The 57671-nt window shown below is 64.8% G+C and carries 49 protein-coding genes and 1 tRNA gene (2 of these 50 only partly in view); 34 read left to right on the top strand and 16 right to left on the bottom strand.

Annotated features, from left to right (window positions below; translation table 11 throughout):
• Positions 1-361: the 5' portion of a Maf family protein gene (locus tag JYP50_RS14055; RefSeq protein WP_206561175.1), read on the bottom strand. Its footprint begins 248 nt before the window's first position; only the first 361 of its 609 coding nucleotides appear in the window; it begins with the start codon at positions 359-361; its stop codon lies off the left edge, out of view.
• Between the two features lie 107 nt (positions 362-468).
• Here JYP50_RS14055 and JYP50_RS14050 point away from each other — a divergent pair, with 107 nt between their 5' ends.
• The 20 genes from JYP50_RS14050 (at position 469) to JYP50_RS13955 (ending at position 20480) form a co-directional block, all read left to right on the top strand.
• A complete protein-coding gene (locus tag JYP50_RS14050; protein WP_206561174.1) occupies positions 469-1002 on the top strand; it encodes a YceD family protein in 534 nt (177 codons plus the stop codon).
• A 9-nt stretch (positions 1003-1011) separates the two neighbouring features.
• Positions 1012-1194 (top strand): 50S ribosomal protein L32, encoded by a 183-nt coding sequence (rpmF, locus tag JYP50_RS14045; protein ID WP_206561173.1) that lies wholly within the window; start codon positions 1012-1014, stop codon positions 1192-1194.
• A 260-nt stretch (positions 1195-1454) separates the two neighbouring features.
• The gene (gene fabD, locus JYP50_RS14040; protein WP_206561172.1) at positions 1455-2411 is read left to right on the top strand and encodes an ACP S-malonyltransferase; all 957 of its coding nucleotides are present in this window, start codon (positions 1455-1457) and stop codon (positions 2409-2411) included.
• Between the two features lie 18 nt (positions 2412-2429).
• Complete coding sequence (gene fabG / locus JYP50_RS14035) at positions 2430-3170, top strand: 3-oxoacyl-ACP reductase FabG (RefSeq protein WP_206561171.1); 741 nt, start codon at positions 2430-2432, stop codon at positions 3168-3170.
• A gap of 164 nt (positions 3171-3334) precedes the next feature.
• Positions 3335-3571 (top strand): acyl carrier protein, encoded by a 237-nt coding sequence (acpP, locus tag JYP50_RS14030; protein ID WP_116364162.1) that lies wholly within the window; start codon positions 3335-3337, stop codon positions 3569-3571.
• A gap of 99 nt (positions 3572-3670) precedes the next feature.
• Positions 3671-4912: a beta-ketoacyl-ACP synthase II gene (gene fabF, locus JYP50_RS14025; RefSeq protein WP_206561170.1), complete on the top strand. Its 1242-nt coding sequence runs from the start codon at positions 3671-3673 to the stop codon at positions 4910-4912.
• 9 nt (positions 4913-4921) lie between these two features.
• Positions 4922-5761 carry an aminodeoxychorismate lyase gene (pabC, locus tag JYP50_RS14020; RefSeq protein ID WP_206561169.1) on the top strand — a complete coding sequence of 280 codons (840 nt, stop codon included), beginning with the start codon at positions 4922-4924 and terminating at the stop codon, positions 5759-5761.
• Positions 5758-6783 (top strand): endolytic transglycosylase MltG, encoded by a 1026-nt coding sequence (mltG, locus tag JYP50_RS14015; protein WP_206561168.1) that lies wholly within the window; start codon positions 5758-5760, stop codon positions 6781-6783. Before pabC ends, mltG begins: the two co-directional genes overlap by 4 nt.
• Positions 6783-7436, top strand: a complete 654-nt coding sequence (gene tmk, locus JYP50_RS14010; RefSeq protein WP_206561167.1) for a dTMP kinase — start codon at positions 6783-6785, stop codon at positions 7434-7436. The genes mltG and tmk overlap by 1 nt, the downstream gene beginning before the upstream one ends.
• Complete coding sequence (holB, locus tag JYP50_RS14005) at positions 7436-8410, top strand: DNA polymerase III subunit delta' (RefSeq protein WP_206561166.1); 975 nt, start codon at positions 7436-7438, stop codon at positions 8408-8410. The genes tmk and holB overlap by 1 nt, the downstream gene beginning before the upstream one ends.
• Positions 8411-8462: 52 nt before the next feature.
• Positions 8463-8816 (top strand): PilZ domain-containing protein, encoded by a 354-nt coding sequence (locus tag JYP50_RS14000; RefSeq protein WP_206561165.1) that lies wholly within the window; start codon positions 8463-8465, stop codon positions 8814-8816.
• Between the two features lie 345 nt (positions 8817-9161).
• Positions 9162-10244: a beta-N-acetylglucosaminidase domain-containing protein gene (locus tag JYP50_RS13995; protein WP_206561164.1), complete on the top strand. Its 1083-nt coding sequence runs from the start codon at positions 9162-9164 to the stop codon at positions 10242-10244.
• Between the two features lie 227 nt (positions 10245-10471).
• A tRNA-Leu gene (locus tag JYP50_RS13990) sits at positions 10472-10556 on the top strand.
• Between the two features lie 250 nt (positions 10557-10806).
• Positions 10807-12126, top strand: coding sequence for a trigger factor (tig, locus tag JYP50_RS13985; RefSeq protein WP_206561163.1), 1320 nt, complete (start codon positions 10807-10809; stop codon positions 12124-12126).
• A 70-nt stretch (positions 12127-12196) separates the two neighbouring features.
• The gene (gene clpP, locus JYP50_RS13980) at positions 12197-12838 is read left to right on the top strand and encodes an ATP-dependent Clp endopeptidase proteolytic subunit ClpP (RefSeq protein ID WP_206561162.1); all 642 of its coding nucleotides are present in this window, start codon (positions 12197-12199) and stop codon (positions 12836-12838) included.
• 109 nt (positions 12839-12947) lie between these two features.
• Positions 12948-14240 (top strand): ATP-dependent Clp protease ATP-binding subunit ClpX, encoded by a 1293-nt coding sequence (clpX, locus tag JYP50_RS13975; RefSeq protein ID WP_206561161.1) that lies wholly within the window; start codon positions 12948-12950, stop codon positions 14238-14240.
• A 135-nt stretch (positions 14241-14375) separates the two neighbouring features.
• On the top strand, positions 14376-16784 hold the full coding sequence (gene lon, locus JYP50_RS13970; protein WP_206561160.1) for an endopeptidase La: 2409 nt from the start codon (positions 14376-14378) through the stop codon (positions 16782-16784).
• A gap of 210 nt (positions 16785-16994) precedes the next feature.
• The gene (locus JYP50_RS13965; protein ID WP_206561159.1) at positions 16995-17270 is read left to right on the top strand and encodes an HU family DNA-binding protein; all 276 of its coding nucleotides are present in this window, start codon (positions 16995-16997) and stop codon (positions 17268-17270) included.
• Positions 17271-17403: 133 nt separating this feature from the next.
• Positions 17404-19284, top strand: coding sequence for a SurA N-terminal domain-containing protein (locus tag JYP50_RS13960; RefSeq protein WP_206561158.1), 1881 nt, complete (start codon positions 17404-17406; stop codon positions 19282-19284).
• Between the two features lie 8 nt (positions 19285-19292).
• Positions 19293-20480: a phosphoglycerate dehydrogenase gene (locus JYP50_RS13955; RefSeq protein WP_206561157.1), complete on the top strand. Its 1188-nt coding sequence runs from the start codon at positions 19293-19295 to the stop codon at positions 20478-20480.
• 224 nt (positions 20481-20704) lie between these two features.
• On the opposite strand, the gene JYP50_RS13950 is transcribed toward JYP50_RS13955, so the two are convergent.
• Positions 20705-21556 (bottom strand): hypothetical protein, encoded by an 852-nt coding sequence (locus JYP50_RS13950; protein WP_206561156.1) that lies wholly within the window; start codon positions 21554-21556, stop codon positions 20705-20707.
• Between the two features lie 51 nt (positions 21557-21607).
• On the opposite strand from JYP50_RS13950, the gene JYP50_RS13945 reads away from it, so the two are divergent.
• Positions 21608-22159 (top strand): DUF1285 domain-containing protein, encoded by a 552-nt coding sequence (locus JYP50_RS13945; protein ID WP_206561155.1) that lies wholly within the window; start codon positions 21608-21610, stop codon positions 22157-22159.
• A 129-nt stretch (positions 22160-22288) separates the two neighbouring features.
• Here the strand turns inward: JYP50_RS13945 and JYP50_RS13940 are convergent, their stop codons facing one another.
• Positions 22289-23941 (bottom strand): 4Fe-4S dicluster domain-containing protein, encoded by a 1653-nt coding sequence (locus tag JYP50_RS13940; protein ID WP_206561154.1) that lies wholly within the window; start codon positions 23939-23941, stop codon positions 22289-22291.
• Positions 23942-24231: 290 nt separating this feature from the next.
• Between JYP50_RS13940 and JYP50_RS13935 the strand changes: the two genes are divergently transcribed.
• The 3 genes from JYP50_RS13935 (at position 24232) to JYP50_RS13925 (ending at position 27678) form a co-directional block, all read left to right on the top strand.
• Complete coding sequence (locus tag JYP50_RS13935) at positions 24232-24981, top strand: electron transfer flavoprotein subunit beta/FixA family protein (protein ID WP_206561153.1); 750 nt, start codon at positions 24232-24234, stop codon at positions 24979-24981.
• Positions 24981-25910, top strand: a complete 930-nt coding sequence (locus JYP50_RS13930) for an electron transfer flavoprotein subunit alpha/FixB family protein (RefSeq protein ID WP_206561152.1) — start codon at positions 24981-24983, stop codon at positions 25908-25910. The genes JYP50_RS13935 and JYP50_RS13930 overlap by 1 nt, the downstream gene beginning before the upstream one ends.
• Positions 25911-26040: 130 nt before the next feature.
• Entirely contained in the window at positions 26041-27678 is a 1638-nt protein-coding gene (locus JYP50_RS13925; protein ID WP_206561151.1) for an alkaline phosphatase D family protein, read from the top strand.
• Positions 27679-27681: 3 nt separating this feature from the next.
• Here JYP50_RS13925 and JYP50_RS13920 read toward each other — a convergent pair whose 3' ends face one another.
• The 5 genes from JYP50_RS13920 to JYP50_RS13900 form a co-directional block, all read right to left on the bottom strand.
• Positions 27682-29919 (bottom strand): TonB-dependent receptor, encoded by a 2238-nt coding sequence (locus JYP50_RS13920; protein ID WP_206561150.1) that lies wholly within the window; start codon positions 29917-29919, stop codon positions 27682-27684.
• 140 nt (positions 29920-30059) lie between these two features.
• Positions 30060-31031, bottom strand: coding sequence for a helix-turn-helix domain-containing protein (locus JYP50_RS13915; RefSeq protein WP_206561149.1), 972 nt, complete (start codon positions 31029-31031; stop codon positions 30060-30062).
• A gap of 198 nt (positions 31032-31229) precedes the next feature.
• Positions 31230-32408, bottom strand: a complete 1179-nt coding sequence (locus tag JYP50_RS13910; protein WP_206561148.1) for a cation:proton antiporter — start codon at positions 32406-32408, stop codon at positions 31230-31232.
• A 305-nt stretch (positions 32409-32713) separates the two neighbouring features.
• Entirely contained in the window at positions 32714-33184 is a 471-nt protein-coding gene (locus JYP50_RS13905; protein WP_206561147.1) for a DUF934 domain-containing protein, read from the bottom strand.
• A complete protein-coding gene (locus JYP50_RS13900; RefSeq protein WP_206561146.1) occupies positions 33168-34832 on the bottom strand; it encodes a nitrite/sulfite reductase in 1665 nt (554 codons plus the stop codon). The genes JYP50_RS13905 and JYP50_RS13900 overlap by 17 nt, the downstream gene beginning before the upstream one ends.
• A 215-nt stretch (positions 34833-35047) precedes the next feature.
• Between JYP50_RS13900 and JYP50_RS13895 the strand changes: the two genes are divergently transcribed.
• Positions 35048-35164 carry a methionine synthase gene (locus tag JYP50_RS13895; protein ID WP_206561145.1) on the top strand — a complete coding sequence of 39 codons (117 nt, stop codon included), beginning with the start codon at positions 35048-35050 and terminating at the stop codon, positions 35162-35164.
• A gap of 36 nt (positions 35165-35200) precedes the next feature.
• On the opposite strand, the gene JYP50_RS13890 is transcribed toward JYP50_RS13895, so the two are convergent.
• Entirely contained in the window at positions 35201-35443 is a 243-nt protein-coding gene (locus tag JYP50_RS13890) for a DUF2970 domain-containing protein (RefSeq protein WP_347136793.1), read from the bottom strand.
• Positions 35444-35456: 13 nt separating this feature from the next.
• Positions 35457-39143, bottom strand: a complete 3687-nt coding sequence (gene metH, locus JYP50_RS13885; protein ID WP_206561144.1) for a methionine synthase — start codon at positions 39141-39143, stop codon at positions 35457-35459.
• A 189-nt stretch (positions 39144-39332) separates the two neighbouring features.
• Between metH and nfuA the strand changes: the two genes are divergently transcribed.
• Positions 39333-39908, top strand: coding sequence for a Fe-S biogenesis protein NfuA (nfuA, locus tag JYP50_RS13880; RefSeq protein WP_206561143.1), 576 nt, complete (start codon positions 39333-39335; stop codon positions 39906-39908).
• 279 nt (positions 39909-40187) lie between these two features.
• On the opposite strand, the gene JYP50_RS13875 is transcribed toward nfuA, so the two are convergent.
• Positions 40188-41255, bottom strand: coding sequence for a 3-deoxy-7-phosphoheptulonate synthase (locus JYP50_RS13875; protein ID WP_206561142.1), 1068 nt, complete (start codon positions 41253-41255; stop codon positions 40188-40190).
• A 119-nt stretch (positions 41256-41374) separates the two neighbouring features.
• On the opposite strand from JYP50_RS13875, the gene JYP50_RS13870 reads away from it, so the two are divergent.
• Complete coding sequence (locus JYP50_RS13870; RefSeq protein ID WP_206561141.1) at positions 41375-44059, top strand: PD-(D/E)XK nuclease family protein; 2685 nt, start codon at positions 41375-41377, stop codon at positions 44057-44059.
• Positions 44056-47388 carry a UvrD-helicase domain-containing protein gene (locus JYP50_RS13865; RefSeq protein ID WP_206561140.1) on the top strand — a complete coding sequence of 1111 codons (3333 nt, stop codon included), beginning with the start codon at positions 44056-44058 and terminating at the stop codon, positions 47386-47388. The genes JYP50_RS13870 and JYP50_RS13865 overlap by 4 nt, the downstream gene beginning before the upstream one ends.
• 102 nt (positions 47389-47490) lie before the next feature.
• On the opposite strand, the gene JYP50_RS13860 is transcribed toward JYP50_RS13865, so the two are convergent.
• A complete protein-coding gene (locus JYP50_RS13860; RefSeq protein WP_347136795.1) occupies positions 47491-48381 on the bottom strand; it encodes an LLM class F420-dependent oxidoreductase in 891 nt (296 codons plus the stop codon).
• Between the two features lie 56 nt (positions 48382-48437).
• On the opposite strand from JYP50_RS13860, the gene JYP50_RS13855 reads away from it, so the two are divergent.
• Positions 48438-49166: an NAD-dependent deacylase gene (locus JYP50_RS13855; RefSeq protein WP_206561138.1), complete on the top strand. Its 729-nt coding sequence runs from the start codon at positions 48438-48440 to the stop codon at positions 49164-49166.
• A gap of 121 nt (positions 49167-49287) precedes the next feature.
• Here the strand turns inward: JYP50_RS13855 and JYP50_RS22170 are convergent, their stop codons facing one another.
• From JYP50_RS22170 to gloB, 3 genes are read right to left on the bottom strand one after another with little or no spacing between them, the layout of a single operon-like run.
• Positions 49288-50430: a methyltransferase gene (locus JYP50_RS22170; protein ID WP_206561137.1), complete on the bottom strand. Its 1143-nt coding sequence runs from the start codon at positions 50428-50430 to the stop codon at positions 49288-49290.
• A gap of 1 nt (position 50431) precedes the next feature.
• Positions 50432-51790: a LysM peptidoglycan-binding domain-containing protein gene (locus JYP50_RS13845; RefSeq protein ID WP_241263139.1), complete on the bottom strand. Its 1359-nt coding sequence runs from the start codon at positions 51788-51790 to the stop codon at positions 50432-50434.
• A 25-nt stretch (positions 51791-51815) separates the two neighbouring features.
• Positions 51816-52583, bottom strand: a complete 768-nt coding sequence (gloB, locus tag JYP50_RS13840) for a hydroxyacylglutathione hydrolase (RefSeq protein ID WP_206561136.1) — start codon at positions 52581-52583, stop codon at positions 51816-51818.
• A gap of 122 nt (positions 52584-52705) precedes the next feature.
• Here gloB and JYP50_RS13835 point away from each other — a divergent pair, with 122 nt between their 5' ends.
• The 3 genes from JYP50_RS13835 to dnaQ are packed head-to-tail and all read left to right on the top strand — an operon-like array spanning position 52706 to position 54614.
• Entirely contained in the window at positions 52706-53458 is a 753-nt protein-coding gene (locus JYP50_RS13835; protein ID WP_206561135.1) for a methyltransferase domain-containing protein, read from the top strand.
• On the top strand, positions 53455-53892 hold the full coding sequence (gene rnhA / locus JYP50_RS13830; protein ID WP_206561134.1) for a ribonuclease HI: 438 nt from the start codon (positions 53455-53457) through the stop codon (positions 53890-53892). The genes JYP50_RS13835 and rnhA overlap by 4 nt, the downstream gene beginning before the upstream one ends.
• Positions 53889-54614: a DNA polymerase III subunit epsilon gene (gene dnaQ / locus JYP50_RS13825; protein ID WP_206561133.1), complete on the top strand. Its 726-nt coding sequence runs from the start codon at positions 53889-53891 to the stop codon at positions 54612-54614. The genes rnhA and dnaQ overlap by 4 nt, the downstream gene beginning before the upstream one ends.
• A 38-nt stretch (positions 54615-54652) precedes the next feature.
• On the opposite strand, the gene nhaB is transcribed toward dnaQ, so the two are convergent.
• Positions 54653-56161 carry a sodium/proton antiporter NhaB gene (gene nhaB, locus JYP50_RS13820; RefSeq protein WP_206561132.1) on the bottom strand — a complete coding sequence of 503 codons (1509 nt, stop codon included), beginning with the start codon at positions 56159-56161 and terminating at the stop codon, positions 54653-54655.
• Between the two features lie 166 nt (positions 56162-56327).
• Between nhaB and nudC the strand changes: the two genes are divergently transcribed.
• The gene (gene nudC / locus JYP50_RS13815; RefSeq protein ID WP_206561131.1) at positions 56328-57140 is read left to right on the top strand and encodes an NAD(+) diphosphatase; all 813 of its coding nucleotides are present in this window, start codon (positions 56328-56330) and stop codon (positions 57138-57140) included.
• A 19-nt stretch (positions 57141-57159) separates the two neighbouring features.
• Positions 57160-57671: the beginning of a protease SohB gene (gene sohB, locus JYP50_RS13810; protein WP_206561130.1), read on the top strand. Its footprint extends 547 nt past the window's final position; 512 of the gene's 1059 nt are visible here — the first part of the coding sequence; the start codon lies at positions 57160-57162; its stop codon lies beyond the right edge, outside the window.

Here is a 57671-nt window from a genome sequence, read left to right as displayed (position 1 = left end):
GGAAGGGGGCGACATGAGTCCCCTCGTAGCGCGGGGCAATGAGCGTGACCGCGGTGTAAAAATGCACCGTGCGGCCGCTGCAGGCGCGCAGCTGGTCGGTGGCGCGCGCGTGGCTGCCCGGCTTGCCGAGGACCTCGCCGTCCAGGGCGGCCACCTGGTCGCTGCCGATCACCGCGGCGCCGGGGTGGCGGGCGGCAATCGCCGCGGCCTTGGCCCGGGCGAGGCGGGCGGCGAGGGCGTCGGGCGGCTCCCCGGGGAGGCCGGCTTCCACGACACCGGGGGGCTCGCAGGTGAAGGCAACTTGCAGGCGCTCAAGCAGGGTTTTGCGGTAGGGCGAGGTCGAGGCTAGGATCAGATTCATGGCGGTGAAGGGGGGCTCCGGGCGAGTTCTGTGAATAAGTTCGGGAACTGACTGTATTTTAAAGATTTTTTTGACAAAGGCCTATTCCGACCCTATGATGCGCGCCTATGTTGACTGAGCCCCTCCCGACGACGCTGGATGTCCGCAAGGCCGCGGCGCGTGGCGTGAGCATCAGTGGGGCGTTAAAACCGCTTGATTTACAGCGTTTCCGGGCCATGTTGGCCGCGGACGACGGGGTAATTCGGGCGCGTTTGACGTTTTCCAGGGACGAGGAAGGTCGCTACCTGGTCACGGTGGAAACAGAGGCCACCGTGAGTGTCACCTGCCAGCGCTGTCTCGAGGCCTTCGAGACGCGGCTGCAAACCGCCAATACCCTGGCGGTGGTGTGGAGTGACGAGCAGGCAAGGCACCTGCCCAAGCACCTGGATCCGCTGATCCTGGCGACGGAGGACTGCGAGCTGTGGCAAGTGGTGGAGGACGAGCTGATACTGGGGCTGCCTTCCTTTAACTACCACGAGCAGAGCGATTGCAACGAATTATTGGTGGGTCTGGCCGCATCCGAGCCCGAGCAGGAGCAGCGTGAGGAAAAGCCCAACCCGTTTGATGTGCTGGCGCAACTCAAGCCCGGCAAGAAACACTAGGAGTTAGTCATGGCTGTTCAGCAGAACAAAAAAACCCGTTCGCGTCGCGGCATGCGTCGTTCACACGATTCCCTGTCCGGTTCCACCCTGACCGTGGACCAGACCTCCGGTGAAACCCGCCGCCGCCACCACGTGAGCGCCGACGGTTTCTACCGCGGCAAGAAAGTCGTGGAAACCGGCAGCGACGAATAAGCCGGCTTTCCCCTGGCGTAGCTGGCTAATTCCAGGCAGCAGGCGTGCAGGAAGCGGCAACCCCCGCCGTTGACCGAATTCGCGGAGGCGACAGCCTCCGCAAGCCTTTCCCCGCGGCGCCAAGCGCTGTCAACATTGCACCGAATCCAGTTTTGATTTTCGCGGTCCGGGCCCGCGAGGCGTCTTCTTGGGCGTCCATCCCGCCGATTCCGGCAGCTGCCCGCGCCGTATCCGCAACCATCGACAGGAACTGATTTTCCATGGCACTAGCAACAACCGCCTTTGTTTTTCCGGGGCAGGGCTCGCAGAAAGTGGGCATGCTCGCCGCCGCCCACGACGCCTATGCCGCCGTGCGCGCGACCTTCGAAGAGGCCTCCGCCGCGCTCGGCTACGATATGTGGGACCTGGTGCAGAATGGCGAGCAGGACGCGCTCAACCTTACCGCCACCACCCAGCCGGTGCTGCTCACCAGCAGCGTTGCCCTGTGGCGCGCCTGGCTGGAGCAGGGCGGCGAAGGCCCCGCGGTGATGGCCGGTCACAGTCTCGGCGAATTCAGCGCCCTGGTCTGCGCCGGCGCCCTCGATTTTGCCGATGCCGTGCGGCTGGTGCGCCAGCGGGGGGAGTTTATGCAAAGCGCGGTGCCGGTGGGCGAGGGCGCCATGGCCGCCATTATCGGCCTGGATGACGACGCCATTGTATCCATCTGCGCCGAGGTGGTGGCTGCGGGGTCCGGTGAAGTGGCGGCGGTCAATTTCAACTCGCCGGGCCAGGTGGTGATCGCCGGCCACACAGCGGCGGTGGACGCCGCGGTGGCCGCACTCAAGGAGGCGGGCGCCAAGCGCGCCATGCCGCTGCCGGTTAGCGCGCCTTTCCATACGGTATTGATGAAGCCCGCGGGGGAGCAGCTGGCGGGGGCCGTCGCCGATATCGCCATCGCCGCGCCCTCGGTGCCGGTGATCCACAATGTACACTGCCAGAGCGAGCAGGACCCGGAGCAAATTCGCGAGCTGCTGGTGCGCCAGATCTACAGCCCGGTGCAGTGGACCGGCTGCGTGCAGGCGATGGTGGAGCGCGGCGTCGACAAGGTGGTGGAGTGCGGCCCGGGCAAGGTGCTGAGCGGCCTCAACCGGCGCATCGACAAATCGCTGTCCAGCTTCTCCCTGGAGGAGCCGGACTCTCTCAAGGCCGCGCGGGATGGCGTGGCCGCTAACGCTTAACACGAGGAGAGCGCAAACGTGAGCGACAGCAAAACAGCCCTGGTCACCGGCGCCAGCCGCGGCATCGGCCGCGCCATCGCCGAGAACCTTGCCGCCGCCGGCTTTACCGTGATCGGTACGGCCACCAGTGACGGCGGCGCCAAGGCCATTGGTGAATACCTGCGGGCCGCCGGCAACGACGGCTGCGGCCTGACCCTGGATGTGGGCAGCGACGACAGCGTCGAGGCGGTGATCAAGGAGGTCAACGAGCGCTTCGGCGCGCCGCTGGTGCTGGTCAACAACGCCGGCATTACCCGCGACAATATTCTGATGCGGATGAAGGCGGACGAGTGGAACGACGTCGTCAACACCAACCTCAACGCCCTGTACCGGGTGAGCAAGGCCTGCCTGCGGGGCATGACCAAGGCCCGCTGGGGGCGCATCGTCAATATCACCTCCGTGGTGGGTTCGATGGGCAATATCGGCCAGAGCAACTATGCTGCCACCAAGGCTGGCGCCGAAGGCTTCTCCCGCGCGCTGGCGCGGGAGCTCGGCTCGCGCGCAATCACAGTCAACAGCGTGGCACCCGGGTTTATCGATACCGATATGACCCGCGAGCTGGGGGATGAGCAGCGCGACGCCATGCTGGGCCAGATCCCCCTCGGCCGCCTCGGCAAGCCGGAGGAGATCGCCGCCCTGGTGGCCTTTCTATGCAGCGACGCCGCGGGCTATATCACCGGTGAAACCCTGCATATCAATGGCGGTATGTATATGGCGTAAGCGCCGCAACCTTTGTAGAATGGGCGCCGCGGCCTCGTGCAATCGGCACGGGGCGCGGCGCGTCAAAAAAAACTTCGTTCCGGCTGGGAAAACAGAGTAAAATGCCCGCTTCAGGCCGGTTCGATGGTTTGATCAAGCACTAAACTCAGGAGTGACCTAATATCATGAGCAGCATTGAAGAGCGCGTTAAGAAGATCGTTGCAGAACAACTTGGCGTTAAAGAAGAAGAAGTCCAGACAGAGGCCTCCTTTGTAGAAGACCTGGGTGCCGATTCCCTGGATACCGTCGAGCTGGTCATGGCGCTGGAAGAAGAATTCGAGACCGAGATTCCCGACGAGGAAGCCGAGAAAATCACCACCGTTAAACTGGCGATTGATTACATCAACGACAATCTCGCCTGATAACTTCCTCTGCGTACCGAAAAGCCGTTTCTATTTAACATAGAGCGGCTTTTTCGCATTCTGGCACCCCCATCCCATCCGCTGTAAGGAGCTTGCGCTGTGAAAGGCAGAAGAGTCGTCGTCACTGGTCTTGGAATGATCAGCCCGGTTGGTCTCACAGTGAAAGAGACCTGGGATAACATTCTGGCGGGCAAGAGTGGCGCCGCAACCATCGAGGCCTTTGACGTCTCCAGCTACACCACCCGTTTCAGTGCCAGTGTCAGGAACTTCGATCCCACGCCCTACATGCCGCCCAAGGACGCGCGCAAGATGGACGTGTTCGTGCAGTTCGGCATGGCCGCCGGTATCCAGGCCTTCGAGGATTCCGGGTTTGAAATCACCGACGCCAATGCCGCCCGGGTGGGTTGCGCCATTGGTTCCGGTATTGGCGGTATCGGCCAGATCGAGAAAAACACCGAAGTGGTGCGTGTCTCGGGGCCGCGCAAGATCTCCCCGTTTTTCGTGCCGGGCTCGATTATCAATATGATCGCCGGCAATCTCTCGGTGAAGTACAACATGCAGGGCCCCAACCTGGCCCTGGTCACCGCCTGCACCACCGGCACGCACAATATCGGCCTCGGCGCCCGGTTGATCGCCCAGGGCGACGCCGACGCCATGCTGGTGGGCGGGGCGGAAATGGCCACCACGCCGGTGGGGCTGGGCGGCTTCGCCGCGGCGCGGGCGCTTTCAACCCGCAACGACGACCCGGAGGCCGCGTCCCGCCCCTGGGACAGGGACCGCGACGGTTTCGTACTGGGTGACGGCGCCGGCGTGATGATGCTCGAGGAATACGAAGCGGCCAAGGCCCGTGGCGCCACCATCTATGCCGAGCTCACCGGCTTCGGCATGAGCGGCGACGCCTACCACATGACCCTGCCGCCGGAGGACGGGCGCGGCGCCGCGGCCTCGATGCGCAACGCCATCGCCGACGCCGCGCTGCCGGTGGAAGAACTCGATTACATCAATGCCCACGGCACCTCCACCAATGCCGGCGACGTGGCCGAGAGCCAGGCCATCCGGACCGTGATGGGGGCCGCCGCGGACCGTGTGGCGGTGAGTTCCACCAAGTCGATGATCGGCCACCTGCTGGGCGCCGCGGGCGCGGTGGAAGCCATCTTCTCGGTGTTGGCCCTGCGCGACCAGGTGGCGCCGCCCACCATCAACCTCGACAACCCGGACGAGGGCTGCGATTTGAACTACGTGCCGCACACCGCCCAGCAGCGCGAAATCCGCAACGTGCTGTCCAATTCCTTTGGCTTCGGCGGTACCAACGGTTCGCTGCTGTTCCGCAGGCCCGACTGATCCAGGGCGGTGACCCCGGCGGAGCTCACCTGGGTCGACGGCGAGCGGGCGCATAGCCTGCCGCTGCCCGACCGCGGCCTCGCCTTCGGCGACGGCCTGTTCGAAACCCTGTTGCTGGTCGATGGCCGCCCGGTGCTGCTTGAGTACCACCGCCAGCGATTGGCGCGCGGCTTGAAGGTTCTGGCTTTTCCCGATGTCGGCCGAGCGCTCGACCATACCCTGCAAAACGTATCCGCGGCGGCCCCGTCGGGGGCCGCGGCCCTGCGTGTCACCCTCACCCGCGGCGGGGGCCCCCGGGGCTATCTGCCGCCGAGCGGGGCGCGGCCGCGGGTGATTGCCCAGCTGGCCCCCCAAACGCGCCCCCTCGATGCCTGGCACGACCCGGCGAAGCTGGGGGTGGCGGCCATTCGCTGGCCCACCCAGCCGCAACTGGCGGGCATCAAGCATCTCAACCGTCTGGAGCAGGTGTTGGCCGCCAAGGAGTATCGCCGCGGCGGCTGGGACGAGGCGCTGATGCTCGACCAGCGCGGCCGTGCGGTATCGGTGGTGGCCGGCAACCTGTTTGCGGTGATCGGCGATCGCCTGCGAACCCCCGCGCTGGACAGTTGCGGTATCGCCGGTACCCGGCGTCGCGCGGTAATGGAGCGCTGGGCGCCGGCGCTCGGCCTGGCGGTGGACGAGGCGGCGCTGTCGCCGGCCGACCTCCAGGCCGCGCGGGAACTCTTCTATTGCAACAGCCTTGTGGGCATCCGGGCGGTCGCGGCGCTGGGGGATGCGCGCTGGCGCGATTTTCCGGTGACGCGGGCGCTGCACGAGCGCTACCTGGCGACACTGGAGGCCCGCGCGTGAGGCGGCTGCTGGTGTTGCTGCTGTTGCTGGCGCTGCTGGCTTCCGGCGCCGCCCTGGAGCTCAAGCGGCGCTGGCAGCAGCCCCTGGCGATTGCCGGCGACGGCCTGCTGTTTCGGGTGGAGCGGGGCGACAGCCTGCGCGCCATCGCGCGCCGGCTGGCGGGGCAGGGGGTGCTCGCCGACCCCGGACTGCTGATCGCCTACGGGCGGCTGACCGGGCGGGACGCCTCCCTGCGCCACGGCGAATACCGGATTCCGCCGGGCACCACCGCGGAAGGTTTGCTGCGGCTGTTGCAGCGCGGCGAGGTGGTGCAGTACCAGGTGACCGTGCCCGAGGGCCTGACCCTGTCGCAGGCCCTGGCCCTGCTCGCCCGGGAGGAGACCCTGGTTCAGCGCCTGGACGGGGCCGGAGACGAGCGCCTGTCCGCGCTCACCGCGGACTATCCCAGCCCGGAGGGGCTGTTCCTGCCCGAGACCTACCACTACGTGCGCGGCGACAGCGACTGGCAGATTCTGCGGCGCGCCTTCGTCGCGATGCAGCGGGTGCTGGACGAAGAGTGGGCGCGACGCGCGGACGGCCTGCCCTTCGAGACGCCCTACGAAGCCCTGGTGCTGGCCTCCATCATCGAGCGTGAAACCGGCGTGCCCGGGGAGCGGGGCGAGATCGCGGGGGTCTTCGTGCGCCGGCTCGAGCGCGGCATGCGCCTGCAGACCGATCCCACGGTGATTTACGGTCTCGGCGACAGTTTTGACGGCAACCTGCGGCGCAGCCACCTGCGGGACGAGAGCAATACCTTCAATACCTACCGCCACGGCGGGCTGCCGCCGACGCCCATCGCCCTGCCGGGACGGGCGGCGATCCACGCGGCCCTCAATCCCGCGCCCGGGGACAGCCTGTTTTTCGTCGCCCGCGGCGACGGCAGCCACGAGTTCAGCGCCACCCTTGAAGCCCACGAGCGCGCTGTGCGTAAATACCAGCTGCGCCGCAGGGAAGATTACCGTTCCAGTCCGGAGAATCCGTAGTGCCAGTTGTTCAGCCCAGGGGGCTCTTCATTACCGTCGAGGGCGGGGAGGGCGTGGGTAAATCCACCAATATCGCCTACCTCCGTGACTACCTGGAAAGCCACGGTGTGGATCTCACCGTGACCCGGGAACCCGGCGGGACCCGCCTGGGCGAGCAGTTGCGCGAGCTGCTGGTGGCGCAGCGCGCGGAGGCGATGGACCCCATGGCCGAACTGCTGATTATTTTTGCCGCCCGGGCCCAGCACCTGAGCGAGGTGATCGAGCCGGCACTGGCGGCAGGGCGCTGGGTGCTCTGCGACCGCTTTACCGACGCCACCTACGCCTACCAGTCGGGCGGGCGGGGGCTCGACGCCGCGCGCGTGCGACGCCTGGAGCAGCTGGTGCAGGGCGATTTGCGGCCTGATTTCACCCTGCTGTTCGACGCGCCCGTGGAGCTGGGCATGGCCCGCGCCCGGGAGCGCGGCGAGCTGGATCGCTTCGAGCGGGAGGAAGTGGCCTTTTTCGAGCGGGTGCGCGGCACCTACCTGCGGCTCGCGCGGGAGAGTAGCGGGCGCTTTCGGCTGATCGACGCCGGCCAGCCCCTGGAGGCCGTGCGCGAGCAATTGCACAGTGTCAGCCGCGAACTGCTGGACTGCTGGGGAGTTCGGCACTAATGGAGCTGAGCGGACTGCCCGCGATTAGCGCGCCACTGCCCTGGCAGGGGGAGGCCTGGTCGCGGTGGCACCAGCAGCTGGAGCAGGGGCGCTTGCCCCACGCCCTGTTGTTGGCCGGTTCCCCGGGCATCGGCAAGGCTCGCCTGGCCCTGGCCCTGGCGCGACTGCTGCTGTGCCACAGGCCCAGTGCGGGCCACAACTGCGGCGAATGTTCAGCCTGCGAGCTCAGCCGCAGCGGCGCCCATGGGGATTTCCGCTGGCTGCAGCCGGAGGGCGAGAGCCGCGTGATCAAGATCGACCAGATACGCCAGGGGGTGGACTTCGCCAACTGGACCGCGGGTTTCGGTCAGCGCAAGGTGCTGGTGATCGCGCCGGCGGACAGCATGAACACCAATGCCGCCAACGCACTGCTCAAGTCCTTGGAGGAGCCGGCCGCCAACACCCATCTGGTGCTGGTCTGCCACCGCCTGCACGGGGTGCCCGCCACCATTCGCTCCCGCTGCCAGCTGCTCAAGCTGCCCCTGCCGCCGGCGGAAGCGGCCCTGCAGTGGCTGGACAGTGTGACCGGGGATCGCCAGGTCAGCGCCGATTTGCTGCAGCTGGCGGAAGGGCGGCCGCTGGCGGCGGAAGCCCTGTACCGGGAGTCCGCGGCGGACGGCGCGCTGGCGCTGCGGGCGGCGCTGGACGCACTGGTGGCGGGGCGCGCGGCGGTGCCGGAATTGCTGCCGCTGCTAGGGGAGCTCAGTGCCGCCGAGTTGCTGGCCATGCTGGCGGCCTACACCGAGGCGCATATCCGCGGCATGGATGCCGGCGCCCTGGCCCGGGAGGGCCGCGACGCCTTTGCCCTGCTGGACGCGCTCCGGCAACAGCAGGCCGCGGTCGCCGGCGGCTCCAACCCCAATCGGCAGCTGTTGTGCGAATCGCTGCTGCTGCGCCTGCGCGAGGGATTGGGAATGGCCCCGGGGCGGTGCTAAGATGCAATCGCACGCCGGGTAACGGAATACGGAGAGCGCAGGGTGAAACAGTATGAATGAGCACGCGCAAGGCGGTCGCAACGGTATTCTCTCGCTGACCATCAAGGACAAGGCCGTGCTGTACTCGGCCTACATGCCGTTCCTGAACAACGGTGGCCTGTTCGTGCCGACCAACAAGACTTACCAGGTGGGCGACGAGGTGTTCATGTTGCTCACCCTGATGGACGAGCCGGAAAAAATCCCCATTGCCGGCAAGGTGGTGTGGGTCACGCCGCGCGGGGCCCAGGGCAACCGCACCGCTGGAATCGGCGTGCAGTTCTCGGAGCAGGACGCCGCGGCCAACGCCAAAATCGAAAACCACCTGGCGGGGTCGCTGGGCTCCGACCGTCCCACCCATACCATGTAGGCGGCGCGCCGGGGCGCGCGGGCCCGTCTTGGGGGCGGCCCCCGAAAAGCTTAAGGAAGATTCTTGAAAAGGCTCGCAACTCTTTGAATTTTAATGTCTAATGATCAAAAAAATGGGTCCCGTTTGGGACCCAATAAGACCATTAGGAGTGAAACATAAAGGAATTGCTTCCCTGAAGGAGCATTGGGTGTGCTCCCTGTGACTGCCCGTTTGAACTAGGGGATAGACAGCCACGCTCTAAGTATCGCTCATGGGTGGCAATTTTCCACAGTTGCGGTTCTGATTTTTAGCTTATTTCGAAATATTGAAATAACGATCAATTATATTCAGATATAAGGAGCGGGAATGTCAGCGCTGCCCATGGAGGCGCCCGGCGGCGATCGGCCCTTCCTGACGGGGGTGGTCGAGGGTTTCTACGGGCGGCCCTGGCGCGACCTCGATCGCCGCGCCTATGCCCGCCTGCTGCCGCGGCTCGGGCTCAACAGCTACCTCTACTGCCCCAAGGCCGACCCCTTCTTGCGCCGGCAGTGGCAGCGTCATTGGCCGCGGCCCCGGTGGCGCGAACTCCTCGGGCTGGCCGCCTGCTTCCGCGGGGCGGGCCTGCACTTCGGGGTCGGCCTGTCGCCCTTTGCCCTCTACCGTCGCTATGGCGATACCGAGCGCCGCCAGTTGCGAGACAAGATACGGCGCCTGCAGGAGCTGCGCGGCGACCTGTTGGCCCTGCTGTTCGACGACATGCCGGGGGACGTTCCCGATCTGGCCGAGCGGCAGGCGGAAATTGTCGCCGATGTGCGGGCCTGGTCGCCGCGGACGCGCCTGCTGATGTGCCCCACCTATTACTCTTGCGACCCGGTGCTGGAGAAGCATTTTGGCGCGATGCCGGCGGACTACTGGAGCAGGCTGGGTCGCCTGCTGCCGGCGGATGTGGACATTTTCTGGACCGGGAACCGGGTGTGCGCGGAGCGCATCTCGACCGCCGACCTGGCGCCGCTGGCGCGCGCCTTCGGGCGGCCCCTGACCCTGTGGGACAACTACCCGGTGAATGACGGCGCCCTGCGCAGCAAGCACCTTTACCTGGAGCCGCTGCCGGGCCGCGAACCGGGACTGCGGAGCCGCCTGGCGGGGCATTTCTGCAACCCCATGAACCAGGCCTGGCTGTCGCTGCCGGCGCTGCGGGGCCTCGCCGAGCTGCACGCCACCGCGCGCCCGCCCGCTGACTGGGAGGCGCGAGAGCTCGGGGCGTCCCTGTGGACGCGCCTGCGGCGCGACGGGGCGTTGTTCCAGCGCGAGGGCCTGGATGGTATCGCGCCGGACAGGCGCCGGGCGCTGGCCGCCGAGTATGCCGACTTGCCCGGCCCCGCGGCCGCGGAGGTGGCGGCTTGGCTGCGCGGCGAGTTCGCCTTCGATCCGGCCTGTCTCACCGATTGAGGCCAGGCGCAAGGCCGCGCGGCGCCTGGCTTTGCGCTGCGCGCGCCGCAGTTGAACGGGGGGGCGCTTTGTGGCAGAATCTGCGCCCTTGTAACTCCGCCCAATCACAGTTTTTTCGGCATTTTAATACCGGGAAATCAATCGCTTAGGGTGTCTTTGTAAGGGCGCCTCTAAATAAGGACCGGCGGGCCGCCCTGGCGCGGCTGGCAGCGGGGCGGCGAGAACATGCGGAAGTGGTGGAATTGGTAGACACGCTAGATTTAGGTTCTAGTGCAGCAATGTGTGGGGGTTCAAGTCCCCCCTTCCGCACCATGTTTTGTATGGGGTATTGAAAACGCCTGTCACAAGGCTTTTCAAGCCGCTTTTTCAAGCCACCTTGCGGCAGGTGTCCGCGAGGCGGGCACCTGGCGTTGCAGGGTGTTGAAGCGGATACCCGGACGCAGGGCGGAACGGGCCGTTTTCAACAGCCTGTAAATACAGTTTCCAGCGGAGCCTGTGTGGGCGGCCGCGTGAACACCCGGGCGCGGGTCGCCCGACTCTTTTCGGATTGTGAGGAATAACCATGCAGGTCTCTATTGAAACGACTTCGGGTCTGGAGCGTCGTTTAACCGTCGGGGTACCCGCCGAGCGTGTCGACAGCGAAGTCGATTCACGGCTGCAAAAGGCGGCCGGCAATGTCCGTCTGCCGGGCTTCCGCCCGGGCAAGGTGCCGATGAAAATCATGCGCCAGCGCTTCGGTCAGGGCGTGCGCCAGGAAGTGCTGGGCGAGGTCATGAGCCAGTCCTTCCAGGAGGCGGTGGTGCAGGAAAAGCTGCGCCCCGCCGGCCAGCCGAGCATTGAGCCCAGAACCCTGGAGGCCGGCAAGGACCTGGAGTATGTGGCCACCTTCGAGGTGTTCCCGGAAGTGGACCTGGTGGAAATGAAAGATTTCGCCGTGGAAAAGCCGGTTGCCGAAGTCACCGATGAGGACGTCGATAACATTATCGAGGTGTTCCGCAAGCAGCAGGGCAGCTGGGACGAGGTCGAGCGCGCCGCGCAAGAGGGCGACAAGGTCAATATCGACTACGCCGGCACCAAGGACGGCGAGGCTTTCGAGGGCGGTAGCGCGGAAGGCTCCGACCTGGAACTGGGCTCCGGGCGCATGATCCCGGGTTTTGAGGACGGCATCGTGGGCATGAAAGCCGGCGAGGAAAAAACCCTCTCCCTGACCTTCCCCGAGGATTACCACAACGAGGACCTCAAGGGTGCCGCCGTGGAGTTCGCGATCAAGCTCAACAAGGTCACCGCGCTGACTCCCGCCGAGCTGAACGAGGACCTGTTCAAGCTTTACGGCGTGGAAGAGGGCGGCGAGGAGCAGTTCCGCAAGGAAGTGGGCGAGAACATGGCCCGCGAGCTGAAAAACGCCATCGAGGGCAAGGTCAAGCAGCAGGTAATGGACGCCGTGATCGAGGCCCACGAGGCGCTGGAAGTGCCCCGTGCGCTGATTAGCCAGGAGGTCGACGTGCTGCGCCAGCAGACCTTCCAGCAGTTCGGCGGCGCGGCCCAGAACCTCGACCTGAAATCGCTGCTGCCCGACGAGATGTTCGCGGAGAACGCCGAGCGCCGGGTCAAGCTGGGTCTGATCCTGTCGGAGATGATCAGCCAGTTCGAGCTCAAGGCCGACCCCGACCAGGTGCGCGCGACCATCGAGGAAATGGCATCCACTTACCAGGAGCCGGAAGAGGTGGTCAACTGGTACTATTCAAACCAGGAGCAGCTGTCTTCCGTAGAATCCAAGGTATTGGAAGATGCGGTGGTTGAAAAACTGCTGGAGAGTGCCCAAATCACTGAGCAGGAGTGCAGCTATCAGGAGGCGATCGGCCAGGCACGGCCGGAAGCCTGAGGCGCGCTCCCCGGGGCGGCCGCCGAGGCCGCCCCTCCACACCCAAAATTCATCACGGGGACGCGACCAAATGCCAAACCAGTTCGACGGTTACAACAAGAACACCATCAATAACCTGGGCCTTATACCCATGGTGGTCGAGCAGACCTCCCGGGGCGAGCGTTCTTATGATATCTATTCCCGCCTGCTCAAGGAGCGGGTGATTTTCGCCGTGGGGCCGGTCGAGGACCAGATGGCCAACCTGATCGTGGCGCAACTGCTGTTCCTGGAGTCGGAAAACCCCGACAAGGACATCCACCTCTACATCAACTCGCCCGGCGGGTCGGTGACGGCGGGGCTGTCCATCTACGACACCATGCAGTTCATCAAGCCCGACGTCAGCACCATGTGCATCGGCCAGGCCGCTTCCATGGGCGCCTTCCTGCTGTGTGGCGGCGCGAAGGGCAAGCGCCTGTGCCTGCCCAACGCGCGGACCATGATCCACCAGCCCAGCGGCGGCGCCCAGGGCCAGGCGACGGACATCGATATTCACGCCCGGGAAATCCTGATTATCCGCGAGCGACTGAACCAGTTGATGGCCGAGCACACCGGTCAGGATATCGCGACTATCGAACGCGACACCGAGCGCGACCGCTTCATGAACGCCGAGCAGAGCCGCGAATATGGCCTGATCGACGCGGTGGTAACCAGCCGCTCGGCCGCCAGCCAGTAAGTCGCGGGCCGACCCCGAGAGAATGGCCGGGCTTGCAAAGCCGGGTAAAAAACATCATCTTAGGGTCGTAGCACGCGAAGTTTCGATAGGAAGTACGTAGGTCGATTGAATGAGTGACGAAACCACCAAATCCGGCGATGATGGCGGAAAACTGCTGTACTGCTCGTTTTGCGGCAAGAGCCAGCATGAAGTACGCAAGCTGATCGCCGGACCATCGGTCTTCATTTGCGATGAATGTGTCGATCTCTGCAACGATATTATTCGCGAAGAAGTCCAGGAAAGCGGCTCCGACGCCAAGCAGGAGCACCTGCCGGTACCCCGGGAAATCAACGAGATCCTGGACGAGTATGTGATTGGCCAGCAGCGTGCCAAAAAGGTACTGTCTGTCGCCGTGTACAACCACTACAAGCGTTTGCGCCACGGCCAGGGCCGCGGCGAGGACGTGGAGCTGGGCAAGAGCAACATCCTGCTGGTGGGCCCCACCGGCAGCGGCAAGACCCTGCTGGCGGAGACCCTGGCGCGCCTGCTGGACGTGCCCTTCACCATCGCCGACGCCACCACCCTCACCGAGGCGGGCTACGTGGGCGAGGATGTGGAGAACATCATCCAGAAGCTGCTGCAGAAGTGCGACTACGATGTGGAAAAGGCCCAGGTGGGCATTGTCTATATCGACGAGATCGACAAGATCTCGCGCAAGTCCGACAACCCCTCCATCACCCGCGATGTGTCGGGGGAGGGTGTGCAGCAGGCCCTGCTCAAGCTGATCGAGGGCACCGTGGCCTCGGTGCCGCCCCAGGGCGGCCGCAAGCACCCGCAGCAGGAATTCCTGCAGGTCGACACCTCCAATATCCTGTTCATCTGTGGCGGCGCCTTCGCCGGCCTCGACAAGGTGATCCGCAACCGCTCGGAAAAGGGCGGGATCGGTTTCGGCGCCGAGGTCAAGAGCAAGGATGAGAGCCGCAATGTCGGCGAGTTGCTGTTCGACCTCGAGCCCGAGGATCTGGTGCAGTACGGCCTGATCCCCGAGTTCGTGGGGCGTCTGCCGGTAATCGCGACCCTGGAGGAACTGGATGTCGCGGCGCTGGTCAAAATCCTGACCGAGCCCAAGAACTCCCTCACCAAGCAGTACAGCAAGCTGTTCGAGATGGAGGGGGTCGAGGTGGACTTCCGCGAGGACGGCCTGCGCGCCATCGCCGAGCGCGCCATGGAGCGCAAGACCGGTGCCCGCGGCCTGCGCTCGATCCTCGAGGGCGTGTTGCTGGACTCCATGTACAACATCCCCTCGCGGGATGATGTCAGCAAGGTGGTGATCGACGAATCCGTGATTCGCGGCGACTCCGAGCCCCTGCTGGTGTACCAGAACAGCGAGCCCGCGGCCCGCGCGGCGTCCACGGACGACTAGCGGGACCTTCCGCGCACTCCGGGCCATCCCGGGGTGCGCCCAGGGGCGAAGCAGGCAGGGCGACCCTTGTGTTGTCCCCATACGGCCCCATATAACGGTATTGGCCTGATATTCCCCCCCAACCCGGAGATTACTATGGGTGCTTCCTCAGTCATCGAACTTCCCCTGTTGCCGCTGCGCGATGTGGTGGTCTACCCGCACATGGTGCTGCCGCTGTTCGTCGGCAGGGAGAAATCCATCGAGGCGCTGGAAGACGCGATGGCCAGTGACAAGCAGGTGCTGCTTGTCGCGCAGCGCGATGCCGCCGACGACAACCCCGGCGCCGACGACATTTACCAGGTGGGCACCGTGTCCAATATCCTGCAGCTGCTGAAACTGCCGGACGGCACCATCAAGGTGCTGGTCGAGGGCGGTTACCGCGCGGTGGTCGACAGCGTCGACGACGAGGGCGCCTTCGCGGTGGCGGGGGTGCGCGAGATCGAGAGCGACGAGATTCCCGAGGACGAGGTCGAGGGGCTGTTGCGCTCCACCGTCGGCCAGTTCGAGAAATACGTCAACCTGAGCAAGAAAGTGCCCGCCGAGGTGCTGACCTCGCTGACCGGCATCGACGAGCCCGGCCGCCTGGCGGACACCATCGCCGCCCACATGAGCGTGGATCTGGAAGAGAAGCAAAAGATTCTCGAGATGTCCGATATCCGCGCCCGCCTGGAGCACCTGATGGGCCTGATGGAGGCGGAGATCGACCTGTTCCAGGTGGAAAAGCGCATCCGCGGCCGCGTCAAGAAGCAGATGGAGAAAAGCCAGCGCGAGTACTATCTCAACGAGCAGATGAAGGCCATCCAGAAGGAACTCGGCGAGATGGACGAGGCGCCGAACGAGCTGGATGAGCTGCAAGGGCGTATCGACGAGGCCAAAATGCCCGAAGAGGCGCGCGACAAAGCGCTGTCCGAGCTGTCGAAGCTGAAGATGATGTCGCCGATGTCCGCCGAGGCCTCGGTGGTGCGCAGTTATATCGACTGGATGGTGTCGGTGCCCTGGGCCAAGCGCAGCAAGGTCAAGCACGACCTCAAGCGCGCCGAGGTCATTCTCGACGAAGACCATTACGGGCTCGAAGAGGTGAAGGAGCGCATTCTCGAATACCTCGCGGTGCAGAAGCGCGTGCGCAAGGTGAAGGGGCCGGTGCTGTGCCTGGTGGGCCCGCCCGGGGTCGGCAAGACCTCCCTCGGCGAATCGCTGGCTCGCGCCACCAACCGCAAGTTCGTGCGCATGGCCCTGGGTGGTGTGCGCGACGAGGCCGAAATTCGCGGCCACCGCCGCACCTACATCGGTTCCATGCCCGGTAAATTGCTGCAGAAAATGGCCAAGGCCGGGGTGCGCAATCCGCTGTTCCTGCTCGACGAGATCGACAAGATGGGCATGGATCACCGGGGCGATCCCGCCTCGGCGATGCTCGAGGTGCTGGACCCGGAGCAAAACCACGCCTTTAACGACCACTACCTGGAGGTGGACTACGACCTCTCCGATGTGATGTTCGTGTGTACCTCCAACACCATGAACATCCCCGGTCCGCTGCTGGACCGCATGGAAGTGATCCGTATTCCGGGTTACACCGAGGACGAGAAGGTCAACATTGCCCGGCGCTACCTGATCCCCAAGCAAATCAAGCGCAACGGCCTGAAAAAAGATGAAATCGAGATGCCGGAAGACACGGTCATCGACATCATCCGTTACTACACCCGCGAGGCCGGCGTGCGCGCGCTGGAGCGCGAAATCGCCAAGGTGTGCCGGAAAATGGTCAAGGCCATTGCTCTCGGCGACAGCGAGGGCGGGGCGGTGACGCGCGAGATGCTCAGTGACCTGCTGGGCGTGCGCAAGTTCAACTTCGGTATCGCCGAGGAAGAGAACAAAATCGGCCAGGTCACCGGTTTGGCCTGGACCTCGGTCGGCGGCGAGCTGCTGACCATCGAGGCGGTGTCGGTGGCCGGCAAGGGGCGGCATGTGAAAACCGGCTCACTCGGCGACGTCATGCAGGAATCCATCCAGGCGGCCACGACCGTGGTGCGCAGTCGTTCCCAGGTGCTGGGTATCAACGCAAGTTACCATGAGAAACACGACGTGCACATTCATGTTCCCGAAGGTGCCACTCCCAAGGATGGCCCCAGTGCGGGGATCGCTATGTGCACCGCGCTTGTGTCGGTGTGCACGGGTATTCCGGTACGCGCGGACGTGGCCATGACCGGCGAAATCACCCTGCGTGGCGAGGTGTTGCCGATCGGTGGCCTGAAGGAAAAACTGCTGGCCGCGCGACGCGGCGGCATCAAGACCGTGATCATTCCCAAGGAAAACGAACGCGACCTGAAGGAAGTTCCGGACAACATCAAGGAAGATCTCGAGATTCGCGCGGTCAAGTGGATCGACGAAGTGCTCGCCATTGCATTGGAGTACATGCCGGAACCGCTCACCGACGAAGAGTACCTGGCCGGCACGATCACCGGCTCGTCCGAGGAGGAACAGGGTGAGCAAAGCCGCATAAACACGCATTAAACGGGGGCTCGCGGTTGACCGTTGTCAGGGCTCTGGTATAAAGTCAGCCGTCTGAATGAGTGACCGTGGGGCCGGGTTTTTACACTGCTCACCCAGTTATTTCCCGGCTCTGTTTCATCGCGAAGTGTCGACCGTACACTCTGAAGAAAGCCCGCGGCTCCACCCGCGGGGTCAACTAGAACTTCACCTATAACTTCCAAGGGGATAAGTGTGAACAAGACCGAACTTATTGATGCAATCGCGGCGGCTGCCGATCTGCCCAAAGCCTCCGCTGGCCGTGCCCTGGATGCCGTCGTAGACAGTATCACCGAGGCACTCGCCAAAGGTGACCAGGTTTCCCTGGTTGGTTTCGGCACGTTTGCCGTCAAGCACCGCGCCGCGCGCGAAGGTCGCAACCCGCAAACCGGGCAGACCATCCAGATTGCCGCCTCCAATGTCCCCGGCTTCAAGGCGGGCAAGGCGCTGAAAGACGCGGTAAACTCCTGAGCCAATAGGCTCGAACCCGGCGGCACTCGCCCCTCGTAGGCGCAGCCACCGGCTTGCAGCAACCTCAAAAGCGCACTACCCAGTGCGCTTTTTTGTATAAAAGCGCACTGGTTTTTTAACGGACTCCCCAAAAATGCTCCAGGACATACGCCAGAATATTCAGGGTACCGCGGCCAAGATCGTGGTATGGCTCATTGTTATCGCCTTTGCCGGCTTTGGTATCGAATCCATCTTGCTCGGTGGCGGTAGCTCGGGTGTCGCCGAGGTCAATGGGGAGGAAATCAGTCCCCAGGAAGTGCAGCAGATGGTTAATACCCAGAAGCGGCAGTTGATCGCCATGCTCGGGGAGAATATCGACCCGGCACTGCTCGACGACCAGCGACTGAGCGGGCAGGCCCTGGAGGGCATCATACAGCGGCGCTTGCTGGCACAGTCCGCCGGGGATATGAAACTGACGGTATCCGAGAGCGAACTCGGACGCATTATCGCTGGCATGGAACAGTTCCAGATGAATGGCGAGTTTTCCCCCGAAGTGTACAAAAGCGCACTGGCCCAGGCCGGGTTCACGCCGTCGTCCTTCAAGGCCGGCCTGCAACAGGACCTGGTCATCAACCAGTTGCGCAGCGGCCTGGTGGGCAGCGAGTTTGCCACGCCCGCCGAGCTGGATCTGACCGCGAGCATCGTGGCCGAGCAGCGCGATGTGCGCTACCTCACCATACCCTACGACAGCGCGCAGACAGACGTGCAGGTCGGCGAGGAGCAGATCGAGGCCTATTACCGCGAGAATGAATCCGATTTTTACAGCCGCGAGACCGTTGTGCTCAACTACATTGAGCTGGCGCTGGAAGACTTTTTCGAGCCCGTGGACGAAAACGAGCTGCAGTCGCTCTATGAGCAGGAAAAGAACAGTTACCAGTACCGCACCGAAAACCGGGTTTCGCATATCCTGCTGACCCGGGGCGAGGGCGAGAGCGACGCGGATTTTTCCGCCCGGGTATCAGCCGTGCAGAGCGCCCTGGATGGCGGCGAGGCATTCGCCGCGGTGGCAGGGGAGTATTCCGACGACGTGGGCTCGGCCTCCGCCGGTGGCGACCTCGGGTTTAGCGGTGGCGATGCCTTCCCCGAGGCAATGGAAGAAGCGATTGCCAGCCTTGAGGTCGGCGCGGTGTCGCCGCCGGTGGAGACCGATGCCGGCACGCACTTTATCCAGGTGACCGAGCGCCGTGACGGCGACGCGCCCAGCCTCGCCGAGCTGCGCCCCGAGCTGGAGCAACGCATTCGCGAACGGGAGGCCAGGGCCCGCCTGTTGAGCGCGGTCGAGGAGCTGCGTGATATCGCCTTCAACGCGCAGGATCTCGAGGGGCCGGCCGCGGAGCTGGACCTGGAAGTACAGCGCAGCGAGCCCGTGGCGCGCAACCAGCTCGACGGCCTGTTCGCCAGTCCGTCGCTGCTGTCCGCGGCGTTCTCCGAGGATGTGCTGGAGCTGGGGCACAACAGCGAAGTGGTGGAGCTGAGCCCGCGGCAGTTTGTGGTATTGCGGGTCGCCGAACACAACCCTCCGGCGCTGCAGCCGCTGGATAGCGTGCGTGAGGACATTGTCGCGACGATCACCGAGCGGCAGGTGCGGGAGGCCATCAGCGCGCGCGCCGAGCAGGCCGTGGCTCGCCTTCGCCAGGGTGAATCAGTGGAAGACGTGGCGGACGATCTGGGGTACGAGTGGCAGCTTGAAATTGGCGCCGAACAGGACGCCGGCATGTTGCCTCCGGCAGTGGCGGCGGCCGCGTTCCGCCTGCCCGCGCCGGCGGAGGGCGAGACCCGGGTCGACTTTACACTGACCGCTGCCGGGGATGCGCAGGTAATCGAGGTGTCCCGGGTTAGCCCCGGTAGTTACGCCAGCCTGTCGGCCCCGCGCCAGCAACAGCTGCGACAACAAATCGGCCGCGAGTTGGGCGAACTGGTGCTGCGGGAGTACCAGCAGGGTCTGCGCAAGGCCGCGGACATTACGGTTTATTAAGGATGAACATGGCCAATCGGATCCTCACTCTCAATCAGATCTCGGTGCGCGGCCTCGACCGCCTGCCGCGGGAAAGCTACGAAATCGCCAGTGAGTTCTCGCATCCCGAGGCGATCCTGTTGCGCAGCCACAAGTTGCAGCCGGCGGACATTGCCGACTCGGTGTTGGCAATCGCCCGCGCCGGGGCGGGGGTCAACAACATCCCCGTCGAGGAATGTACGCGCCGCGGCATCCCTGTGTTCAACACGCCCGGCGCCAACGCCAACGCGGTCAAGGAGCTGGTGGCCGCCGGTCTGCTGCTGGGTTCCCGCGGAATTGTCGCCGGCAGTGAATACGTACACACCCTCGGCGAATTCACCGACAAGGGCGAGCTGAACAAGACCCTGGAGGCCAACAAGAAGCGCTTCAAGGGCAATGAACTGCACGGCAAGACCCTCGGTGTCGTGGGGCTTGGAGCCATCGGTTCCCTGGTGGCCGAGATGGCCCTGACCCTGGGCATGGAGGTCGTGGGCTACGACCCCGCCCTGTCCGTCGATGCCGCCTGGCGCCTGCCCAGCGAGGTACGCAAGGCCGAGGCGCTATCGTCACTGTTCGCCCGCTGTGACTACGTGACGCTGCACCTGCCGGTGTTGGACTCCACCCGCGGCCTGGTGAACGCGGAGCTGTTGAGCGCGATGCAGCCCCACGCCTGCCTGTTGAACTTCGCCCGCGAGGAAATCGTCGACGAGGCCTCCCTGATCCAGGCCCTCGATGCCGGGCAGCTGCGCAAATACATCGCGGACTTCCCGACCCCGGCCCTGATCGGTCGCGACGACGTTATCCTCACGCCGCATATCGGCGCCAGCACTGACGAAGCCGAGGACAATTGCGCGGTGATGGCGGCGGACCAGCTGCGAGATTTCCTCGAAAACGGCAACATTCGCAATTCGGTCAATTTTCCCACGCTGTTGTTGGAGCGGGTCGGCGGCTGCCGCCTGGCGGTCACCAACCAGAATGTACCGAGAACGCTCAACAGCGTGTTGACGCTGCTCGCCGAGCAGAACATTAACGTGATCGACATGCTCAACAAGAGCCGGGACGAGGTCGCCTACAACCTGATCGACATCGACACCACGCCACCGGAAGCGCTGCTGTCGCAGATGCGCGGCCTCGATGGCGTTACCAGCGTTCGCCTGATCGGCGATTGCGGGAAGTAACCCGGACCGGTCGAAAGAAGGCGATGGTCGAATGAATTCGACCCTACACGGGAGGCGGCTCACCCTGTAGGGTCGAATTCATTCGACCATCACGCCCCCGCACCCTGTAGGGTCGAATTCATTCGACCACCACGCCCCGCACCCCGTAGGATCGAATTCATTCGACCACCACGCCCCCGCCCCCTGTAGGGTCGATTTCATTCGACCACCCCGTTACCGCCCCATCACGCCTCGTCAATCACCGTCTCCACCGGCAACGTGGCCCCGGCCGAAACGTACAAGGCCCGCTCGTCCTCGCTCAGCTCTCCCGCGCCGCTCCAGGGCAGCAAACGCTGGTCGGCGTACTGGTGGAAGTCCAGGAAGGGGTACTTGATGATGTCGAAGTAGGGCGAATAGTCGAAGTCGCTGGGAGTGCACAGCTTCGGATTGCGCATATAGAGCTTGTAGCGATCGCCCTCCAGCCGTTTGACCAGTGGCAGTATGGGAAACTGTATGCTGCCGAAAGCCTCCGCGATCATGGTCGAACACACGGTGTGGGTACTGGCGCCGGGATTGCTTTTAAACAGGCTGGAGCGCCAGCGACGCGGAAGTATCCACCAGGGAAACAGGAAGCGCGCGAGGTCGAATATCTGTCGCACGTCGTAGGCGGAGCCCAGCCTGCCGATGGCATAGGCGATAACCTGCTGGCTGTCGTGAAAGCCCAGATTGCGCGGCCGGCAGATACGCAGGTGTTCGCTCTCATAGGTGGTCAGCGGGCGCACCACCGTCCCCAGTCCGAGTTCGCTCTCGATGATTAACTGCTTGTCTGCCGTGCCGATATAGTGATGGCGCAGCAGATCCTTCAGCAGGGGGTCTTCCAGGTCGTGCAGGCGGCCGATGTAGAGCGCCGCGTGGGACCAGCTGCTCTGGGTAATCAGCTTGATAACCTCGCTCACCCGGGAGCGGCCTTCCACGAGAATGACATCGCAGGGTTTGACCTCGTGGCGAATGCGCTCAAAGTCGCTCAGCGGGGTGCTGGGGAGCGGGCGTTTCTTTTGCAGCCACCTAACGAGTCTTTTGCGCGTCCAATTGATCATGCTGTCCCTTGAGAAGCTATACTGCCCCGTTATAACGCAGCCGGAGTATGTATGCCAGAGCCAGCCGACACGCCAGACCCCTTGCGCTCACTGGAGCGGCAGGTCAAGGGGCGCCGCAACTTCGACGAACCGCCCATTCACCTGTGGAATCCGCCGCTGAGCGGCGATATCGATATCGAAATTCGCGCCGACGGCAGCTGGTGGCACGAGGGTGACCCGATCCGTCGCGAGGCCATTGTGCGCCTGTTCGCCAGTATTTTGCGGCGGGAAGACGACGGGGAGTACTACCTGGTTACGCCCGCTGAGAAATGGCGCCTGCGGGTGGAGGCTCATCCCTTGACCATTATTGAGATCGAGGCCGGCGCGGACGGGGAGGAGGGCGTCTATACCGCGACCCTGAACACCGGCAAACGTTATCCCATCGACGCGGAGCATCCCCTGTTTCTCGACCGCGAGCGGGACGGCGTGGCGGGGATACGCCTGCCCCACGGACTGAGCGCCCTGTGCACCCGCCCCGCCTGGTACAGGCTGGTGGAGCAGGCCGAGGAAGTGGATGGCGTTCCCGCCATCCGCAGCAGCGGAAATACCTGGCCCCTGGCGTAGATCGAAGAGCCTGCTCCCCTCTTTTTTTCCTAAAAAGGGGTCAGTACCCTTAATGCGATAAAAGGGCTCTGACCCCATTTCGGACCCCATTTCGTCATGTGATAAAAGGGCTCTGACCCCTTTTTGGGTTTACATGTTGGGGTAGTTCGGGCCGCCGAAGCCCTCCGGGGTTACCCAGGTAATGTTCTGGGCCGGGTCTTTGATGTCGCAGGTCTTGCAGTGCACGCAGTTCTGCGCGTTGATCTGGAAGCGCTGGCCGGCTTCGTCCTCCACGATCTCGTAGACACCCGCGGGGCAGTAGCGCTGGGCGGGCTCGTCGTACATCGGCAGGTTTTGGGCCAGGGGAATGTTCGGGTCCCTGAGCTGCAGGTGGCAGGGCTGGTCCTCTTCGTGATTGGTGTTGGACAGGAACACCGAGGACAGGCGGTCGAAGCTGATGGTGTTATCGGGCTTCGGATAGTCTGGCTTTTTGCACTGGGCCGCCGGTTTCAGCGTTGCATAGTCCGGCACGGTGTCGTGCAGGGTGAAGGGCAATTTACCGCCGAAGATATTCTGGTCGATCCACACCATCGCGGAACCCATCAGGGTGCCCAGCTTGTGCATGAAGCCGGAGAAGTTGCGCGTGCTGTACAGCTCCTGGTGCAGCCAGGAACCTTCAAGCTTGGTGGCAAAGCCGGCGAGGTCGCGCGGCGCGGACTCGCCCTGGGCCAGCGCCTCGACCACTGCTTCCGCGGCCAGCATGCCGCTCTTCATGGCGGTGTGGTTGCCCTTGATCTTGACGCTGTTCAGGGTGCCGGCGTCGCAGCCGATCAGCAGGCCGCCGGGGAAATGCATCTTCGGCAGCGAGTTGAGGCCGCCCTTGGCGATCGCGCGGGCGCCGTAGGTCAGGCGGGTGCCGCCCTCGAGGTACTTGAGGGTCTCCGGGTGATGCTTCCAGCGCTGGAATTCCTGGAAGGGGGCCATGTGCGGGTTGGAGTAGTTAAGGTCCGCGATCAGGCCCAGGTACACCTGGTTGTTCTCGGCGTGGTAGAGGAAGGCGCCGCCGCTGGAACCGGTTTCGCTCAGGGGCCAGCCCAGGCCGTGCACCACCAGGCCGGGCTGGTGTTTCTCCGCGGGAATTTCCCAGATTTCCTTGAGGCCGATGCCGTAGTGCTGGGGGTCCTTGCCCTCGCTCAGGGCGAATTTGTCGATCAACTGCTTGCCCAGGTGGCCGCGACAGCCTTCGGCAAACAGCGTGTATTTGGCGTGCAGCTCCATGCCCGGCATATAGCTGTCTTTCTGCTCGCCGCCGGCGCTGATGCCCATGTCGCCGGTGGCGATGCCCTTGACGCTGCCGTCTTCGTGGTAGAGTACTTCGGCCGCGGCGAAGCCGGGATAGACTTCAACCCCGAGCCCCTCGGCCTGTTCCGCCAGCCAGCGGCAGACATTGCCCATGGACACGATGTAATTGCCATCGTTGTGGGTGGGCTTGGGAATCATGAAGTTGGGCAGCTTGATGGCGCTCTTGTCGCCGGTGTAGAAGAAAAAGCGGTCCTCGGTGACCTCGGTCGCCAGCGGCGCGCCTTGCTCTTTCCAGTCGGGGAACAGCTCGTTCAGGGCGCGGGGTTCCAACACCGCGCCGGAGAGGGTGTGAGCGCCGACCTCGGAGCCTTTTTCCACCAGGCAAACCGTGATTTCCTGTTCTTTCTCCTTGGCCAGTTGCATGATGCGGCAGGCGGCCGACAGCCCCGCGGGACCCGCGCCAACAACGACAACATCAAACTCCATGCTTTCTCGTTCCACAACCCTGTCCTCTTTGTATTTGTGTGGCAGCCGGCGCGGCAGTTGCCGACTGTTGTAAAGGGTCGCAAGTATATAATTTCTAAAGATTAATAACCATAAACGCGGTGAATGGTACATATAGCCGCGATGACCGATTCGGTTAATTTTAGTGTCCTCCCCGGCTATTGACCTGCTGCGGCTTTGGCGGCAAGATGTTCGGCCGTTATAACGCGGGGCCTCCTGTTTATACCGATTTTTTCCGGTCTCAATGCCCCGAAACCCACCGCTCACTCTGATCTGTTGGAGAATCCATGAAGGTTCTTGTTGCTGTTAAGCGCGTTGTTGACTACAACGTCAAGGTTCGCGCCAAAGGCGATGGCAGTGATGTTGATTTGAACAACGTCAAAATGGCCATCAACCCATTCTGTGAAATCGCCGTGGAAGAGGCCGTGCGTCTCAAGGAAGCGGGTGTGGCCACCGAGGTGATTGCCGTGTCCGTGGGCGAAAAAGCCTGCCAGGAACAAATCCGCACCGCGCTGGCGCTGGGCGCCGACCGCGGCATCCAGGTGGAAACCGAGGGCAGCGTGGAGCCGCTGGTCGTGGCCAAGCTGCTCAAGGGCGTGGTCGAGAAGGAACAGCCGCAGCTGGTCATCCTGGGCAAGCAGTCCATCGATGGCGACAACAACCAGACTGGCCAGATGCTGGGCGCGCTGACCAATATGGCCCAGGGCACCTTCGCGTCCGAAGTCAAGATCGACGGCGAGACCGTCAACGTGACCCGCGAAGTGGACGGCGGCCTGCAAACCGTGCAGCTGAAACTGCCCGCCATCGTTACCACCGACCTGCGCCTGAACGAGCCGCGCTACGCCTCCCTGCCCAACATCATGAAGGCCAAGAAGAAACAGCTGGATGTCTACTCTCCCGCTGACCTGGGTGTGGAAGTGAAATCCCATCTGAGCCAACTGAAGGTCGAGCCGCCGGCCGAGCGCCAGGCCGGTATCAAGGTCGAGGACGTGGATCAGCTGGTCGACAAACTGAAGAACGAGGCGAAGGTAATCTGATGAGCACACTGGTAATTGCAGAACACGACAACAGCGCCCTGAGCGGCGCCACCCTGAACGCGGTGACTGCAGCCCAGGCCCTGGGTGCGGACATCGATATCCTGGTCGCCGGCGCCAACTGTGCGGCGGTCGGCGAGCAAGCAGCAGCCGTGGCCGGCGTCAACAAGGTGCTGGTGGCCGACAACGCCGCTTACGAGCATCAGCTGGCGGAAAACGTGGCGCTGCTGATCGCAGAGGTTGGCGCCAACTACGACAATGTTGTGTCACCCGCTACCAGCAACGGCAAGAACACCATGCCTCGCGTGGCGGCCCTGCTGGACGTGGCGCAGATCTCGGACATCATCGGCGTGGAGTCCGCCGACACCTTCAAGCGCCCGATCTACGCGGGCAACGTAATCGCGACGGTTCAGACCTCCGACGCGAAGAAGGTGATCACCGTGCGCACCACTGCCTTTGACGCCGCCGCCGCAGAAGGCGGTTCCGCGAGCGTTGAGGCCGTGGGCGCGGTACACGACGCGGGCATTTCCACTTTTGTGGGAGAGGAACTGGCCAAGTCCGACCGTCCCGAACTGACCGCCGCTCCGGTGGTGATTTCCGGTGGCCGCGGCATGCAAAACGGCGACAACTTCAAGCTGCTGGATGGCATCGCCGACAAGCTGGGCGCGGCCATCGGCGCGTCCCGCGCGGCGGTCGATGCGGGCTTCGTGCCCAACGATATGCAGGTCGGCCAGACCGGCAAGATCGTGGCCCCGGACCTGTACATCGCGGTGGGCATCTCCGGCGCGATCCAGCACCTGGCGGGCATGAAGGACTCGAAGGTGATTGTGGCGATCAACAAGGACGAGGACGCACCGATCTTCCAGGTGGCGGACTACGGCCTGGTCGCCGACCTGTTCGACGCACTGCCGGAATTGGAAGCCAAGCTGTAACAGGGCTTTCATCCAAGTCGCGAAAAAGCCGGCCTTGCGCCGGCTTTTTTGTGGGTGTTCCGCGGGCGCAGCTCCATGTGCCGGAGGCCGCACTTCGCCCACGTTTTTTGCTTATTTTCCCGTGCGCGGTATGAGAAAATCGGCATTTGAGTCATACGTTGTAGTGTCCTGGATGTCCGCTAGTCACGGGGTTTCGCGCAGAGACCTGGTCAAGTATGCCGCCTGTCTCGGTTTGTCCTCGCTGGCACGCGCAGCGACGCCCTATGCCGCGGACTACCCCGATCCCTTCACGCTGGGCGTTGCCTCGGGCGATCCGCTTGCGGACGGGGTGGTACTGTGGACGCGGCTTGCGCCGGAGTTGGCTGGCGGCCCGCAACTTCGCGATGCCGACTTCCAGGTGCAGTGGCAGCTCGCACATGACAAGGACTTTCGGCGGCTGAAGGCCTCGGGCATCGCGGTGGCGGCCCGGCAACTGGCCCACAGTGTTCACGTGGAAGTCGACGGTCTTGCGCCCGGAACCCGCTACTATTACCGCTTTATCGCCGGGGGTTTTACCAGCGCGACGGGCCGCACCAAAACCTTGCCGGCACCGCGCGCGGGCGATCCGGATACGGCCTTGCGCTTCGCAACGGTAAGTTGCCAGGACTATACCCAGGGATATTTCCACGCCTATGAGCACATCGCGTCAGATGAGCTCGATTTGGTCATTCACCTGGGCGATTATATTTACGACTGGCCGCACAAACCCGGCGCGGTGTGGGGCGAGCCCGGCTATCTACGCCGGCACGTTGTCGGCCATCCCCGATCCCTGGCGGATTTTCGTGAACTTCACAGCCAGTACAAGCTGCAGACCGAGCTGCAGCGGGCCCATGCCGCCCACCCCTGGATCGGCCTGCTGGACAACCACGATGGCATCGAGGATTCCACGGCGCCAAAGGCCCGTAAGCAGGCGGCGTTCCAGGCCTATTATGAGCACATGCCGGTGCGGCTGTCAGGGGCGCCCGTGCTGTTTGAGGAGGGCTTCAAACGGCATTTTGTTCTCGACCTCGGCGACCTTGCCCGCTTTGTGTTTCTCGACACCCGGCAGTACAAGGACCCTCAGGGCGTGTGCGGCGCGGGTGAGGCGCCGGCCATCGACGGCGCCTATAACACCTCGATTAAACCCCGGTGCGACCTCAATCACCGGCCCGGGCGCACCATGCTCGGAGAGCGTCAGCGGTCCTGGCTGCTGGACGCGCTGGCGGGTTCGGCCTGCAGGTGGAATTTTATGGTGACGCCCTGCGTGATGACACCCTATGATTTCAAGCCGCCGGGCGGGGCGCACTTTCTCTACGGCTGGGACGGTTATCCCGAAGAACGTAAAGCCATTCTGTCGCACATCGAGTCAACGAATGTATCCAATCCCGTTTTCCTCTCGGGTGACTGGCACTCGTTCTGGGTAAACCAGGTGCGGATTCCCGGGCTCGAAAGCCGCCGCGCGGCGCCTGCGGAGTTTGCCACGACGGGCCTCACCTCGGGCTACCCCGGTAATCCCGACCTGATGCGTCAGTCACTGCAGGCAAATCCGCAGGTGCAATACCTGAATGTCGAAGACCGCGGATACGTGCGGTTCCACCTGTCGGCGGAGATGCTGGAAGCCAGTTGCGTGGCAGTTGACTGCACGGTGAGGGAGAGGGGGGCGGCCAGGACGGTTGCCCGTTTCAAAATGCCCCACCGGGCGGTGGACTCCGGTTCCCATACGGGCCCCAGGGTCCACCGGGTGGCTTGAGCGTTATTGGAAGCGGTAGGACGCTTCGAGGCCCCAGATGCGCGGTTCGTTGACATAGGCGGTCAGGTTATTGAAGTCGATGCCCCCCGTCACATTGGCTTCGTCGGTAATATTGCGAGAGAACAGCGCAATCTCGTATCCCGCCCCCAGGCCGCGGTAGCCCAGGCGCAGGCCGCCCTCGAACTGGGTGTCCGTGATGTACTCGGTACTCTCGTAAAGGAAGTCGTTGGTTTCTCCTTTGACTTTCCAGTCCGTATAGACAAACAGCTCATCGCCGTTCGCAAGCGGATGGGTATAAGACACCTCGAAGTTCAGATTCCATTTCGGCGCGTGCAGAAACGGGTTGCCATCGATAACCGCGTTGCCATTGGCGTCGATGGGATCCAGCACCGTGCACATTCCCGAACCACAGGGTTCTGTCGCCAGGCCGTCATCCCGATACTCTGTTTTGTTATAGCCAAATCCGCCGCTTATCAGCAGGCTTTCTGTCGCAAAGTAAGAGACATCCAGCTCAATGCCGTAACCAACCCCTTCCTCTGCATTGAGCAAGCGCACTGAGTTGGATTCCCCCCCAACAGCGGTGAGCTGCAGGTCGTCCACGACGTAATAGAAAACCGCGGAGTTGAGGCGAACCTTGTCAGCCAACTCCGCTTTGTAACCGAGTTCATAGGAGAGAATGGTCTCGGAGTCCGCCGTTGTGAGATCCGGATCGGCATTGAGCGTGGTTTGAATGGTGGGGGCGCGAAATCCGCTGGCTATGCGCCCGTACACCTGGGAGGCATCGCTGATCTGGTAGGCGAGCGAGGCTTCCAGGCTTGTGTCGTTGTCGCCCAGTTTTACCGGCGCCAGGGACCGGGCCAGATCGAAGTGGCTGGAAGAGGGCGGTGCGGCGTACCGGGCGGTTTTTTCGTCGTCGGTGTAGCGTATTCCAGCGGTCAGCACCAGGGCGTCCGTAAGGTCGTAGTCCGCCTGGGCGAACACCGCCCAGGTCGTGTTCTCGATAAACGTTGATGAGCGCACTCCGATACTGTCCGTTGGCGCCGCCGGCTCCGCGCTATTGAGGTCGACGAAGTTCAGTTCGTCCTCAAAGTAGAAAAAGCCCGCCTGGTAGTTGAGCGGCCCGTCGAGGAGACTGGTGAAACGCAGTTCCTGGGACAGCTGCTCAAGATCACTGTCGCTGGCGGTGTCCACCGGAAAGGGGATGTTGCCGGGGCCGCTCGGGTCGCCGCAGAAGTTGCACACGCCGCCATCCACATCGCTCCGGGAGAAGCGCGTTGCTTCCTGGTGGGAGGTAATCGATGTCAGCGTATAGCCGTCGCGGTCCCAGGTGAGGGTCAGGTTGGTGCCGCTGCCATCGGCTTCGGCGCGCTGATTGTCGCCACCATCGTAGTTGACCTTGTCGCGGTCGAAATGTCCGTTCAGGTCGTTGCTGCCGGTGCTGAGGATGTTGGCCCTGAAGGCGGATGACGTGTTGCCCCCCAGGTCCCGCCGCTGGTGAAGTAACAGCGCGCTGAAGCGGTCCGTGGGCGTCCACAGGAGCTGTGCCCGTCCCGCCCGCTCGTCAAAACCGCCGATGGCGTCGCGCTTCCCGGTGAAGGTATTGTCTATCCAGTTCGAGCGGTTCTGGCTGAGTACCGATATGCGACCGGACAATACGTTGTCGATCAGGCTGCCGCCCATGGCGCCTTCGAAGTTGAAGGTGCCGAGGTTCCCGACACTCGTGCGCACATAACCTTCGAGGTCATCGGTGGGCTTGTTGCTGTCGAACTTGATGATGCCCGCGGTGGTATTGCGGCCGTACAGGGTTCCCTGGGGGCCGCGTATAACCTCGATGGATTGCACGTCGAAGACCGGAAAACTCTTGAACGTGGATTTCTCCATCGGGACTTCGTCCATGACCACAGAGACGGGTTGGGAAGCGGCCGGATTGAAATCCGGATTACCCAGTCCGCGCATGTAGAACCTGGGCGCTGTTCGACCTCCCGAGGATTCGGCATACAATCCCGGAACCGCCCCGGCGAGCGCCAGTACCGTGTCACCGCCGGTGAATTTGCTGTCCAGCGATTCGCCGGCCAGTCGCGCGACCGACAGGGAAACATCCTGGATGCTTTCCTCCCGTTTCTGGGCGGTCACGACAACCTCCTCCATCAAGCCCTGCGCAACGGCATTGGGCGATTCCAGCGCGCAGGCCAGCATAAACAGGCTGAGTGTTGTCGGCGCAGTGCTGTCATAACGAAACATGATTCTATCCCCACAAAATGGATGTAATCTCGAATGGATGATTCGGGGCCAGCCCCAAGCCGGGCATTTAATCCGATGCCTGGCGTCAATTCTTGGGGATTTGGGCTTAATCGACGTGACCGATGGGCGCGCTACTGCAATCAAACTTTAACAATTGCGGTTGTCGCCCGGTCGCCAGGATGTTTGCGTCGAAATTCGTTCGGAGACATGCCGTGCATGCCCCGAAAGGACTGGCAGAAATGCGAGATGTCGTTGAATCCGCTTCGGTAGGCCACCTCGGTGATTGACAAGCCTTCGAGCCCGGGCGTGGTCAACAGCCTGGCCGCGTGACGAAGCCGGCAGGACTTGATGTGGCGGCTGATGGACGTACCTTCCGCAGCAAACAGGCGGTTGAGTTCCCGAACCGGCAGGCGCGATGCATCTGCCACGTCGGTCCTGCCAAAGCCTGGCTCATGAAAGTGCCGCTCGATCACCGCCTTGGCCTGTCTCAGATCATCGGCGTGGCGCTTGCGTTTTCGGTCGGGACTCCCCAGCGCATTGATGGCGTTGGCCACGATGGTGATGATGGAGTCTTCCAGCAAGCGGTCATCTTCCGCGGTGAGCTCCCGAATCGAATCGCCGAGGCTGGCGAGAAAACGCGCCGCCACGAGACCGTGGCCGCGGCCGGCGCAGAATGTGTTTCCCAGGGCCATTCCGGGGTTCGTCAGCCGCGATACCAGTAATTGCCTCGGTATCTGTAGCGTCATCATCTGGTAGTCATTTTCATGACGGATCAGATACGGCCGGCGCTGGTCGAGCAGAACGAACTCGTAGGGTTTCAGTCGAAACCGTTGGCCGTTCTGCTCAATGCAGGTCGTTCCCGCAATACTGAGGTTGAGTGTAAGTCCGTCCGGCAAGACGCTCGATTGGCTGCGGTTTGCAACCGCATGGGCTTCCCCTGCGCCCACGGCAAGCTGTATTGCTTTGATCGTATTGGTTTCCGCCCGGCAGCGAAAGTCGCGCTTTGAGCTAAAGCTGATCTCACACGGCGGATAGAGCTCCCGAAGGAAGTCCAACCAGTAATCCTGGCGGTCCGCCACGTCGAGTGACGCCGTGTCGTAGACTGCAAACATATCCTCGCGCTCGGCTGCTCGTCGGGTTCCGTTGCCGGAGGTTGCCACGATATTGGCAAACTGTGACAGCAGCGTTACGGTTGGCGCAGGCGAGGTGGTTTGCGCTTGCGGTGCCGGGTTGTTGCGGGCGCGGGCCGGCTGTTTTGCGCCTCGCCCGCGTCCCGGCTGTTTTGCGCCTCACCCGCGTCCCGGCCTGGATCAATCCCGCCGCAAGCGATCGGAAATCGCAATCGGCGTCGGATAGTTCAGCACCACGATATAGGAAGACGCCAGCAGCGTAATAATCGTCGTTGCCTGGATCAGCAGCGAGGCCGACTGGGAGATCAGTGAATTGGCGATCGCCACATAGGCAATCAGCAGCGAGAATTCACTGGCTTGCCCCAGGCGGAAACCCAGGTCCCAGGCCAGCACGCGTTTCTCGCTCATGCCCTTCAACAGATAGCGGTAGACCACCGGTTTTACCGCCAGCACCAGCGCCGACAGGATCAGCGCCGGTAGCAGCACGCTCCCCAGCAGCGCCAGCTCAAAGCGCGCGCCCACCGAGAAGAAAAACAGGATCAGGAAGAAATCCCGCAGCGGCTTCAGGTTCACCGCGATGTACTGCGAAATCGGGCTTGTCGCGATGGAAATACCCGCGATAAACGCCCCGATCTCCGCCGACAGCCCGATCACCTCCGCGGTCTCGGCCACGCCCAGGCACCAGCCCAGCGCCACCAGGAAAATGTACTCGTGGAAGCGATCAAAGCGCGTGATCAGCGGCAGCAGCGCGTAGCGGACCACCAGCCAGGCCGCCGCACCGAGCAGCGGCAGGGCGAGGAAGGGCAGCGCGATCTCCAGGCCCATCGCCTCCGGGTCCGCTTCGCCGCCAGCGGTGTTCAGCAGCATCAGCACAATGATCGCCAGCAAGTCCTGCAACAGCAGCAGGCCGATCATCAGCTCGCCGATATGGCGGTGGTGCAGGATGGTGGTGGGCAGCAGCTTGATGCCGATAATGGTCGAGGAAAACATCATCGCCGCGCCGATGACCAGCGACTCCAGCAGGCTAAAACCGAACAGCCAGGCCACGCCAAAGCCCATCAGGGTAAAGATCCCCGAGCTTGCCAGGCCAACCACCGTCGACTTGCGCAGGGTCGACACCAGGGCGCTGGGCTGCATGTCCAGCCCCAGCAGGAACAGCAGGAAAATGATTCCCACATGGCCCACATCGCTGAGCAGCTTGAGGTCGGTAACCAGGCTCAGCCCCGAGGGGCCGATGGCGGCGCCCAGGGCGATATAGGCGATAATCAGCGGCTGGCGGGTATACAGGGCGATGGACGCGAAGATCGCGGCGCCAGTGAAAATGAGAAAAAACGAGAATGTGATGCTGCTGCCGTCCATAAACCGCCGATACCCCCTGTTTAGCAACAGTGTAAAGGAGCGGCGCAGGGGTGCACAGCGCTAATGGCGCGACGCCGGGGGGAAAGCGGCCGGATGAATCCGGCCCTACAAGGGGCCGTGCAGGATCGAATTCATGCGACCACAAACCCCAAAGCCCAGCCAGTCGAGAGCCGCCCCTGTAGGGTCGAATTCATTCGACCACAAACCCCAAAGCCCAGCCAGGCGAGAGCCGCTAATGTAGGGTCGAATTCATTCGACCATCAGCCGCGTAAATCTACTGCCCTAAAAGGTAGGCAAGCCCAGCCTCACTCCCGCCGGCGGAACAGGGGCAGGGGCTGGTCAATGGCCGCCTGGTAGTGCTCGCTGAAATCGCGGAGGCTGTCGAGGGCTCCTTCCAGCTCGCTCTCGTCCGCCAGTTGGAAGGCGTTAAAACCGCAGCGCAAGAGGAGGTGCAGTTGATCGCGAATAAAGGCGCCCACCGCGCGCAGTTCGCCACGATAACCGCGCTCGCGCAGCTCGCGCGCGTAGGAAAAGCCGCGGCCGTCGGTGAACGATGGAAAGTCCACCGTTACCAGCTCGATCTCGTCCAGGTGGGGCAGCAGTGGTTCTACCCCGTCGCCGGGTTCCAGCTGCACCGCGCTGCCGCGTTTGTCTTCGAGTTTCTCCCACTGCGCGAGTGTGGCGATGGCGCCCTGGGCGACCTGTTCAGCCTCCGCTTCCGGGGCGCGCCAGTGGTCGTCGGCGACTACCGCGCCGTCTTTAATCAGCTTTGGCATACACGCGCTCCTTGAAGGGGTCGATGCCCACCCGGTTGTAGGTGTCGAGAAACGACTCTTCCTCGGTCCTGAGCTCCACATAGGTGCCGAGAATTTTGTCCATGACCTCGGGCATGTCTTCCTGTTTGAAGGACGGGCCGAGGATCTTGCCCAGGGAGGCGTTTTTCGCCTGGTTGCCACCGAGTGACACCTGGTAGAACTCCTGGCCCTTCTTGTCCACGCCGAGGATGCCGATGTGGCCGATGTGGTGGTGGCCGCAGGCGTTCATGCAGCCGCTGATATTGAGGTCGATGGGACCCAGGTCGTAGACATAGTCCATGTCGTTGAAGCGCGACTGGATCGCCTCCGCCACCGGGATTGACTTGGCGTTGGCCAGCGCGCAGTAATCGCCGCCGGGGCAGCAGATCACGTCGGTGAGGTAGCCGATGTTGGGCGTGGCCAGTCCGGCTTTCTGCAGGGCCTGCCACAGCGCGTACAAATCGGACTGGCGCACGTCCGCCAGCACCATGTTCTGCTGGTGGGTGGTGCGCAATTCGTTGAAGCTGTAGCGCTCCGCGAGATCCGCGAGCAAATCCAACTGTTTGTCGGTGACATCGCCGGGGGCGTAGCCGGTGGCCTTGAGCGAGATGGTGACCGCGCGGTAGCCCGGAACGCGGTGGGCCACGGTGTTGCGCTTGACCCAATTGGCGAAAATCGGGTCGCGCTGCGCCTGCTCCGCCAGCGCCGCCTCGGCGGCGGCGCCGTCGAGTTGCTCGTAGTCCGGGCTCACAAAGAAGGACTTGGCGCGGGCGATGGCCTCGTCGGTCAGTGTCGAGGGGCCATCCTTGAGCGGGGCCCATTCTTTTTCCACCGCGTCGCGGAAGGCCTCGACGCCCATGGCCTTGACCAGGATTTTGATGCGGGCCTTGAACTTGTTGTCGCGTCGGCCGTGTTGGTTGTAGACCCGGAGAATGGCTTCCAGGTAGGTCAACAGGTGTTTTTTCTCGATCCACGGGATGATGACCGAGCCGATCACCGGGGTGCGGCCGAGACCGCCGCCGGCGAGTATCTTGAAACCGACCTCGCCAGTTTCATTGGGCAGCAACTCCACGCCGATGTCGTGGGAGTGGATGGCGGCGCGATCCTGTTCGGTACCGCACACCGCGATCTTGAACTTGCGCGGCAGGAAGGCGAATTCCGGGTGGAACGTGCTCCACTGGCGGATGATCTCGCAGTAGGGGCGCGGGTCTTCGAGCTCGTCGCTGGCCACGCCGGCGAACTGATCGGTAGTGGTGTTGCGGATGCAGTTGCCGCTGGTCTGGATGGCGTGCATCTGCACGCTGGCCAGTTCCGCGAGGATGTCGGGGACTTCTTCCAGCCGCGGCCAGTTGAGCTGGATATTCTGGCGGGTGCTGACGTGAGCGTAGCCCTTGTCGTAGTGGCGTGTGATATGCGCCAGCTTGCGCAACTGCGTGGCGTTCAGCAGCCCGTAGGGCACCGCGATGCGCATCATCGGCGCCAGGCGCTGTACATACAGGCCGTTCTGCAGGCGCAGGGGCAGGAACTGCTCCTCGGTCAGCTTGCCATCGAGGTAGCGCCGGGTCTGGTCGCGAAACTGGGCGACCCGCTCGTCGACAATGCGCTGGTCGTATTCATCGTAAACGTACATCTGACAGTCCTGTCACTGCTGTGCATGGCTTTTGTGAGGGCGCTACCTTACCAGAAAAGCAACTGGGTTAAATATGCCTTCTTTTCATAAGGTTAGAACCGGTTTTAGGGAAGGGGCCTGTTCCCGGGGGACTTCCCAAGTACGGGTGCGTTGCTATAATGCGAGCGCCAAATAACAAAGCAGTTGGCCAGTGTTTTCAATCAACGGGGGAGCCCATGTCAAAACAGACCAGCGAGTACAACGATGGCGGCGCGGATGCCGTCGCCGCCACCGCGATTATCTCCATCATCGTATTCAGCCTCTATCTGTGGCTGTCAGGCATGCCGCACTAAGGAAGTCGCCCCCGGGGGCCGGGGACGGCCTCGGCCTCAGTCCCCGGCGCTGTTCAGCACCAGTTGCACCACGGTGTAAACAGTGCCGATAAACAGCAGGGTGAACACCAGCCCGGCCGCCACGAATATCCCGAACCGGCCCTGTTTGAAATCCCGCTCGCGGTTGCGGCTGCTCTGCACGCCGAAGCCGGCGGCAAAGACGCTGCCGACTACCTGCAGGGGGCCCATCCTGCCTCGCTTGCGTTCGCCCTGGGGCGTTTTGCTGTCTTCGCTGCTCACCAATACTTCCCTCTCAATCACTTAGGTTCGGCGCCAGCCAGCGCGCCATTTCGTCCGCCGCCACGGCCTTGCGCCGCGCAAGGCTTTCGAGTTGGTCGCGGCCGATTTTGCCCACCGAGAAATAACGCGAATCGGGGTGGGAGAAGTACCAGCCACTCACCGACGACGCCGGCATCATCGCAAAGCTGTCCGACAAACTCACCCCGGTGGCCGCCGTGGCGTCCAGGAGTTGGAACAGGGTGTCTTTTTCGGTGTGGTCCGGGCAGGCCGGATAGCCGGGGGCCGGACGAATGCCGCGGTAGCGCTCGCGAATCAGGGCCTGGTTGTCCAGATCCTCGTCGGCGGCGTAGCCCCACAGCTCGCGACGCACGCGGCGGTGCAGGTATTCAGCGAAGGCCTCGGCGAGGCGGTCGGCCAGCGCCTTGAGCATGATGCTGCTGTAGTCGTCGTGGGCGGCCTCGAAGGCCGCCGCCCGCTCCGCCACGCCGTGGCCGGTGGTGACGCAGAATCCGCCGAGGTAATCGGGAGCGCCGTCTTCGGTGGCGATGTAGTCCGCCAGGCAGAAGTTGGCCTCGCCGCTGGGTTTTTCCATTTGCTGGCGCAGGTGATGCACGGTGGCCAGCTCGCTCTCGCGGCCGTCGTCGCCGTACAGCACGATATCGTCGCCGCGGCGGGCGGCGGGCCAGAAGCCCAGCACCGCCCTCGGCTCGAGCCAGTTTTCGGCGATGATCCTGTCGAGCATGGCCCGGGCGTCCCGGAACAGCTCCCTCGCCTGGGCACCGACTTTCTCGTCCTCGAGGATCGCCGGGTATTTGCCCGCCAGTTCCCAGGAAATGAAGAAAGGCGTCCAATCGATGTAGGGCTCGAGGTCCCGCAGCGACACGTCGTCGATGACCCGGGTGCCGGTGAATGTCGGCACCGGCGGGGTGTAGCCCGCCCAGTCGAGTTCGGGCCCCTTAGCCGCGGCCTCGGGGTAGGGCAGGGTGCGGCTGCGCGGCTTGCGGTTGGCGACCCGCTCGCGCACGGTCTCGTATTCCGCCTTGAGCTGCTCGATATAGGCCTGCTTGTTGCGACCCATCAGCTGCGTGGCCACCGACACGCTGCGCGATGCGTCGGGCACGTAGATGACCTGGTCGCGGTCGTAGCTCGGCTCGATCTTCACCGCGGTGTGGGCCTTGGAGGTGGTGGCGCCGCCGATCATCAGCGGAATGTCGAAGCCCTCGCGCTGCATTTCGCCGGCGACGTTGACCATCTCGTCCAGCGAGGGCGTGATAAGGCCGGACAGGCCGATGATATCGACCTGCTTCTCTCGCGCGACACGCAGGATTTCCTCGCAGTGCACCATCACCCCGAGGTCGATCACTTCGAAGTTATTGCACTGCAGCACCACGCCGACGATATTCTTGCCGATGTCGTGCACGTCTCCCTTGACCGTGGCCATCAGAATCCTGCCGTTGGTCTGGGTGCTGTCGGTTTTCTCTTCTTCGATGAAGGGCTGCAGGTAGGCGACCGACTGCTTCATCACCCGCGCGCTCTTGACCACCTGGGGCAGGAACATCTTGCCGTCGCCGAACAGGTCGCCGACCACGTTCATGCCGTCCATCAGCGGCCCCTCGATCACCTCGATGGGGCGGTCGAAGGCCTGCCGGGCCTCTTCGCTGTCCTCGATGATGTAGGTGTTGATGCCCTTGACCAACGCGTGCTCGAGGCGTTTTGCCACCGGCAGTTCGCGCCAGCCCAGGTCCTCCTTGCGCTCGGCGGGGCCGCCGCTGTCGCGGTAGCGCTCGGCCAGCTCCAGCAGGCGCTCGGTGGCGTCATCGCGCCGGTTGAGGATCACGTCCTCCACCGCCTCGCGCAGCTCCCGCGGCAATTCGTCGTAGACCGCCAGCTGCCCGGCGTTGACGATGCCCATGTCCATGCCGGCGCGGATGGCGTGGTAGAGGAACACCGAGTGGATGGCCTCGCGCACCGCGTTGTTGCCGCGGAAGGAAAAGGACACATTGGAAACCCCGCCGGACACCAGTGCGCCGGGCAGCTGCTCCTTGATGAAGCGCGCGCCCTCGATAAAGTCCACCGCGTAGTTATTGTGTTCCTCGATACCGGTGGCGACCGCGAAAATATTGGGGTCGAAGATGATGTCGCAGGGGTTGAAGCCCACGGTGTTCACCAGCAGGTCGTAGCTGCGACGGCAGATTTGCTCGCGGCGCGCCAGGTTGTCCGCCTGGCCGTCCTCGTCGAAGGCCATGACCACCACGGCGGCGCCGTAGCGCCGGCACAGGCGGGCCTGTTCGAGGAATTCCTCCTCGCCCGCCTTGAGGCTGATGGAGTTGACCACCGGCTTGCCCTGGATGCACTTGAGGCCGGCCTCGATGACACTCCACTTGGAGGAGTCCACCATGATCGGCACGCGGGAGATGTCGGGTTCCGAGGCCACCAGGTTGAGGAAGGTCACCATGGCCTCCTCGGCGTCCAGCATGCCCTCGTCCATGTTGATATCGATAATCTGCGCGCCGTCCTCCACCTGGGTGCGCGCCACGTCCAGGGCGGTTTCGTAGTCGCCCTCCAGTACCAGGCGCTTGAAGCGCGCCGAGCCGGTCACGTTGCAGCGCTCGCCGACATTGACGAACAGACTGTCGGCGGTGATGTTGAAGGGCTCCAGGCCGCTCAGGCGGCAGGCGGGCGCGGGGACGGGCAGGGGGCGCGGGGCGACGCCCTCCACGGCCGCGGCGATGGCGCGGATATGGTCCGGGGTGGTGCCGCAGCAGCCCCCGGCCAGGTTGAGCATGCCGCGCTCGGCAAAGCCGCGGAAGTCGTCGTGCATGTCCGCCGGGGTCTCGTCGTACTCGCCGAAGGCATTGGGCAGGCCGGCGTTCAGGTGGGCGCTGAAATAGCAGCTGGCAACACTAGAAAGCTCTTCAAGAAATGGCCGTATCTCTTTGAATCTTCGACCACAATTACTTCCTACAATCAGCGGATTGGCATGGGCGATGGCGTTCCAGAAGGCCTCGGGGCTTTGGCCCGAAAGCACCCGCCCGCTGGTGTCGGGGAAGGTGACCGAGATCATCAGCGGCAGCTCCCGCCCGAGTTCCTCGAACACGCCCCGCACCGCGAAGATCGCGGCCTTGGCATTGAGGGTGTCGAAGATGGTCTCGATCATCAGCAGGTCGGCGCCGCCCTCGATCAGGCCGCGGGCGGCGTCGGTGTAGTCTTTCACCAGGTCGCCGAAGTGGATGTTGCGGGCGCCGGGGTCGTTCACGTCCGGGGAAATGGACGCGGTACGCGGGGTCGGGCCCAATACCCCGGCCACGTAGCGCGGTTTGTCCGGCGTGGCGCGGGTAACCTCGTCCGCCACTTCGCGGGCCAGGCGGGCCCCGACGAGGTTCAGCTCGCCGGCGACGGCCTCCAGGCCGTAGTCGCCCTGGGCCACGGCGGTGCTGTTGAAGGTGTTGGTGCCGATGATGTCGGCGCCGGCGTCGAGAAACTCCCGGTGCAGCATCTGGATCACGTCCGGCCGGGTCAGGGACAGCAGGTCATTGTTGCCCTTGAGGTCCCCCGGGTGTTCCGCGAAACGCTCCCCGCGATAATCGGCCTCCACGAGGCCCTGTGCCTGAATCATGGTGCCCATGGCGCCATCCAGCACCAGGATCCGTTCATTCAGGGCTCGCTCGAGGGCGGCGTGTAAGGGTTTGTCGTTGGACATTACCGGTTCTTCTCTATGCGCTGTATTTCGGTTCGGCCTTCGCGGCGCCGGCGCGGCGTCCGGACCTTGAAAGGGGGCGTATTCTACCAGAAGCGGCCACGGGGACGGACCGCTATTTCAAACACATCTCGTACATTGCCGCCGGGAGTGGTAGAATACTTGACTAAATTACTCGGAAACGAATGGCTTATGGTAACCATCACTGAATCGGCCCAGGAATACCTCGCGGAGCTGCTGTCCAAGCAGGAAGACGCGCTGGGCGTGAGGGTCTTCATCAACCAGCCCGGTACCCCGCGCGCGGAAACCTGCATCGCCTACTGCCGCGACGGCGACGTGGAAGAGGGTGACGAGGAGCGCAAGTTTGAGCTGTTCACCGCCTGGTTCGACGGCCGCAGCCTGCCTTATCTGGAAGACGCGCTGGTGGATTACGCCAAGGACCGCATGGGTGGCCAGCTCACCATCAAGGCGCCCAACGCCAAGCTGCCCCGCGTCGACGAGAACAGCCCGCTGGAAGACCGTATCAATTATGTGCTGTACAACGAGGTCAATCCGGCCCTGGCCGCCCACGGCGGCGAGGTGAGCCTGGTGGAGGTGACCGAGGACAGCTTCGCGGTGTTGCGCTTCGGCGGTGGCTGCCAGGGTTGCGGCATGGTCGATCAGACACTCAAGGGCGGGGTGGAGAAAACCCTGCTGGAGCAGCTGCCCCAGCTCAAGGGCGTGCGCGACATGACAGACCACACCGACCGCAGCAACGCCTACTATTGATGGATTGCCCGGCTGGACGCGCCCGCGTCCGGCCATGTCACCGGCGCACCTTGACGAAAAGCGGCGCAATAAATTGCGCCCTACACGTCCCGCGCCACCTCCCGTAGGATCCAATTCACTCGCCCCAAACCGGCAAAGCGCCACCCCCTGTAGGGTCGAATTCATTCGACCAAAAACGGCAGAGAGGCTCCCCCCATAGGGCCGAACTCACTCGACCAAGTAACACCAAAAAGATTGCCCGGAAAAGAGAACCAGGCCCGGCTCCCCGCAAGTCCGGCATCACCGCCCAGGCAGCACGTCCTTCAATTTGTCCCGCATCTCGCGCAGGCAGGACGCGGTCGTCTCCCAGTCGATACAGCCGTCGGTCACCGACACCCCGTACTCCAGCTCGGACAAGTCCTGCGGAATGGACTGGTTGCCGGCTTTCAGGTTGCTCTCGATCATCAGTCCGACGATGGAGCGGTTGCCTTCCAGAATCTGGTTGGCCACGTTTTCCACCACCAGCGGCTGCAGTTCGGGTTGCTTGTTGGAGTTGGCGTGGCTGCAGTCGACCATGATATTGCCCGGCAGCTTTGCCTTGGTCAGGGCTTCCTCGCAGAGCTTGATATGCACCGAGTCGTAGTTGGGGCCCGATGACCCGCCGCGCAATACCACATGGCCGTAGCGGTTGCCCTTGGTGGTGTATACCGACACCTGGCCCTCGTGGTTGATGCCGAGGAAGCGGTGGGGATTGGCCACGGAGTTGAGGGCGTTCATCGCCACGGTCAGGCTGCCGTCGGTGCCGTTCTTGAAGCCCACCGCGCTGGACAGTCCACTGGCCATTTCGCGGTGGGTCTGGGATTCGGTGGTGCGCGCGCCAATGGCCGACCAGCTGATCAGGTCCTGCAGGTACTGCGGCGAGATCGGGTCCAGGGCCTCGGTGGAGGTGGGTAGCCCCAGCTCCAGGATGTCCAGCAGCAACTTGCGCCCCAACTGCAGCCCCTCCTCGATTTTGAAGGAGTCGTCGAGGTGGGGGTCGTTGATCAGGCCCTTCCAGCCGACCGTGGTGCGCGGTTTCTCAAAGTACACGCGCATGACGATGTACAGGGTGTCGGCGAGCTCGTCCGCCAGGTCGCGCAGGCGCCGGGCGTAATCCATGGCCGCGGCGGGATCGTGGATCGAGCAGGGGCCCACCACCACGAACAGGCGCGGGTCCTTGCGGTCGAGGATGTCCCAGATTACCTGCCGGCTGCCGGTGACGGTATCCTGCACCGCCTGCGTCATCGGCAGCGATGCCTTCAGTTGCTCCGGCGTCACCAGCACATCCTGGGACGCGACGTTGATATTGTGTACTGCCATATTGCTCATTACTGCTCACCTGCTAGAGTGATTGCCTCGCGCGTCCCCGCACAGAACGAAGGCGCGTCATTCTATAGCAGCCCGCGGCCTTTGGGTAGGAACCCGGCGGCGCACACGAGGAACCGCACTTGACGGAGCAGAACCACGGCCCCGACTACCACATCACCCCCCTGTTGCCCCTGATCGAGGGGGGCTTCCAACTGCTGACCCCGAACCTGCGTCTGGCCCGCCAGATCAAGGCCGGGTGGGACCGCGACCAGGCCGCGCGGGGAGCGCGGGCCTGGCGGCCGCTGGCGGTACAACCCCTGGAAAGCTGGCTGCGGCAGCAGTGGTGGCAGCGCTGCGGCCGAGACGCGCGATTGCGCCGGGTGGTGTTGGATCAGGGGCAGGCACTGGCCCTGTGGCGCCAGGTAATCGCCGCGGATCAGCAGCAGGGGGACTACCAGCTGCTGCAGGCCGACGCCACCGCCTCCCTGGCGCAACAGGCCCGCAACACCCTGCTGCGCTGGCAACAGTCGGTCCGCGAGGAGGGCCTGGCCCGGGAGCTGTCGCTGGACCCGGATTGCGCGGCCTTCCTGCGCTGGTGCCGGGCCTTCGAGGACGCGCTGGACAACAAGGCCCAGGCCACCGCCCTGGACGTGATTGCGTTGCTGGCCGCGGAGCCGGCGTGCCCGGAGCAGCGGGTGGCGCTGCTCGAGTTCGATGAGGTCCCGCCGCTGTTCGACCACTGCCTGCGAAAGCTGTGCACCGAGGTGGAGCGAGTCCAGCCTCCAGCGGGGCAAGCCACCATGCGCGCCAGGGCCTACCCCGACCGCGGCAGCGAGTTTCGCGGCCTGGCCCGCTGGGTGCGCGAAACCGCCGGCCGCGAACCCGAGGCGAGCATCGGGGTGGTGTTGGGCGACATGCGCGGCGATCGCGCGCGCCTGGAGTACCTGCTGCGGCGCGAGTTTGATTGCCTGGATGGCAACTACGGCAGCCTGCCGGTCAACTTTTCCACCGGCTGGCCGCTGGCGGAGGCGCCAGTGGTCCGCGATGCCCTGATGGCGCTGGCCGCCACCGGCGACACCCTGGCCCTGGGCGAGTTGCTCGGTCTGATGCGCTCGCGCTTCCTCGCCCTGCCCGACCGGGGTGGCGCATTGGCGCAACGCTTTATCACCCGGGTCTTCGACACCGGCCGCGAACCGGTGCCGGTCGCGACACTGCGCGGCCTGGCGAACCAGGGCGCGTCCGCGGACCAGCCCGGCTTGCGCATCGGCGGGATTTTGCAGGACCTGGCGCGCCGCCGGGACCTGCGGGGAACGGCTGCGCCCTCGGTGTGGGCGGGCCGTTTTCGCGAGATCCTGGGGCAGTGGGGCTGGCCGGGGGAGGGCGGGCTCGACTCCATCGAGTACCAGCAGGTGGAGGATTTTTACCGTCTCCTCGACACCTACGCCGGCTATGACGCGGTGTGCGGCCCCCTGCACCGGGCGGCGGCGCTGCAGCTGCTGCGCCAGTGCTGCCGCGACACTGTGTTCCAGCCGCAAACCGCCGACAGCCGCATCCAGGTATTGGGGCCCCTGGAAGCGGCCGGGCTGCGCTTCGACCACCTCTGGGTTTTCGGTATGCAGGCCGGGCAGTGGCCGGCGCCGGCCCGTCCCAACCCCCTGCTGCCGATGGCCCTGCAACGGCGGCTCGAGATGCCGCACGCCAGCGCGGAGCGGGAGTGGGAGTTCAGCGCCGGGCTGCTGGAACAATACCGGCGCAGCGCCTCGCGCTTGCACGCCAGCTACAGTCGCGAGCTCGACGGCGCACCGGAGCTTCCCAGCGCCCTGCTGGCTGACTTCGAGTGGGTTCAGCCAGAGACCGCCGCCGCGGTTCCCGAAGCGTGGCTCGCACAGTGGCGGGCACGGGATAGCGAGCGCCTGGACGATCACCGGGCGCCAGCGCTGTCGCCGGCTGAAAAAGATAGCGTGCGCGGTGGCAGTGGGCTGCTGGAGGACCAGTCCCAATGCCCCTTCCGGGCCTTTGCCCGCCGTCGCCTGCGCGTCGAGCCGCTGGCCGAGCCCAGCCTGGCCCTGAGTGCGGGAGAGCGGGGTTCGCTGCTGCACAACGCCTTGTTTGCCCTGTGGGGCGAGCTGGGAGATGCCGGGCAACTGGCCGCGCTGGACCCGCCCGCGGAAGGGGAGGCGGTCGCCAGGGCGGTCGCGGCGGCGCTGGACGCCCTGCCGGCGGGGCGGCGCCACGCGGTGGGCCACGCCTATTGCGAACAGGAGCGGGAGCACCTCGAGCGCCTGTTGCGGGAGTGGCTGGCGGTGGAGCGGCAGCGCGGGGCCTTTGTGGTGGCCGCCCGCGAGCAGGGCGCGGACATTGTCCTGGCGGGGCTGCCCATTCACATGCGGGTCGACCGGGTGGACCGGCTCGCCGACGGGTCAACCGTCATCATCGACTACAAATCGGGCCGCAGCAGTGCCGGGGACTGGCTGGGGGAGCGGCCCGCCCGCCCACAGCTACCGCTGTACGGCCTGGCCAGCGAGGCTCCGGTGGCCGCGCTGGCCTTTGCCCAGCTGCGCCCGCGGGACTGCAAGTTCAGCGGCCTTGGCCAGACCGCGGCGGCCGAGGGTATCGAGGTGGATATTCCCAAGGCGGTGCGGGGACGCGTCACGGCGCAGAACTGGGAAGAGCTGCGCGAATTCTGGCGGCGCAGCCTGGAACAACTGGCGCGGGACTTTATCGCCGGAGCGGCCGCGGTGACACCCCTCGGCCCCCAGAGTTGCACCTGGTGCGGCTTGCAGCCCCTGTGCCGTATTGACGCCGTGGAGGAGGGCGCCGAATGAGTATCGTCGACGCGCAGCAACGCGAGGCCGCCCTCGACCCCTTGCAGAGCTTTTGTATCAGCGCCCCGGCGGGCTCCGGCAAGACCGAACTGCTGATCCAGCGTTTTCTCAGCCTGTTGGCCCGGGTGCAGCGCCCGGAGCAGATCCTGGCCATTACCTTTACCCGCAAGGCCGCCGCGGAGATGCGCGAACGCGTGCTGCTCGCCCTGCGCGAAGCGCGTGAGGGAAAGCCCTGCGACAGTCCCCACCAGCAACGCACGCGCGATTTGGCGACCGCCGCGCTGGCGGTGGACGGGCAGCAGAACTGGCAACTGCTGGGCAATAGCTCGCGCCTCAATATTCGCACCATCGACGGCTTTTGCGCGGCGCTGACCCGGCAGATGCCGATTCTGAGCGAGTTCGGCGCCCAGGCGGGCGCGGTGGACGACGCCGGGCCACTCTATGCCGAGGCGGTGGCGGAGCTGTTTGCCATGGTCGAGTCCGAGCACCCGGTGGCCGCGGACCTGCGGGCGCTGATGCTGCACTTTGACAACAACTGGGACAAGCTGGCGGAGCTGCTACAGAGCCTGCTGGCCCGCCGCGACCAGTGGCTCCCCTACGTCGGCCTGCACCACAGTCCCGGGGCCGCCGAGGAGCGCCTCCTGCACACCCTGCACGCGGTGATTCGCGGGGTGCTGGACGGCCTGCGGCAGCGCCTGGGGCCCTACCTGGGGGAGCTGTACGAACTGCAGTGCTACGCCGCGCAGAACCTTCAGGCCACGCCGCCTGCCGCGGCGCCCGCTGCCGCGATCGGCGACCTCGACGACTGGCGCGGCTTGCGGCGCCTGTTGCTGACCAAGAGCGGCGGCTGGCGCGGCCGCCTGACCAAGGCCGAAGGCTTTCCCGCCGGCAAGGGGCGCGCCCAGGAAATGAAGCAGCGCATGGCGGGCGTGCTCGGGGAGTTGTCGCACGACGACAGCCTGAAAGAGTCCCTGCAAGAGCTGGATGTACTGCCGGAACTGGAGGCCGATACCACCAGCTGGCGGCTGGTGCTGCAGCTGTCCCACGTACTCCCGGTGCTCGCCGCGCAGCTGCTGCTGGTGTTCCAGCGCCGCGGCGCGGTGGATCACAGCCAGGTGGCGCAGTCGGCGCTACAGGCCCTGGGCGACGACGAGGCGCCGACCGACCTCGCGCTGCGCCTGGACTACCGCATCGAACATATCCTGGTGGACGAGTTCCAGGATACCGCCATCAACCAGTTCGAGCTGGTGCGCCGCCTCACCCGGGGCTGGGGTGAGCACAATGCGGTCAATCCCGACGCGCCGCGCACCTTCCTGATTGTCGGCGATGGCATGCAGTCGATCTACGGTTTCCGCGACGCCAACGTGGGCCTGTTCCTGCAGGCCCGCGATCGCGGCTTCAACGGCGTGGTGCCGCGCTATCTCGAGCTGCGCTCGAACTTCCGCTCGGAGGCCGGGGTGGTGGACTGGGTCAATCGTGTTTTCGGCCAGGCTTTTCCCGCGGTCGACGATATCGCCCGCGGCGAGGTCAGCTTCAGCGCGGCGGCAGCGGTAAAACCGGCCGCGGCGGATGCGGCGGTGGCCGTGGCCGTGTTCCACGGCGAGGGCGCGCCCCAGGCGGAAATCGACCATGTCTGCGATGGCGTGGCCGCCGCCCTGGCGGCGGAGCCCGGGGGCAGCGTCGCCGTGCTGGGGCGCAGCCGTTCGCAGCTTCAGGGCATTGTGGCCGGCCTGCGCGGGCGGGGAATCGCTTTTGCCGCCCAGGACATGGACCGCCTGCAACACTCGCCGGTGGTGCTGGACCTGATGACCCTGGTCCGCGCCCTCGCCAACCCCGCCGACCGGGTGGCCTGGGCGGCCCTGCTGCGGGCGCCCTGGTGCGGCCTCACGCTGGCCGACCTGCACGCCGCGGCACGCGCCGGCGCGCAGGGCGACATGCCCCTGCCCCCCCTGACCGCGCCCGGCGGTGACGACGATCCGCTCGCGGGACTGTCCGCCGACGGCCGCGAACGCCTGGCCCATCTCCGCGCGGGCATGGGCTGGGCCCTGGCGCGCCGCGACCGCCTGTCCCAGCGCGCCTGGCTGGAGCAGGCCTGGCTGCAACTCGGCGGTCCCGCCACCGCCACCAGCGAGACGGCGCTGGCCGACGCCGAGCGCTTTTTCCAGCTGATCGAGCAGGGCGAGCTGGAGGGACGGATACTGGACATTCCCTGGCTACAGGCGCAGGTGGAGCGTTTGTTTGCCGACACCGGTGGCGATGGCGCGCGGGTGCAGGTCATGACCCTGCACAAGGCCAAGGGCCTGGAATTCGATCACGTATTCATCCCCGCCCTGGCCCGGGGCGCCGGCCAGGATCGCCGTCCGCTGCTGCTGTGGGACGAGTACTCTGACGCCGGGGGCGAGCGTGGCTTCCTGCTGGCGGCGGACGATCACAGCAAGCCCGGGGAGGCGGGCCTGTACAATTTTCTCGGGCAGCAACGCAAGCGCAAGCAGGCCCTGGAGAACACCCGCCTGTTGTACGTGGGGGCGACGCGCGCCGTGCGCCGTTTGGTACTGAGCGCGACCCTCGCCGAGGATCCGAAGAGCGGCGACCCCCGGCCGCCGGGTGGCAACACATTACTGGGGTGTATCTGGCCCGCAGTGGCCGACCAGGCGCGCTATTTCGAGGCTCGGGAAGTCTCCCCGGCGGCCGCGCTGGCGCCGATACCCCCCCTGCGCCGGCTGCGGGCGCTGTCCGGCGGGGCGCGGGAAACTCCCGGCGATGCGAGTCCGGCCAACCGGCCCGGGAGTGTGGACAACCGCCTGGAACGCCATACCGGCACCGCGGTGCACCAGCTGTTGGAGATGCTGGCCGCCGGGCCGGAGCTGCCGGGCGCGCCGGGGGAGGATGAGCGCGAGGCCTGCCGATGGGCGCTGACCAGCCTGGGGCTCGCCGGCGCCGACCTGGCGCGGGCCCTGGAGATGGCCATGGCATCGCTGCAACGCACCCTGGCCGACGCGTCGGCGGGGCGCTGGTTGCTGCGCGCCGATCACCCCGGCAGCGCCTGCGAACTGCCCCTGACCCGTGTCGACGCGACCGGGCGAATCCGCGACATTGTTATCGACCGCACCTTTGTCGACGCGGACACGGGCGAGCGCTGGATCGTGGACTACAAGACCAGCCAGCCGGCGCCGGGCGTGTCCACGGCCGAGTTCCTGCGGGAGGAGGGCGAGCGCTACCGGGAGCAGCTGCAAGGCTACCGCGAGGCGATGGCGGAACTGGGCCCCGAGCCACTGCGCTGCGCGCTGTACTTCACCGCGCTGGGGCACTTGCACCCGCTGGACGATTAACCTCGAAACAAGATGCCCGTTCCGGGCATCTTGTTTGTCGCCCTGTCGGCGGCGGCACATCCACGTGCCGGTTTTCACCCCGCGCCGGGTGAATAGCCCGCGCTACTCGAAACCGGCAATGACCTCGTCGGCGAAACGGCGCACGCCATCGCACTTCAGCTGCAGGTCCTCGGTCTCGCCGTGGTACAGGGCCCAGGGCATGGTGAGGATATGGGTCACGCCGGCTTCCTCGAGGCGGCGGTAGCCGTCGATGTCCCAGGCGTCGGAGGGGGTGGCCATGACCTCGAACGCCTCGCGCTCGCGGCCGTATTCCCGCCGCCAGTCGCGAATCTGGCCGATGCAGTCGACTATCTCCGACGAGCTTTGCAGGTCGGTGACCCAGCCGTCCGCCAGCCGGGCCGCGCGGCGCATCGCCGGCCGCGAGATACCGCCGATCCAGAAGGGAATGCGCTCGCTCGGCGCGGGGTTCATCTCCAGGCGGTCGAAGTCGTAGTGCTCGCCGTGGTACTCCACCATTTCGCCGCTCCACAGCAGGCGCATGATCTCCAGCATTTCGTCGGTGCGCTTGCCGCGACTGCGAAAGTCCTGTTGCAGCAGGGCGAACTCGTCCTGTGACCAGCCCACGCCGAAGGCCGGGGTCACGCGATTGTTGCTGATGATCGCCGCGGTGCTGATCGCCTTGGCCACCAGGAAGGGATTGCGCATCGGCAACACGAAAATGTTATTGGTGAAACGCAGGCGCTCGGTGATCGCCGCCAGGGCGCCAATGGTGACCCAGGGGTCGGGCCAGTCGGTGAAAGGCTGCCAGCGGCGGGAACCGTCGTCGGTATAGGGATAGGGATTGCTGATTTGTTCCGGGTTCACCACGTGGTCGGAAAAAGACATGGCGTGCCAGCCGTGGCTGTCCGCCACCGGCGCGATGGCGGTGAGATGGGCCACGGTGCTGAAGGAGGTGGAAAGAACGAATTTCACCTGCTGGTCTCCTTTTGTTATCCAGCCAAATCCACGCTACTGTAATGCCATCGCGCGGGGCAGGGGACTTAGGGGCCATGCTGTACTACAAGCAACGAGCAATCGATCAAATTGTCATACTCACGGGGGCCGGTATTTCCGCCGCCTCCGGGCTGGCCACGTTTCGCGACACTGGCGGCCTGTGGGAGAACCACGACCCAATGGATATCGCCACTCCGGAGGCCTTCGCCCGGGATCCGGACCTGGTGTACCGCTTCTACAACGAGCGCCGCCAGCAGCTGCGGGCGGTGCAGCCCAATGTCGCCCACCGCGCGCTGGCGCGGTTACAGCAGACCGTCGGACAGGGCGTGTTCCTGGTCACCCAGAACGTGGACGACCTGCACGAGCGCGGCGGCAGCGAACAGGCCTGCCACATGCACGGCGAGCTGCAATCCATGCTGTGCCGGCACTGCGGCCAGCGGCAGCGGGCTCTGGCCACCTTCGACGGCAAGACCGCCTGCCCCGCCTGTGGCGAGCGCGGCGGGCTGCGGCCGGATGTGGTGTGGTTCGGCGAGATGCCGCACGACATGGACCGTATCGAGGCCCACCTTGCCGATTGCGACCTGTTCATCGCGGTCGGCACCTCCGGCGCGGTCTATCCGGCCGCCGGCTTCGTGCAGCTGGCGCGCCACGCGGGGGCAATCACGGTGGAGGTCAACCGCGAGGCCAGCGATGTCGCGGGTTTCTTCCATCACCATTACGTGGGCTGTGCCACCGATCAAGTGGGTTTGCTGGTGGATGAGTTGTTGGCCGCCAGGGTGGGGTGAGTTGGCGGGGTGAGTTGGCGGGGTGAGTTGGTCGAATGAATTCGACCCTACATGGGCGGTGGGAGAGGTCTCGCGTGGGGCGGAATGCATTCCGCCGCCTGTTGGTCGAATGAATTCGACCCTACACGTCCCGGGGGGCGCTCGCGAGCCACACGGTGAATTTGTTGTTCTGGGCCAGCTGGTCCACGCGCGCAAAGGCGCGGGCGAGGGCCGGACGGTAGCGCAGGTGGCGGTTGGCCACCAGGCACAGCTGGCCCCGCGCGGTCAAATGCCGGGCGGCCTGGGAGAACAGGCGGCGTCCAGCGAAGTCATCCACGGTGTGCTGCAGGTGAAAGGGCGGATTGCACAGCACCAGGTCGAAGGGCTCGCCGCGGTAGTTCCGCAAACCATCCCCCAGGTGTTGTTCGCAGTGTGCCGTGTCGGACGGGCGCAGGCGGCACAGGTTGCGCCAGGCCGAGGCCACCGCCATCGAAGACTCATCGCAAAACAGTACGTCCCGGGCCAGTCCGCCATCCAGCGCGGCCAGTCCCAGCACGCCGTTGCCACAGGCCAGGTCGGCGACCCGCAGGCCGCGGCCCAGGCCCGGCAGCTGCGCGATCAGCAGTTCGCTGCCGCGGTCCAGCTGGTCGCGACTGAATACATTGGCCAGGGCTTCCAGGTCCGCCCCCAGTGGTGCGCAACGGTAGCGGGCCGGTGCCGGGATCGGCGCCAGGGGGCCGTTGAACGTGGCGCTGAACAGCCGGGCCTTGCGGCGGCCGGGATGGCGCTCGGTGGTACCGACATAGTGCTCCATCACCGCCGCGGTGCGCGGCGAGAGGTGCTTGTCCATCCCGGCGGCGAGGAGTTCGACCCCGGCGGGCAGTGCCGCCGCGAGGGTGGCGAGCTGGTATTCAAAGAACGCCAGTTGTTTGGGCACGCGCATGACCACGCGCGCAACCCCGGGCGGCGGCGATTCGGTGGCATATACCACGGGGATCGGCGACCGGGCGTTGGCCGCGCAGTTTTGCGCGAGGGCCAGGGCGCCGAGGGCGGAGTCCGTCCAACTGGCCACCGCCGCCAGGGGCAGCGCCAGGGCGCCCTGCTCGTCGTTGACCACCAGGGTGGCGCTATCGCGGCCCTTGGCGGTACCGGCAAGGGCCGTCAGTAGCAGCTCGTCCGCCGCGCACCAGGCCCGCAGCGGTTCCCGCGGACGGGCGGGGTAGCGCTCCAGCGCGAACTCACCAAAGGGGGTCTGCATGCGCGCCGGCGACGCCGCGCCGGTCACCTCAGCCGTCGCCGTCGAGATAGAGCGTCAACTGCTGCCCGGGCTGCAGATAGGCGCCTGGATCCAGCGAGTTCCAGCTTACGATGTCGGCGATGGAGACATTGAAACGGCCGGCGATACGGTACAGGGAGTCGCCGCGCCTGACGCGGTAGTCGTGGGTTTGCGGGGCGCCGCCGCCCTGCATGGCAAGGCTGCCGGACCAGGCATTGCCCTGGGGAATCAGCAGGGTATCTCCGGCGCGGATCAGGCTGCCGCGAATCTTGTTGACCTCGCGCAGCATGCCCACCTCGGTATCGAAACGGCGCGCGATACGATTCAGGCTGTCTCCTCGCTGGATGGTGTAGTGGCGCCAGCGCACACGGTCCTCGCCATCGATGGCCGCCACCCCTTCCTCGAAGCGCGGCAGGGCGTCCAGTGGCAGCAGCAATTCCGGTGCCTGGTCCGGGGCGGTAGCCCAGCGCAGCTGCCCCGGGTTGAGCGCGCGCAGCAGCGACACCTCGACACCGGCGAGTTCCGCCGCCCGGGCGAGTTCAATCTGGCCGCCGGTGGCGGCAATCGCGAAGGCGGGGCTGTTGGGCACCGGGGGCAGGCTGGCGTCGTAGCGCCCGGGGTTGGCCACAATGGAAGTCAGCGCGATCAGGCGCGGCACGTATTTGCGCGTCTCGCGGGGCAGTTTGAGGGACCAGTAGTCGGTGGGCTGGCCGCGCGCGCGGTTGCGCGCCATGGCGCGGCCAACACGGCCCTTGCCCGCGTTGTAGGCTGCCAGGGCCAGCATCCAGTCGCCGTCGAAGTCCTGGTGCAGGGCCTCCAGGTAATCCAGCGCCACCCGGGTGGAGTCGCGCAGGTCGCGGCGGCCGTCGTACCACCAGTTGCTGGTCAGGCCCAGGTGGCGCCCGGTGGCGGGCATGATTTGCCACAGGCCGACGGCGTGCTCCGGCGAGCGCGCGAAGGGGTCCATGGTGCTCTCCACCAGCGGCAGCAGGGCGATTTCCATCGGCATGCCCCGGGCTTCCACTTCGCCGACAATGTAGTGCAGGTACAGGGACGAGCGCTGGGCGATCACGTCCAGGTAGGTCGGCTGGCCCAGGAAGCGCTCCCGGGCGCGCGCCACCTGGTCGTTGTCGATGTCCTGCCAGGTCAACTGCAGGCGCAAGTAGGCCCACAGATCGGCGGGCGGGGCGGGCGGTTGATCGATCGTCGCGATCGCGGCCGGCTTGCGCGCCACCTTGTTGACGGCTTTGGGCCCGGGCTGAACGGTAGCGGCGGCGTCGGTGTCGACCGGTGGTTGCGTCTGGCAGCCCGCGGCGATGACCAGCGCGCAAAGCAGTGTGAAAAGCGATCTTGTCTGTTTGAATATCAAGCGAATTCTTCTTTGTGGGATACGGTTAGAAGTTGTCTTTCCAGGCGCGCACCGTGGCAAACACCGCGGCGCCGCTGTCCCCCTCGAGCCGCCCCTGGGCGCGCAGCGCGGCGCGCAAGGCCGCGGTTTCGCAGCGCAGGAAGGGGTTGGTCTCCAATTCCTCCGCCAGGGTGGACGGTACCGTCGGCTGGTCGCGATCGCGCAGCGCCACGGCCTGGCGCTGGCGTTCCGCCAGGGCCTGGTTGTCCGGTTCGGCGGCGCGGGCGAAGGCGAGATTGGCCAGCGTGTATTCGTGGGCGCAGTAGACCCGCGTCGCCGGTGGCAGCGCCGCCAGCGACTTGAGCGAGTCGAGCATCACCTCGGGCGAGCCCTCGAACAGGCGGCCGCAGCCGCCGGCGAACAGGGTGTCGCCGCAAAACAGCAGCGGCGGTTCAGCATCGTGAAAGTAGGCAATGTGGTCGAGGGTGTGGCCCGGTACTTCGAGTACGTGAAATTCACGCCCCAGGATATCGACCCGATCCCCGGCGCCGAGACGATGGGTGATCGCTTCGATGGCGGGGTTGCGCGGGCCCCAAACCGGGACGTCCGCCGCGGCGAGCAAGTCCGCGATTCCGCCCACGTGATCGAAGTGGTGGTGGGTAATCATGATGCCCGCCAACGTCAGGCCCTGCTGCCGCAGCGCCGCCAGCACCGGACCGGCGTCGCCGGGGTCCACAACCACGGCCCTGCCCGCGTCCTGCAGCAGCCAGATGTAATTGTCGTTAAACGCCGGGATCGGCGAAATGGAGAGCATGGCGCACCGTTCAATTGCCTTGAAAATACAGTAACATGGTCGCTACCGAGCGCCCCCGAGGGGCCTTGGGCGCGGACCGGAATTGTTCCGGCCGCGGGCCGAGCCAAGAGTTTAACGAGATTTTGACTGAACTGGAAACCTGGTACAGCAGTACCAACGGCCGCTACCTCCTGGGCCTGCTGGAGCGCGAGATCGCCGCCAGCCTGGACACCGCCTTCGGCTACCATCTCGCCCAGGTTGGGGCCACGCGCTGCCATCCCCTGTTCGGGGGCAGTCCGGTGCGCCACCGGATTTACGTTTCGTCGCGGGCGGGGGAGTCCGTGAGCCTGGTGGCCAATGCCGACGAGCTGCCGCTGGCCACCGACAGCGTGGACGTACTGATCGCGCACCACAGCCTTGAATTCAGCGACAACCCCCACCAGGCACTGCGCGAAATGCACCGTGTTTTGACGCCACAGGGTCACCTGTTCGTGATCGGTTTCAACCCCTGGAGCCTGAAGGGGGTGAATATCGCGCTGCGCGCCCGGGCTGGCGGCAGTCCGTGGCGCGGCCGTCGCAGCCTCTCCACCTGGCGGCTGAGCGACTGGCTCAACCTGCTGGGGCTGGAGGAAGAAGAAGCGCGCCAGTGCTATACCGTACCGCCTTTCGGGGGGCGCCGTATCCGCGCGGTTGTCGAGCGCTGCAACGCCTGGTGCGCCCGCCACCGCCTGCCGGCGGGCGGGGTGTACATTGTGCATGCCATGAAGCAGGTGCCGGGCAGTACCCGGCCGGCCCAGCGGGCCAGGCGCGCGCGCCTGATCGATCTCGCTGTACCCAAACCGGTGTCGGCCCCGCGGCCGGCACCCACACCGCGCAGGGGAGACAACGCCGCGTGAAGCAAGTGGAAATATTTACCGACGGTGCCTGCCGGGGCAATCCCGGCCCCGGCGGCTGGGGCGCGCTGTTGCGCTATCAGGGCAAGGAACGCGAACTCTACGGGGCCGAGCCCGCCACCACCAACAACCGCATGGAGCTCATGGCGGCCATCGAGAGCCTGCGAGCCCTGAAGGAGCCCTGTGCGGTCGATTTGACCACGGACTCGTCCTACGTGCGCGACGGCATTACCAAGTGGCTCGCCAACTGGAAGGCGAAGAACTGGAAAACCGCCGCGCGCAAACCGGTCAAGAACGAGGACCTGTGGCGGGCGCTGGATGAACAGAACCAGCGTCACCGGGTGCAATGGCACTGGGTCAAGGGCCACAGCGGCCACCGGGAAAACGAAATCGCCGACCAACTGGCCAACCGGGCCATCGACGAGATGCGCGCATGAGACAGATCGTACTGGATACCGAAACCACCGGCCTGGAAGTGAGCCAGGGTCACCGGATCATCGAGATCGGCTGTGTCGAGCTGGTGAACCGCCGCCTCACCGGCAAGCACTACCACCAGTACATCAATCCGGAACGGGAGGTGGATCAGGGCGCCATCGAGGTCCACGGCATTACCAACGAATTCCTCGCCGACAAACCCCGTTTCGCCCAGATCGCCGCGGATTTTGTCGACTTTGTCGCCGGCGCCGAGCTGGTCATCCACAACGCGCCCTTCGACGTGGGCTTCCTGAACGCGGAGCTGCAGCGCCTCGACGCCGGGCTGCCGATGGTGGACCAGAGCTGCACCATTATCGACTCCCTGACCATGGCCCGCGCCAAGCACCCGGGGCAGCGCAACACCCTGGACGCCCTGTGCCAGCGCTATATGGTCGACAACTCCCAGCGCGACCTGCACGGGGCACTGCTGGACGCCGAGATCCTGGCCGACGTCTACCTGGCGATGACCGGGGGGCAGACCACCTTCGCCCTGTCCGACCATGACAGCGACAGCAGCGGCGGGGGTTCGGCCGGGGAGCGCATTCGCCGCTTGCCGGCGGATCGCGCGCCGCTGCCGGTCATTCAGCCCAGCGAGGCGGAGCTGGCCGCGCACGAAGCGCAGCTGGAAGAGATCGCCGCCAGCAGCGGCGGCACGGTGTTGTGGCGGGAGCTATACGGGGCCTGAGCCGGCAAAGGCGGGCGCGACGCGCCCGCTGCGTGACATCAGATAAACAGCGTGACGCAGAGCAGCCCGACGCCGCCCAGCACCAGGGTATAGGGCGCGGCCATGAGCACCATGCGGCCGTAGGACAGGCGAATCAATGGCGCCAGCGCCGAGGTGAGCAGGAACAGGAAGGCCGCCTGGCCGTTGGGGGTGGCCACGCTGGGCAGGTTGGTGCCGGTGTTGATGGCCACTGCCAGCTGGTCGAATTCCGCCCTGCTGATGGTCCCCGCGTCCAGCGCCGCCTTGACTTCATTGATGTACACGGTGGCCACGAACACGTTGTCGCTGATCATCGACAGGATGCCGTTGGCGAGGAAGAACATCGGCGGGCGGACATCCGCTTCCATCGCCAGCACCGCGTCGATCACCGGCGTGAACAGGTGCTGCTCGTGAATGACTGCCACGATGGCGAAAAACACCACCAGCAGCGCGGTGAAGGGCAGGGCCTCCTCGAAGGCGTGCCCGATCTGGTGCTCCTCGGTGACGCCGTTCAGGGCGGTGAGCAGCACGATGATCATCAGGCCAATGATACCCACGGCAGCCAGGTGCAGGGCCAGGGACACCACCAGCAGCAGCGCCACCAGTGCCTGTACCATCAGGCGCGCGTTGGTCCGCGGATTGCGCCGGGCCTCCTGCCGGGCCTGGAAGTCCTCCAGTACCGCGCGCACATTGTCGGGCAGTTTGGCGCCGTAGCCGAACTTGCCGGTGACCTCCAGCAGAACACAGGTGGCCAGGCCGCACACAAATACGGGCATGGTGACTGGCGCCATGATGGTGACGAACTTGACGAAACTCCAGTCGGCGACGGTCGCAATCAGGAGGTTTTGCGGTTCCCCCACCAGGGTGCAGACACCCCCCAGGGCGGTGCCCACGGCGCCGTGCATGAGCAGGCTGCGCAGGAAGGCGCGAAAATCTTCCAGGTCGGCGCGGTTCATCTCCTGCACCGCGTTGTCGTCGGCGTGGTCGTGGTCCTCCTCGTGGGTGATCTGCTTGCCCGAGGCCACCTTGTGGTAGACCGCGTAGAAACCAACCCCCACGCTGATCAATACAGCGGTCACGGTCAGCGCGTCAAGGAAGGCCGACAGCACCGCGGCGACCGCGGAGAACAGCAGCGACAACATCACCTTGGATTTGACCCGCAACAGGATCCGGGTGAATACGAACAGCAACAACTCCTTCATGAAGTAGATGCCCGCCACCATGAACATCAGCAGCATGATCACCTCGAAGTTGTGCAGCGCCTCGTTGTACACGGCTTCCGGGGAGGCCATGCCCAGCGCGACCGCCTCGATGGCCAGCAGCCCCCCGGGCTGCAGCGGGTAGCAGCGCAGGGCGAGGGCGAGGGTGAAGATGAACTCGGCAATCAACACCCAGCCGGTGAGGAAGGGGCCCAGCACGACCAGCAGGACGGGGTTGATCACCAGGAAGGCGATGATGGATTTTTTGTACCACTCCGGGGATGGGCCGAGGAAGTTCTTCCACAGGGCGCCGAGTACCGACTCGCTCATAAGCGCATACAGCCTGTTGTCAAAATTTTGCGAGGCATTCTACGTTATTATTTCACCGTTGCGTAAGCTTTACCGGCGCCCGGGGGCCTGATATGTGCGCGGCCTTGCCGGCGCCGCCACGGGGGCATACCATAGCCGGTTAATTTGACCAAGGGGTGAGTCGACCATGTTCCGACCGGACAACCAGCCGCCTGAACGCCAGGGGAGGGCGATCACCATCGTCTTCCAGCGCGGCGAGCTGGTCAGCGACCTGCGCTCGCCCCAGGGCTGCCTGCTGAGCCTCGAACAAATCGAGGGTGACGGCTGGAGTATCGTCCGGGAGCAGTTCGTGGGCTACTGGCACGAGCGGCCCTGCTACGCGGTGGAAATCAACGCCGACGCCGATCTCGACCCCATGCGCTACCACCGCGGCAATCTCTACCACATTCTGGGCCGGGTGGAAGAGCCGGTGTTCGCGATGGCGGGACGCGCCGCCCAGCTGCTCGCCTGGGAGCGTGACCACCAGTTCTGCGGGCGCTGCGGCCGGCCCATGGAGGCCGACCTCGGCGAGCGCGCCATGCGCTGCCCGCCCTGCGGCACGATCAATTACCCGCGTATCTCCCCCTGCATTATCGTATTGGTGACCCGGGGAGAGGAGCTGCTGCTGGCGCGCAACGCCAATTTCCCGCGCCCCATGTACAGCACCCTGGCGGGATTTATCGAGGCCGGCGAGACCGCCGAGGAAACCCTGGCGCGGGAAGTGCGCGAGGAGGTGGGGGTCGAGGTGCGCAATATTCGCTATTTCGGCTCCCAATCGTGGCCCTTTCCCAACCAGCTCATGCTCGGCTATTTCGCCGACTACGCTGGCGGCGACATTGTCTGCGATCCCGTGGAAATCGCCGATGCCCGCTGGTTTCACTACCGCGACCTCCCCCAGGTGCCGCCTCCCAGCTCGGTGGCGGGGCAGCTGATTCGCCACTACATCGACAGTCTCAATTAATCGCAATCCGGAGAAGCTCTTGGAATTTCTAGCGCAGTACGGCCTGTTCCTGGCCCAGGCAGTGACCATTGTTATCGCCATCCTGGTGGTGGCGGGCGGTGTTGTCGCCATAGGGCAGCGGCAAAAACAGGAAAGGGACGGGCATATCGAAATCCGCCATCTCAACGAGCGTTACCGCCAGATGGGGGAGGCGATCCGCCGCGCGGTACTGGACAAGAGCGCGCTCAAGGCCGAGGGCAAGGCCAGGAAAAAGGCCGACAAGGCCCGGGCGAAAGAGCAGAAAAAGGCCGCCAAGTCCGGCGCCGGCGAGAAGGAGGCCGATCACAAGCCGCGCTTGTACACCCTGGTCTTCGACGGCGACCTGAAGGCCAGCGCCACCGACCACCTGAGGGAGGAAATTTCCGTGGTACTGTCCCAGGCGGGCGAGGGCGACGAGGTGCTGGTGAAACTGGAGAGTCCGGGCGGCCTGGTGCATGGCTACGGCCTGGCCGCCAGCCAGCTGCAGCGCATTGTCGACGCCGGCGTGACGCT

It is taken from the genome of Parahaliea mediterranea, assembly GCF_017255185.1.
In the GTDB taxonomy this organism is placed as follows: Bacteria; Pseudomonadota; Gammaproteobacteria; order Pseudomonadales; family Halieaceae; genus JAFKCZ01.
The sequence above is the reverse complement of the archived record's forward strand: the minus strand, read 5'-3'. Positions and strand labels throughout refer to the sequence as shown.

Excerpts from the sequence above, each read along its gene's own strand:
- JYP50_RS13950 (WP_206561156.1), bottom strand. The coding sequence starts at position 21,556 with ATGATCAATTGGACGCGCAAAAGACTCGTTAGGTGGCTGCAAAAGAAA.
- JYP50_RS14050 (WP_206561174.1), top strand. The coding sequence starts at position 469 with ATGTTGACTGAGCCCCTCCCGACGACGCTGGATGTCCGCAAGGCCGCG.
- JYP50_RS13995 (WP_206561164.1), top strand. The coding sequence starts at position 9,162 with ATGTCAGCGCTGCCCATGGAGGCGCCCGGCGGCGATCGGCCCTTCCTG.
- gloB (WP_206561136.1), bottom strand. The coding sequence starts at position 52,583 with ATGCTCTCCATTTCGCCGATCCCGGCGTTTAACGACAATTACATCTGG.
- nfuA (WP_206561143.1), top strand. The coding sequence starts at position 39,333 with ATGGTAACCATCACTGAATCGGCCCAGGAATACCTCGCGGAGCTGCTG.
- JYP50_RS13935 (WP_206561153.1), top strand. The coding sequence starts at position 24,232 with ATGAAGGTTCTTGTTGCTGTTAAGCGCGTTGTTGACTACAACGTCAAG.
- nudC (WP_206561131.1), top strand. The coding sequence starts at position 56,328 with ATGTTCCGACCGGACAACCAGCCGCCTGAACGCCAGGGGAGGGCGATC.
- clpP (WP_206561162.1), top strand. The coding sequence starts at position 12,197 with ATGCCAAACCAGTTCGACGGTTACAACAAGAACACCATCAATAACCTG.
- JYP50_RS14000 (WP_206561165.1), top strand. The coding sequence starts at position 8,463 with ATGAATGAGCACGCGCAAGGCGGTCGCAACGGTATTCTCTCGCTGACC.
- rpmF (WP_206561173.1), top strand. The coding sequence starts at position 1,012 with ATGGCTGTTCAGCAGAACAAAAAAACCCGTTCGCGTCGCGGCATGCGT.
- dnaQ (WP_206561133.1), top strand. The coding sequence starts at position 53,889 with ATGAGACAGATCGTACTGGATACCGAAACCACCGGCCTGGAAGTGAGC.
- acpP (WP_116364162.1), top strand. The coding sequence starts at position 3,335 with ATGAGCAGCATTGAAGAGCGCGTTAAGAAGATCGTTGCAGAACAACTT.
- JYP50_RS13920 (WP_206561150.1), bottom strand. The coding sequence starts at position 29,919 with ATGTTTCGTTATGACAGCACTGCGCCGACAACACTCAGCCTGTTTATG.
- holB (WP_206561166.1), top strand. The coding sequence starts at position 7,436 with ATGGAGCTGAGCGGACTGCCCGCGATTAGCGCGCCACTGCCCTGGCAG.
- JYP50_RS13915 (WP_206561149.1), bottom strand. The coding sequence starts at position 31,031 with ATGTTTGCAGTCTACGACACGGCGTCACTCGACGTGGCGGACCGCCAG.
- JYP50_RS13960 (WP_206561158.1), top strand. The coding sequence starts at position 17,404 with ATGCTCCAGGACATACGCCAGAATATTCAGGGTACCGCGGCCAAGATC.
- JYP50_RS13945 (WP_206561155.1), top strand. The coding sequence starts at position 21,608 with ATGCCAGAGCCAGCCGACACGCCAGACCCCTTGCGCTCACTGGAGCGG.
- tig (WP_206561163.1), top strand. The coding sequence starts at position 10,807 with ATGCAGGTCTCTATTGAAACGACTTCGGGTCTGGAGCGTCGTTTAACC.
- nhaB (WP_206561132.1), bottom strand. The coding sequence starts at position 56,161 with ATGAGCGAGTCGGTACTCGGCGCCCTGTGGAAGAACTTCCTCGGCCCA.
- JYP50_RS13925 (WP_206561151.1), top strand. The coding sequence starts at position 26,041 with ATGAGAAAATCGGCATTTGAGTCATACGTTGTAGTGTCCTGGATGTCC.
- JYP50_RS13865 (WP_206561140.1), top strand. The coding sequence starts at position 44,056 with ATGAGTATCGTCGACGCGCAGCAACGCGAGGCCGCCCTCGACCCCTTG.
- JYP50_RS13955 (WP_206561157.1), top strand. The coding sequence starts at position 19,293 with ATGGCCAATCGGATCCTCACTCTCAATCAGATCTCGGTGCGCGGCCTC.
- JYP50_RS13930 (WP_206561152.1), top strand. The coding sequence starts at position 24,981 with ATGAGCACACTGGTAATTGCAGAACACGACAACAGCGCCCTGAGCGGC.
- JYP50_RS13900 (WP_206561146.1), bottom strand. The coding sequence starts at position 34,832 with ATGTACGTTTACGATGAATACGACCAGCGCATTGTCGACGAGCGGGTC.
- clpX (WP_206561161.1), top strand. The coding sequence starts at position 12,948 with ATGAGTGACGAAACCACCAAATCCGGCGATGATGGCGGAAAACTGCTG.
- JYP50_RS13855 (WP_206561138.1), top strand. The coding sequence starts at position 48,438 with ATGCTGTACTACAAGCAACGAGCAATCGATCAAATTGTCATACTCACG.
- metH (WP_206561144.1), bottom strand. The coding sequence starts at position 39,143 with ATGTCCAACGACAAACCCTTACACGCCGCCCTCGAGCGAGCCCTGAAT.
- JYP50_RS13910 (WP_206561148.1), bottom strand. The coding sequence starts at position 32,408 with ATGGACGGCAGCAGCATCACATTCTCGTTTTTTCTCATTTTCACTGGC.
- JYP50_RS13895 (WP_206561145.1), top strand. The coding sequence starts at position 35,048 with ATGTCAAAACAGACCAGCGAGTACAACGATGGCGGCGCGGATGCCGTC.
- JYP50_RS13875 (WP_206561142.1), bottom strand. The coding sequence starts at position 41,255 with ATGAGCAATATGGCAGTACACAATATCAACGTCGCGTCCCAGGATGTG.
- fabD (WP_206561172.1), top strand. The coding sequence starts at position 1,455 with ATGGCACTAGCAACAACCGCCTTTGTTTTTCCGGGGCAGGGCTCGCAG.
- lon (WP_206561160.1), top strand. The coding sequence starts at position 14,376 with ATGGGTGCTTCCTCAGTCATCGAACTTCCCCTGTTGCCGCTGCGCGAT.
- JYP50_RS13905 (WP_206561147.1), bottom strand. The coding sequence starts at position 33,184 with ATGCCAAAGCTGATTAAAGACGGCGCGGTAGTCGCCGACGACCACTGG.